This window comes from uncultured Enterovirga sp. (genome assembly GCF_964242715.1).
Lineage (GTDB): Bacteria > Pseudomonadota > Alphaproteobacteria > Rhizobiales > Beijerinckiaceae > Enterovirga.
Map to the genome: position 1 here is coordinate 1 of NZ_CAXTAZ010000044.1, position 43,175 is coordinate 43,175.

Genomic DNA, 43,175 nt, shown 5'->3' on the forward strand with positions numbered 1-43,175 from the left:
GCGGCGCCGAATACGTGGTCGACTTCCTGCCCAAGGTGAAGCTCGAGATCGTGCTCGCGGACGAACTCGTCGACCAGGCCGTGGACGCGATCCGCAAGGCGGCCCAGACGGGGCGGATCGGCGATGGCAAGATTTTTGTATCGAGCGTCGAGGAAGCCATCCGCATCCGCACCGGCGAAACCGGCTCCGACGCGATCTAGCCTCCAGCGCTTTCCCGACGACCGCCGCGCCAGGCTTTCTGCCGCGACACAAAGGACCCAGCCGACATGAAGACTGCCAAAGACGTCTTGAGCGCGATCAAGGACAACGACGTCAAATACGTCGATCTGCGCTTCACCGATCCGCGCGGAAAGTGGCAGCATGTGACGTTCGACGTGTCGATGATCGACGAGGAGATCTTCGCCGAGGGCACCATGTTCGACGGCTCGTCGATCTCCGGCTGGAAGGCCATCAACGAATCCGACATGATCCTGATGCCGGATCCGGCGACGGCCCAGATGGACCCGTTCTTCTCGGCCTCCACCATGTCGATCGTCTGCGACGTGCTCGAGCCCTCGACCGGCGAGCCCTATGACCGCGATCCGCGCGGCATCGCCAAGAAGGCCGAAGCCTTCATGAAGTCGCTCGGAATCGGCGACACCACCTATTTCGGCCCCGAGGCCGAGTTCTTCATCTTCGACGACGTGAAGTTCATGGCGGAGCCGTACAACACCGGCTTCAAGCTCGACAATGTCGAGCTGCCGACGAACGGCGACACGGATTACGAGGGTGGCAATATGGGCCACCGCATCCAGACCAAGGGCGGATATTTCCCCGTCCCGCCGCTCGATTCCGCCCAGGACATGCGCGGCGAGATGCTGGCCGCCATGCAGGCGATGGGCGTCAAGGTCGAGAAGCACCATCACGAGGTCGCGTCCGCCCAGCACGAGCTCGGCATGAAGTTCGACACGCTGGTGCTGATGGCCGACCAGATGCAGATCTACAAGTACTGCATCCACAACGTCGCGCAGAGCTACGGCAAGACGGCGACCTTCATGCCGAAGCCTGTCTTCGGCGACAACGGCTCGGGCATGCATGTGCACCAGTCGATCTGGAAGAACGGCAAGCCTGTCTTCGCCGGCGACAAATATGCGGATCTCAGCCAGGAATGCCTCTGGTATATCGGCGGCATCATCAAGCATGCGAAGGCGCTGAACGCCTTCACCAATCCGTCGACCAACTCCTACAAGCGTCTCGTGCCGGGCTACGAGGCCCCGGTGCTCCTCGCCTATTCGGCCCGCAACCGCTCGGCCTCCTGCCGCATCCCGTGGACGCAGAATCCGAAGGCGAAGCGCGTCGAGGTCCGCTTCCCCGATCCGACCGCCAACCCGTATCTCGCCTTCTCGGCGATGCTGATGGCCGGTCTCGACGGCATCCAGAACAAGATCGATCCCGGCCCGGCGATGGACAAGGATCTCTACGACCTGCCGCCGCGCGAGCTGAAGGAGATCCCGACCGTGTGCGGCTCGCTCCGCGAAGCGCTGGAGAGCCTCGACGCCGACCGGAGCTTCCTCAAGGCGGGCGACGTGTTCTCGGACGACTTCATCGACTCCTTCATCGAACTGAAGATGACAGAGGTCGCCCGGTTCGAGATGACCCCGCATCCCGTCGAATACGTGATGTACTATTCCTGCTGAGCAGGTCTCCTGAGCTGACAGGGCCGTAGCCGCGAGGCTGCGGCCCTTCGTTTTCGTGGTATCAGGACCTGTTCGGGGCGGGCGGGTGCCCTGGGCGACGGCTGTACGGTCCCGCCGGACCAATGAAAGGGAGGTCGGCGCGTGTCGCGTGCGGATCTCATGCGAACGTGCTGGAACTCGTCGTCGCCGTCGTGCTGATCTGCCTGAACGGCGTTTTTGCCCTGTCGGAACTGGCCGTCGTCTCGGCCCGGAAGAGCCGCCTGAAGGCGCTCGTCAAGACCGGGCGGGTCGGCGCGAGCGCGGCGCTCGACCTCGCCGAGGACCCCGGCCGCCTCCTTTCGACGACGCAGGTCGGAATCACCCTGATCGGCATTCTGGCCGGCGCCTTTTCGGGTGCGGCGCTGGGTCAGCGACTGGCCGGATTTCTCGAATACGAGGGGATGCCGAACCGGTTTGCCGAGCCGATCGGCTATACGGTGGTGATCGGGCTGATCACCTACCTGTCCGTGGTCGTGGGCGAACTCGTGCCGAAGCACCTCGCGCTTCGGAATGCAGAGGGCGTCGCCTGCATGGTGGCGCCACCGATGCGGCTCCTGTCCCGGATCGCGGCCCCCGTCGTCTGGATCCTGGACGTCTCGACCCGCCTCGTCTTCAGGCTCTTCGGCCAGAGCACGAGCTCCGACAGCGCCGTGACGGAAGAGGAGATCCGGACCCTGGTCGCGGAGGCGGAGAGCGCCGGCGTGATCGAAAGCGACGAGCGGCTGATGATCTCGGGCGTGCTGCGCCTCGGCGACCGGACCGTCCGGGGCCTCCTGACCCCACGGACGGAGGTGGACTGGCTCGATCTCGACGACGATGCCGAGACGATCAAGACCGCGCTGCTGGCGACCCAGCATTCCCGCCTCCCAGTGATGAAGGGCGATCCGGACGACATCCGGGGCGTCGTCCATGTCCGCGATCTTCTCGCCGCCTTCGTCGCCGGAGGGCCGCTCGACGTCGCCTCGAAGATCCGGAACGCGCCGATCGTGCCGGACACGCTGGACGCGCTCGACGTCCTCAAGGTGCTGCGCGACGCCGAGGTGCCGATGGCGATCGTCCACGACGAATACGGCCATTTCGAAGGGATCGTCACGCCGGCCGACGCGCTGGATGCGATCGTCGGCGCCTTCCGGTCCCATACGGAAGAGGCCGACCCGGACAGCGTGCACCGCGACGACGGGTCCTGGCTCCTCTCGGGATCGATGCCCTTCGACGAGATGGCCGACCTCATCGGCCTCCGCGCACCCGAGAACCGGGCCTACGAGACGGTGGCGGGCTTCGTCCTCGACCTGATGCAGCATCTGCCGGCGACCGGCGAACATGTCACGACGCAGGGCTGGCGTTTCGAGGTGGTCGATCTCGACGGACGGCGGGTCGACAAGATATTGGCGAGCCGGATCGAGCCGGTCCCGAGCTACCAGGCGAGCTGACCGAGAGACGGTTCGCCCGGGAGGTGGGAAGTCCCGCTCACCCCAGCGAAAGCCGGGGCCTAGGTGGTGGGCCTGGATCCCGGCTTGCGCCGGGATGAGCGGAGGCGGAACGCCCCGCGAGCCGAATGAAAAAAGGGCGGGCATCTCTGCCCGCCCGATCTCTCTTCGTGTCACCGCCGCCGCTCACCCCGGCGAGATCCGGGGCCCAGTGCGGAGGCTGGATCCCGGCTTTCGCCGGGATGAGCGGAAGGGTCAGCCCGCCTTCGGCAGGGCGACCGCGACGAAGCGCGTGCCCTCGCGGCTCTTCACCCGCATCAACACGGCCTTGCGGCCGTCGTCGCGCGCGGCCTTGATGCCGGTCGCGACGTCGCCGGGAGTCGAGACGGGCTTGCCGCCGATCTCCAGGATGATGTCGCCTTCCCGGATGCCCTTGCCGGCGGCCGGACCCTCGGGATCGACATTGACGACCGCGACACCCTCCTCGCCCGCACCGACGCGCGCCGCCGGTGCGAGTTGTAGGCCGAGTCGGATCGAGCCGCGCTCGGTCTCGCGGTCGCTGCCGCGCTCGTCGACGCTCGCCACGTCCTGGCCTGGCAGGAGGCCGAGCTCGACGGTCGCGTTCCGCTCGCGTCCCTCGCGCAGATAGGCGATCTCGACCTTGGTGCCGGGCCGGAGCCCGGCGATGCGCCGGGTCAGGTCGCGGGCATCCGGGATCGCCTCCCCGTTCACCGACACGAGCACGTCGCCGGCCCGCAGCCCGGCCTTGGCGGCCGGCGTGTCGGGCTGGGTCGAGTTCACGAGCGCGCCCTTGTCGCGCCCGATCCCGAGGCCCTCGGCCAGATCCTTGGGCAGCGGCTGGATCTGCACGCCGAGATAGCCGCGGCTGACCGAACCCGAATCCTTCAGCTGCGCCACGACCGACTGCACCGTGGACGCCGGGATGGCGAAGGCGAGACCCACGCTGCCCCCGGACGGCGAGGCGATCGCGGTATTCACGCCGACGACCTCGCCCTTGAGGTTGAAGGTCGGGCCGCCCGAATTGCCGCGGTTGATCGGGGCGTCGATCTGCAGGAAGTCGTCGTAGGGTCCCGCGCCGATGTCGCGACCGCGGGCCGAGACGATGCCGGACGTCACGGTGCCGCCGAGCCCGAACGGGTTGCCGATCGCGACGACCCAATCGCCGACGCGCGGCGCCGTGGGTGCGAGCTTCACGAAGGGATAGGTCCCGGCCTCCTCGACCTTGAGCAGAGCGAGGTCGCTCTTCGGGTCGCTGCCGATCACCTTGGCGTCGAGGGTGCGGCCGTCGTCGGTCGTGACCTGGACGATCTTGCCGCGCTCGACGACGTGGTTGTTCGTCACGACATAGCCGTCGGCCGAGACGAAGAAGCCCGAGCCCTGGGCCTGGCCGCGCTGACGCGGGCCCTGGCGGCCACGCTCTTCGCCGCCGCGCTCATCGCGGCCGCCGCGCTCGCCGAACAGCTCGCGCAGCTGCGGCGGGAGGCGCTCGGTGCGGGACGACGTCTGGCGATCCTCGGAGGCGGCGCTCTCGACCACGACCTTCACCGACACGACGGCCGGCTTCACGGTATCGACGACATCCGCGAAGGAAGCCGGCGCCTGCGCCTGGGGCGAGACGGTGATCGGAGCCTGCGCGAAGGCGCTACGCCCATCGAGCAGGGTCCCGCCGATCGCGCCCGATGCCACGAGGGCAACGGCGGCGACGGAGGCGAGGGCCTTCCGGCGGACGGGAGATGACGCGGGCAGGTCGTGTTGGGACATGGGGCAGGCTCCTGTCTGGGAGCCCTCCGCGACGCTGATCGTGTCGCTTCGGGCCGTATGCCCAATGTGCGGAGCGCGCGTGAAGGTGTCCTGGCCCCGGGATTAATGTTTGTTCAGGTGGGCCGAAACCCGGCATTCACGCCGTCCGGGCTAGCAAGGCGCATGTCCAGCATGGCCATGGAATCCGCGCCCACGCGCAGGCCGCCTCGCCCAGGCGTTGCCACGATAGCGCTCGGCGCCCTCCTGGTGCTGTCGCTCTGCCCGATCCTCTTCGTCGACATCCCGGCGATGGTCGACTACCCGAACCACCTCGCCCGGATGTCGGTCCTGACCCGGGCGGGTTCCTCCTCGCCCCACCCGTTCTACGAGGTGAGCTGGGCGCTCTACCCGAATTTGGCCATGGACCTGCTGGTCCCGCCGCTCGCCCGCCTGATCGGCGTCGAGACCGCGACACGGCTCCTCTATCTCGCCGGGCAGATCTTGATCCTGAGCGGAGCGATGGCGCTCGCGAGGGCGGCCCGGAGCTCTGTCGTCACGGCCGGGGTCGCGGCCTCGCTCCTCCTCTACAGCATCCCCTTCGCCTGGGCCTTCGTGAATTTCGAATTCGCCCTCGGCCTGGCTCTCTGGGGCATCGCGGCCTGGATCGGGCTCGCCGGGTCGCGTCCGGCGCTGCGGCTCGGTCTCCATGGCGTCCTCGTCGTACTCCTCTATGTGAGCCACCTCTTCGCGCTCGGCCTCTACGGCATCGCGATCGGCCTGTACGAACTCTGGCGCTCCCGGCAGGAGCGCTGGTCGCTTGCTCGGACGGCCGGCAGCCTCGCCCTGATGGCGATACCCGTCGTGGTCTGGGCGGCGCTCGCCGGCGCGCTCGGCAGCTCGGTCGGCGGAGCCCGCACGGAATGGGGCTTCCAGCACAAGCTCGGCTGGCTCTTCTTCCTGAACGGCTTCAGCCGGGAGGCCTCGATGGCCCTCACCGTCGTCCTGGCGGTCACGGCCTACGCCGCCGCACGGGCCGGACATCTCAAACTCGTCGGTGCCGGACCCTGGCTCGCAGCCGGGTTCGGCCTTCTGTACCTCGCGATGCCGTTCCGGCTCCGGGACACGGCCTTCGTCGACGTCCGCGTTCTCGTCGCCGCGGCCCTGATCCTGCCGGCCTTCCTGCGGCTCGAACTACCGGCCGGCCGCTGGCGCATGACCGTCGGGATCGTTCTCGCACTCGTGGCGCTCGCGAATCTCGCCGTCGTCGCCGCCACGCAGCTCAGCTACCGGCCGGATTACCGCGCTCTCGTTGCCTCGTTCCGGTTGCTGAACCCGGGCTCTCGGGTGCTGGTCGGCCATTCCGGCGACAGCCCCGACCCGCCGCCCAACTACCTGGACTACCCGATCTATCACGCGCCGACGCTGGCCGTGCATTACGCCGACGCGCTCGTGCCGACGCTCTTCACCTATGCGGGCAAGCAGCCGATCAGCATCCGCGAGACCTACCGCCACCTCGCTCCGCAGGAGGGCGGCCCGGTCCCGCTCGACTTGCTCCTGGCGGCGGCGGACGGAAGGCTCCGGGCCGAGACACCTCCCTATTTCGCGGGGTGGACCAGGGACTTCGACTATCTCTACCTTCTCGGCCCGAAGGTGCCGAACCCGCGTTCGGCTCTCCTCGTGCCGATGTCGGAGGGCGGCCGCTTCACCCTCTACCGAATCCGTCGCGGAATGCCCGCACCCGGCGCAACGCCGCCTTAACCTCGACCGGCCAGTCTGACGGGATATTTCGAATCGCCGCGGACACCGAGATGCCGAGTTCCAAGTCCGAACGGCCGCTCTACAGTCTCGTCATCCCGATCTTCAACGAAGAGGCGGTGCTGCCGGTCCTGCTGCGGCGGCTGGACGCCTTGCTGGCGAAGCTCGACGGTCCGGCCGAGGTCATCATCGTCGACGACGGCAGCCGGGATACCGGCTCGATCGTGGCGGCGGCCCGGGCGCGCGACGATTCCCGCTACCGCTACCTCGCCCTGTCGCGCAATTTCGGCCACCAGATCGCGATCACGGCCGGCATGGACGCGGCCCGCGGTCAGGCGGTCGTGATCATGGATGCCGACCTCCAGGACCCGCCCGAGGTGGTGCTCGACCTCGTCGCCAAATGGCGCGAAGGCTACGAGATCGTCTATGCGCGCCGGCTGAGCCGCGAGGGCGAGACCTGGTTCAAGCTCTGGACCGCGCGCCTGTTCTACCGCGCGCTCCGCTTCATGACCGCGGTCGACATCCCGGAGAATGTGGGCGACTTCCGCCTCGTCGACAGGAAGGCCGTCGACGCCTTCCGGGCTATGCCCGAGCGCGACCGCTTCGTGCGCGGCATGTTCGGCTGGATGGGGTTCCGGCAGACGGCCGTCACCTTCCATCGTGCGCCGCGCTTGGCGGGCCAGACCGCCTATGGCTGGTCGAAGATGGTCCGGCTCGCCTTCGACGGGATCGTCAGCTTCTCGGACGCGCCGCTTCGCCTGGCCCTCTGGCTCGGCAGCATCGTGTCGCTGGGCGCGCTTCTGTTCGGGGCCTGGGTGGTGTGGGAATCCCTTCACCAGGGGCAATTCGTGGCGGGCTGGGCCTCGACCGTGGTCCTCCTCTCCCTCCTGTCCGGCGTGAACCTGCTCATGACCGGGATCGTCGGGCTCTATGTCGGCCGCATCCATGCCGAGGTGAAGAACCGTCCGCTCTACGTGGTCGGCCGCTCCGTCGGCTTCGACGAGGATGTCGCCGCAGCGTCGGACCATGCCGCGGCGCCGTCGGGACCGAGGCGGGCGGTCCCGGCCCTGCGCCTCGCGCCGTGACCTCATCCTTCGACGCCTACGGATCCAGCTACGGCGACGTCGTCCAGCGATCGATCGCCTTTTCTGGCCTGAAACACGACGTATTCCTTCGCGCCAAGGTCCGCGTGCTGTCGGAGCTGTTCGGCCGCCATTTCCCGGCCCGGCGCCCTGCCCTTCTCGATGTCGGATGCGGCGTCGGCGCGATGCACGACCTCATCCGGCCGATCGCGGGACCTCTGGGTGGATGCGATCCGTCGGGCGAGTCGCTGGCAGCCGCCCGGCTTCGCCACCCGGACATCGACTACCGCCAGCAGACGGACGAGACGCTGCCCTGGCCAGACGCCGCCTTCGACACGTCGCTCGCCGTCTGCGTCTTCCATCACGTGGCGCCCGAGCGGCGCGAAGCGCTCCTCGCCGAGATGAGGCGGGTCACCCGGCCGGGCGGCCTCGTCGTCCTGATGGAGCACAATCCCTGGAATCCGCTGACGCGGCTCGCGGTCGCGCGCTGTCCTTTCGACGACGACGCCGTGCTGCTCGACGCGCGCGAAGCCCGCGGCCTTCTGCGAGGCGGAGGATTGCACGGCATCCGGAGCCGCCACTTCCTGGCGCTGCCGAGCGACGAGCGCTGGGCCGGTATTCTGGAGCGTCCCCTCGGGCAGCTTCCGCTCGGCGCCCAATACGTCGCCTACGGTCGCGTCTGAGAGCACGCGCCGGCCCGGCAGACTTCGGGCCGGACAGGCCTCCCATGCGGAGGATCGGGTTGCGCGGCCCGTCTCGCCGGTCCAGACCGCCCCATGCACGCCACCATCCCGCCGGGGATCGCTGCCGCACGTTTGCGACGGCCCGAGCCCGGATTCACCGAATTCGTCATCCTGGTCGCCCTGATGATGGGCGTGACCGCCTTCGCGGTCGACGCCGTGCTGCCTGCCTTCCCGGCCATCGGGTCGAGCTTCGGGGTCGCGGATCCGAACCGGCTCCAGCTCGTCGTCTACGTCTACATGCTGGGCTTCGGCGCCGCGCAGCTCGTCTTCGGGCCGGCCTCGGACGTGGTCGGGCGGAGGCCCGCCTATCTCGCGGGCGCCGTCATCTTCCTGATCGGGTCGGCGATGGCGATCTTCGCGCACGACCTCGCCTCGCTCCTCACCGCCCGCTTCGTGCAGGGCATCGGGGCCGCCTCCGGACGGGTGCTCGCGACCGCCATCGTTCGCGACCGCTTCTCGGGCCGGGACATGGCCCGGGTCATGTCGCTCAACATGACCGTCTTCATCATGGTCCCGATCTTCGCGCCCGCGATCGGCAGCCTGCTCCTCCTTCTCGGGGATTGGCACGTCATGTTCGTCGCCATGCTGGCGACCGGCCTCGCGCTCGGGATCTGGTTCTGGCTCCGGATGCCCGAGACCCTCGCGCCCGAGAACAAGATGCCCTTCTCCGCCTCCCGCATCGCGGGCGGTTTTGGGACGACGCTCAGCAGCAGGACCGCTATGGGCTACGCGACGGCGGTCGGGCTCATGTTCGGCTGCGTGATGACCATGGTCGGATCGGCGCAGCAGATCTTCACCGAGACCTACGGGCTCGGCAGCCTCTTCCCGGTCGCTTTCGGCCTCCTGGCCCTGTCGATGGGGTTGGCAGCCCTCGTGAATTCCAAGGCGGTGCGCCGCTTCGGCATGCGGCGGATCTCGCATGCCAGCATGCTGGGTCTGGTCGTCGTGGGCGTCGTGCTGCTCGGCACGGCGCTCCTCACCTCGGGGCGCCCGCCGCTCCTCCTCTTCGGGATCCTGCTCGCCTGCGCGCAATTCCTGCTCGGCCTCTCCTTCCCGAATTTCAACGCCCTCGCGATGGAGCCGCTCGGCCATGTCGCCGGCACGGCCTCGTCGCTGATCGGCGTCTACACGACGGTGGTCGGGGCGCTCTGCGGGCTGTTCATCGGGGGGTCCTTCGACGGGACCGTGATGCCGATCGCGGCCGGCTATTGCGGTCTCGCGATCCTGGCGGCCCTCGTCGTGACCTGGACGGAACGCGGTCGGCTCTTCGTCTCGCACCATTCCGAGCAGCAGGGCTGACGCCTCGCCGTCCGCCGGATTCTGCGATACAGCCCGGCTCCGGTTGACGGCCCGCGCGGTCGTCCGTTATTCCAGACAAACGTCTGTTATTCAGAACAGCGGGGGAACGAGATGGCTGACCAGGCACCCGGCTTCAACACGCTCGCGGTCCATGCGGGAGCGGCTCCGGACGCGGCGACCGGGGCCCGCGCCACGCCCATCTACCAGACGACCGCTTTCGTCTTCGACGATGTCGACCATGCTGCGTCGCTGTTCGGGCTGCAGGCCTTCGGCAACATCTACACCCGCATCGGCAACCCGACCTGCGCGGTGCTCGAGGAGCGCGTCGCCGCGCTCGAAGGCGGCACGGCCGCGCTCGCGGTCGCCTCGGGCCACGCGGCCGAGTTCCTCTGCATGCACGCGCTCATGCAGCCCGGCGACGAGTTCATCGCCGGCAACAAGCTCTATGGCGGCTCGATCAACCAGTTCAACCACTCCTACAAGAATTTCGACTGGCGGGTGGTCTGGGCCGATTCCGACGACCCGGCCTCGTTCGAAGCCGCGATCACCCCGAAGACCAAGGCCATCTTCGTGGAATCGATCGCCAATCCGGGCGGCGTCATCGTCGACATCGCGGCGCTCGGCGTCATCGCCAAGAAGCACCGCATCCCGCTCATCGTCGACAACACGATGGCCTCGCCTTACCTGATCCGCCCGTTCGAGCACGGCGCCGACATCGTCGTCCATTCCGCCACCAAGTTCCTGGGCGGACACGGCAATTCGATCGCCGGGATCATCGTCGACGGCGGCACCTTCAACTGGACCGGCGACGACCGCTACCCGATGCTGTCGAAGCCGCGCCCGGAATATAACGGCATGGTCTTGGGCGAGACCTTCGGCAACTTCGCTTTCGCGATCGCCTGCCGGGTCCTGGGCCTTCGCGACCTCGGCCCCGCCCTCTCGCCGTTCAACGCCTTCCTGATCCTGCAGGGCATCGAGACGCTGCCGCTCCGGATGCAGCGCCAATCCGACACCTCGCTCGTCGTGGCGAAGCACCTCGCCGGCCATGAGCGGGTGTCCTGGGTCAGCTATCCGGGACTGGAGAGCGACCGCTACCATGCGCTCGCGCAGCGCTATTGCCCGCAGGGCGCGGGCGCGGTCTTCACCTTCGGCGTGAAGGGCGGCTACGAGGCGGGGGTCGCGCTCGTCTCGAAGCTCAAGTTGTTCTCGCATCTCGCGAATATCGGGGACACGCGCTCGCTCGTGATCCATCCGGCCTCGACCACCCACCGGCAACTGACGGAGGCCCAGCAGATGACGGCAGGCGCCGGACCGGACGTCGTCCGTCTCTCGATCGGGCTCGAGGATGCGCCGGACCTGATCGCCGATCTCGACGCCGCTTTGGACGTCTGAGTCCCGCGCCGTCCCGGGATCTTCACGTTCCCGAGAGACGGTCCGGGGCCGGCCGGAACGAAGCCCGGCCCATCATCTTCTCGCTGCGCTGCCCCGATCGCAGGCCAGCGTAGGAATGACGATGGCCGAGTGTCGGATCGAGGATTTCGCGCTCATCGGCGATTGCGAGACCGCGGCGTTGGTCGGGCGGGACGGCTCGATCGACTGGCTCTGCTGGCCTCGTTTCGACTCTCCCGCATGTTTTTCCGCCCTGCTCGGGACCCCCGACCACGGTCGCTGGAAAATCGCGCCCGAGGACGTGAGCGCGCGCATGTCGCGGCGCTACAGGCCCCATACCCTGATCCTGGAAACCCGGTTCGAAACGGACGCCGGAGCGGTCACGCTCGTCGATTTCATGCCGCCGCGGGGCACAAATTCCGATGTGGTCCGCCTCGTCGTCGGCGAGCGGGGCTCGGTCGCGATGCGGATGGAACTCGTCCTCCGCTTCGGCTACGGCGCCGACATTCCCTGGGTCAGCCGGGCCGAAGACGGCGCCGTGCGGGCGATCGCGGGGCCGGACATGGTCGTCCTGCGCTCGCCCGTGGAGTTGCGCGGCGAGGACATGCGCACGGTCGCGGAATTCACGGTCGAGGCGGGCCAGACGATCCCCTTCGTTCTCACCCACGGGCTCTCGCATCTGCCGATCCCGACCGCGATCGACTTCGAGGTCGCGCTCACCGAGACCGAGTCCTTCTGGACGGAATGGGCCGGCCGCTACCGCCCCGCCGCCCTCGACGGCGACGTGCGCATGCCGAAGCCCTGGGCGGAGGCCGTCGAGCGCTCCCTCATCACGCTGAAGGCGCTGACCTATGCGCCGACGGGCGGGATCGTGGCCGCCGCGACCACCTCGCTTCCCGAATGGATCGGCGGGGGCCGCAACTGGGACTACCGCTATTGCTGGCTGCGCGACAGCGCGATGACGCTCTTCGCCCTGATGAATGCCGGCTACATGGACGAGGCCGAGGCCTGGCGCGACTGGCTCGTGCGCGCCGTCGCAGGCGGCTCGGACCGCATGCAGATCATGTATGGGCTCGCCGGCGAGCGGAGGCTCGAGGAATGGGAGATCGACTGGCTACCCGGATTCGCCGGCTCGAAGCCCGTCCGGATCGGCAACGGCGCGCATGGGCAGTTGCAGCTCGACGTCTATGGCGAGGTGATGAGCCTCCTCCACGAAGCACGCGTCGGCGGGCTGCCGGAAAGCTCGCAGGCCTGGTCGATGCAGAAGGGGATGCTGAAAGCGCTCGAGACCCTGTGGCGCGAGCCCGACGAAGGCATCTGGGAGGTGCGGGGCGCGTCGCGCCATTTCACCTTCTCCAAGATCATGGCCTGGACGGCGTTCGACCGTTGCATCCGGAGCGCGGAGGAGTTCGGTCTCGACGAATGCCCGATCGAGCATTGGAAAAGCATCCGCGACGAGATTCACCGCGATGTCTGCGCGCGCGGCTTCGACCTCGAGGTCGGGGCCTATGTGCAGGCCTATGGCGAGACGGCGCTCGATGCGAGCCTGCTTCTGCTGCCGAGAGTCGGCTTCCTGCCGCCGGACGACCCCCGGATCCGCAGCACCATCGAGGCGATCGAGCGCGACCTCGTCGTCGACGGCCTCGTGCGCCGGTATCACACGAGCGAAGGTGCGGACGGACTGCATGGCCCGGAGGGAGCGTTCCTGGCCTGCAGCTTCTGGCTCGCCGACGCGCTGATCAGCATCGGCCGCGTGTCCGACGCAGAGGCTCTGTTCGAGCGGCTGCTCGCGCTCCGCAGCGATGTCGGCCTCTTGGCTGAGGAGTATGACCCGAAGGCCGGTCGCCAGCTCGGCAACACGCCCCAGGCCTTCTCCCATGTTGCGCTCGTGAACACGGCCCACCGCTTGGCCGAGGCGAAAGCCGGCGCGGGCGTGGCCGCAATCCGACCTCTGCGCTGAAGCGCGACGAAGCCGCGTCTACGCGGCGGCGGTCCGGCTTCGCCGCAGATGGACCGTCGCCGCGACGAGGAGCGCCATGGCCAACAGCTGATGGGCGAGGCCGGCCCAGAGCGGCACGACGAGGACGAGGGTCGCGATCCCGAGCGCCATCTGGGCGAGCGTGAGGCCGGCCAATCCGGCCGCGCGGTGCGAAGCCGGCGACCCGGGCAGCCTCCGCCGCAGCGACCATGCCTGCCACAGGGCGAAGGCGACGAGGAGATAGGCCGTCAGTCGATGATTCAACTGCACCAGGGCCGGGTTGTCGACGAAGTTCTCGAACCAGGGCGTGACGCTCGTCAGAGCCTCCACCGGCGGGACGAGACGGCCGTCCATCAGCGGCCAAGTGTTGTAGGTCCAGCCCGCCCGCGACCCTGCGACGAGCCCGCCGAGCGCGATCTGGAGCAGGACGAGGCCGAGGAAGATGGCCGCGGCGAGATGCGTGCTTCGAGGCTCGCCTGCGGCTCGAAGAGCATCCACCCTGTCATTCCGGGGCTCGCGGAGCGAGAACCCGGGACCCACGGCTTGCACTGTTCGTGGAGCGCTCTCCTTCCGTGGCCCTTCCATGGGTTCCGGGTTCCGCTCCGCGGCCCCGGGATGACGGGGTGGCTTCGGCCCCGTTGCGACCCACACCAGCAGCGCCAGGATCGCGCTCGCCAGCACGAGATGCAGCATCAGCTTGAGCGGCGCGACCGCGATCATGCCGGGCTCGAGGCCCGAGGCGACCATGATCCAGCCGACCGTTGCCTGCAGCCCGCCCAGGGCGCCGATCCCGAGGAGCGCGAAGGCGAGCCGCGTCCGGATCGCGCCCGTCGCCCAGAATCCGATGAGCGGCACCGCGAAGACGAGTCCCAAAAGCCGGCCGAGCTGCCGATGGCTCCACTCCCACCAGTAGATCGTCTTGAACTCGGGCAGGTCCATGCCACGGTTCAGGTTCCGGTATTGCGAAGAGGCGCGGTATTTCTCGAATTCCGCGGTCCAGGCCCCGTCCGAAAGCGGCGGCACGGCGCCGGTCACCGGCTTCCATTCCGTGATGGAGAGACCGGATCCCGTAAGCCGCGTCGCGCCGCCGATCCCAACCATCACGACAACGAGGACGACGAGGCTCCAGAGCCAGACGGAGACGAGGCGCGACCGGGGCCGGACCCGGGCGGGGTCGCCGGTCACGTCATGCGGTTCGGCGGTGGCGGCGGAGACGGCCATGACGCTCTCGGAACTCGATGCACCCGGACGGGCGCGCGCCGCGGCCGGACGAAGCGCCGCGCTTGTCGGCCGGGTTCCGCCGACACATAAAACCCAGGACCCCCACCGGCAACGACCGCCGAAGCCGCACCCCGGGCGCGACCCGCGCTTCCCATGGACCTCGTCATGAACCGCCGGATCCGCACCCTCCTCGGCACCGTCGCGATCTTCGTCTTCGTCTGCTTCTACGCGCTGATGGCGATGGCGCTCGCGGAGAGCCGGATCGTCGACGCCCCGAAACTCGTCCAGACGGTCGTCTATGTCGTCCTCGGCATCGCCTGGGTCTTTCCCCTGATGCCGCTGATCAAGTGGATGGACGGGCCCGAGACCCGCTAGCCGACATCGAGGCGCCGGCCGCGGTTCCAGAGCAGGAACGGCACGCCCGACATCAGCGCCCGCACGGCCGCCTCGCTCTGGTAGAGGCCGTTCACGGACACGCGCGGCAGGGCGGCCAGGTGGTCGGCATGCGCGGGAAAGAGGTGGCCAGGTCGGGTCGTCACGGCAGTGCCGTAGCCGGCCTCCCGCGCGAGGCGGAATTCGCGGGGGCCGGCGGAACCCGGATTGCCGACCGGATAGGCGAGATGCCGGATCTCGCGGCCGAGCCGCTCGGCAATGATCCCCCGGCTCTCGACGATCTCGCGCCGCGCCGTGGCCTCGTCGTGCTTCGCCAGCATGGGATGCGTGAGCGTGTGGGCTCCGATCGTGAGCCCAGTCTCCTGGGATAGTGCCGCGATCTCGTCCCAGCCGAGGCAGAGCGAGCGGACGAGCGCGCGGCGGTCGATGCCGGCCTCGTCGCACCAGGCGCCGATGATCTCGCGGAGGCGCGGCTCGGGGCCGGCCCGGAGGTCGGCATAGGCGGCGGCGAAGGCCGCGTTCTTCTCGTCGAAGGTGCGGGAGGGAAGCGTGCGGCCGTCGAGGCCGATCTCGTCCGAGCGGCGGATCACCTCCTCGAGTTCGAGCCACCAGAGGCGGCCCTCGCCCGAGGCGTAGTCGGTGGTGACGAACATCGTCCAGGGCGCGTCGTGGCTTGTCAGGATCGGGAGCGCGTGGTCACGGTTGTCGCGGTAGCCGTCGTCGAAGGTGAGCGCGACGAAGCGCCCTCCCCCTCGCCTCAGCCGGTCCGGCACCTCGTCGAGGGGCACGATGGCGTAGCCGAGCCGGCGCACGAGCGTGAGCGTGCGATCGAGATGTTCGGGCGTGATCTCGAGGAGGCGGTTCGGCTGGAACGGATCGGGCCGGGCGGGCCGGACGTGGTGGAACATGAGGATGGCGCCCTCGCCTCTCGCGAGCGGCGCAAGCCAGCGATCCGCGCCCGTCGCGGCCACGGCCCGGAAACCGGCGCCGATCACCCGGTGCTTGAAGCTGGAAGACAGGAAGCGCGAAGACATGGAACCGGCTTAGCGCCGGTTTAACAAAGCTCCGTTACCGCTCGACGCTCCCGGCCTGCGCGCCGAGGCATCGGAGCCAGGATGACGACGATCGCGGCCGCGGCCTACTTCCCCGATCGGCTTTCGGTCCAGAGCGGAACCGGTGCCTTCACAATCGAGATCGCTGACGGACTGGCTGCAGCCGAATCCGCTTGGCGCGAACTCGAGCGGAATGCGGTCATGTCGCCCTACGGGCGATACGACTGGATCGCGCATCTCGCGCGGAATGTCCCGCCCTCGGGCGAGATCCGCGTTGCGGTGCTGCGCGATGCGGCCGGCCGCCTGGCGGTGACGATGCCGCTCCAGGTCGAGCGGGCTTTCGGGGCCCGTGTCGCGGCCGCGATCGGCGGCAAGCACGTCAATTACAATCTGCCGCTGATCCGGTCCGATCTCTTCCCCGCGCTCACGCCCGAGCGGACGCGCGCCCTCCTCCGTCAGATCGGGCAGGCCCTCGGCGTAGACGCCTTCGCCTGGCCGAACATGCCCACGATCTGGCACGGCCAGCCGAACCCCTTCGCCTCGGGCGGACGCCCGAGCCCGAGCGACGCCTGGTCGCTTCCGCTCGAAGCCGACGGCGACGCGACCCTCGCCCGCAGCATGAGCCCCGAGGCCCGCAAGAAGCTCCGCAACAAGGTGCGCGGGCTCGCGAAGCTCGGGCCCGTCTCCATCCTGGAGGGCCGCGACCCCGCGAGCGTGGACCGCATCCTCGACGCCTTCTTCCAGCAGAAGGAGACCCGCTTCGGCGAACTCGGCATCGCCGATCCCTTCGCCGAGCCCGGGATGCGGGCATTCATCCGGGCCGCCGCGATCCCGGAAGGCATCGAGGCCCCGGCGATCGAACTCTACGGTCTCGTCTGCGGGGAGCGGATCGTGGCGGTCCTCGGCGGCGCGGCCGACCCGCACCGGCTCAGCGGCATGTTCGTCTCCTTCGAACAGGGGGACGCCGCCAAATTCAGCCCGGGCGAGATCCTGGTGACGGACGTCATCCGCCTGCAATGCGCCCGCGGCCGGAGCGTCTTCGACCTCGGCGTCGGCGATGCGCGCTACAAGCGCAGCATCTGCGATACCGTCGAGGCGCTGGTCGACGTCGTCGTCCCGGTGACGGGCCGGGGCCGGATCTACGCGACGCTCCACGGCACAGCTGTCGACCTGAAGCGACGGGTCAAGGCGAGCCCTCGGGCCATGACGATGGTCGGCCGGGCGCGGCGGATCAAGGCGACGCTGCGGGGCTGACTCACCGTCATTCCGGGGCGGCGCGAAGCGCTGAACCCGGAACCCACGGCTCGCACGAGGTTGGATCGCGTTCCGCTACGACGCGCTTCCGCCGGTTCCGGGTTCGCCCGCGCCGAGCCCCGGAAGGACGGGGGGTGGACCCTCAGGCCGCCTCGTCGAGGACGGTCGCGTGTTCCCGGGCGACGATGACCTGGGCGGCCCCGGCCGCCTTCGCCGTCTCGTAGCTATGAACGAGATCCGGGTTGGCCGGCTCGAGATTGGACGCGAGCACCACCGTGTCGGCCCGGCTGGCGAAGAGGCGGAGCAGAGCTTCGTCGCTGTTGCCCAGCACCGCGCAGATCACCCAGTCATAGGTGCTCTCGAAAGCCTGCAAAGCCACGTCCAGACCCTCGGGCGAGGATGTCAGGGCCTCGTTCAGCAGGGTTCCGGTCGCGACCCGGTGGAGAGACGAGCCGGAATCGCGCTGGATGACCTCCGAGAACGAGGCCTCGCCCGCGACGAGGTCCGTGAGCCCGGGAACGGCGTCGACGGGCGTTTCCTCGTCGGTATCAATGTCGAGGAGAATGACCCGCTGGCCGCGCGAGAGCGTGATCGCCAGGCCGCGCGAGACGAGGAGTGCGTCCTCGCGGCCGCTGAGGCCGGCGACCAGCAGGCGGCGGCCACGCCCCTCGGGATCATGCCGCGACACCCGCTCGACCAGCTGGCCGAAATCGTAGCGCGGATCGGGCTCGGTCGGCTCGGCATGGGCGGCCCGGGCGCGCCCGTCGAGGATCGGTCCACGGCCGAGATGGCCGAGGTCGAAGTCGAACTCGCGCGAGCCTCTCGCCGGGAAGGGATAGACCGTCTGGGCCGGCTCGGATTCGTAGGGCAGGAGCGAGACGGCGCCGGCCGGTCGGGTCGCCAAAAGTTCGCGGGCCATGATCGAGCCGACCGTGAGCATCAGCATCGCGAAGGTGGCGAGGCCGACGATGGGCAGCTTCTTCGGGAAGGACGGGATTTGCGGGGTGACCGCGCGCGAGACGACGCGGGCATCCGGCGGCGCGCCGTAATCGGTGTCGCGGGCGGAGGCCTCTCGAAAGCGCCCGAGATAGCTTTCGAGCTGCTCGCGCTGGGCGCGGGCCTCGCGTTCGAGGGCCCGGAGCTTGACCTCGTTCTCGTTCGCCTCGGACACGATCTTCTTCTGCTGCTCGATCGCGGTCTCGATCGACTCGACCCGTGTCCCGGCGATGCGGGCATCGTTCTCGAGCGTGCGGACGGTCCGTTCCGCCGCGAGCCGGATCTGGGATTCGAGATCCTGCACCTGGGCGTTCAGCTCCTTGATCCTCGGATGCTGCGGCAGGAGCGTGCGCTGCTCGAGGGCAAGCTGGGTCCGCAGGTTGATGCGCTGTTCGAGCAGCCGCCTGATCAGCTCGTTATTGGCGACGTCCGGGATCTCGAAGGCGCGTCCCTCCCGGATCGCCTCGCGGATCAGCTTCGCCTTTGCCTGAGAATCGCTCCTCTGCGAACGCGCCTGGGCGAGCTGCGTCGAGAGTTCCGAGAGCTGCTGGGCCGAGATCGTGGTGGTGCCGGCGCCAACGAGGAGGCCGGTGTTCGACCGGAAGGCCTCGACCTTGGCCTCCGCCTCGGCCACGCGAGACCTCAAGGCGTCGACATTCGATCCGAGCCAGGTCGAGGCGGAGCGGGCCTGGTCCTTCTTGGCGTCGTCCTGACGGCCGAGATAGAGGTCGGCGATGGTGTTGGCGCCTCTCGCGGCAAGATCCGCGTCCTTGGACCGGAACTCGATCGCCACGATGCGCGATTTTCCGACGGGGTAGACGAGCAGGTTGTCGTAGAACTTGTCGAGCACCCGTTCCTCGGGCGCATGGGCGAGCGGGTCCTTGGCGACGCCGAGCATCACGGCGAGCCGCTGGAAGAGGTTCAGGCCGCTGACCTCGGGATCGAATTCGGCGTTGCCGACGAGGCCGAGCTGCCGAATCGCCTCCCGGGCGAGGTCGCGGGACATCACGACCTGAACCTGGCTCGCGACCGCCTGCTCGTCGATCAGCGGCTGCTGTTCCACGCGCTCGCTCCCGGCCGGCCGGGTAAAGTAGGTGTCGCTTGCCTGAAGAAGCAGCTTCGACTCGCCCGTGTAACGCGGGCTGACCAGCGTCACGAAGAGCAGCGCCAGCACGAAGGCCGCGAGGGTCGGGATCACGACCCAGCGCCAGTGGCGCAGAACGGCCCGGCCGACATCGGCCACGCTCGCCTCGGAAGGCTGCGCCTGATAGCTCGGGATGGTGGACGCGAAAGCTTGCGGCATGAGCGTGATCCGATAACGCGATACGGTGAATCAACGCTTGCAGAAGACCCGGTTAAGGTTGAAGGCACGTTAAGGGCCGCCATTCTCACGTTCCGCCTGGCGCGGACAAGCGTTTCTACTCGTCTGTCCTGGCTCGCCGAAAATCGAGCGTGCCGCACGACTTGTCTCTGCTCTCATCCGGCTATCGACGGTCCGGCACACCCTTCGTTAACCATGCTCCGGGTAGTCAGAGGTGTCTTTCGTCCTCCGGATTGCATGGTATGAACAGGCGACACGCCCTCGGCCTCCTCGCCGCCGCCGCCCTTCCGTTGGGCGGCTGCTTCCGCCAGCGTCCGGTCGTGATCGCGGCCGACTTGCGCGGCCAGGAGGCCTACAGTCTCGCGACGGGCGACAAGCTCCGCATCATCGTTTTCGGGCAGGATTCCCTCTCGAACATCTACCAGATCGACGCCTCCGGCCGGATCGCGATGCCCCTGATCGGACCCGTCCAGGTCGGCGGGCTCGGCACCGCCGGAGCCGCGGCCGCGATCGAGGCCAAGCTGAAGGGCGGCTTCATCCGGGAGCCGAAGGTGACCGTCGAGGTCGATGCCTACCGGCCCTTCTTCATCCTGGGAGAGGTCACGACCTCCGGCCAGTTCCCCTACGTGAACGGCATGACGGTCCAGACGGCGGTCGCGATTGCCGGCGGGTTCACGCCGCGGGCGGATCGGGATATCGCCGAACTCACCCGCCGGACGGTCCGGGGCGTCGTCATCGGCGAGGTGCCGATCACCTACCCGGTTCGTCCCGGCGACACGATCGTGATCAAGGAACGATGGTTCTGAGCGGGCCGATGAATGCAGACGAGGCCAAGGCCTCACCGGGCCGGGCCTTGCGGATCCTGCACGTCTTCCGGGCGCCGCTCGGAGGCCTGTTCCGCCACGTTCTCGACGTCGCGCGCGGCCAGGTCGCGCGCGGGCACGCCGTCGGCATCTTCTGCGATTCGAGCACCGGCGGCAGCCGGGCCGACGACGTGCTCGCCGCGATACGGCCGACGCTCGAACTCGGCATCCACCGGATCCCGATGCGGCGCCTGCCGCATCCCCGCGACCTCCTCGCCGTCACGTCGCTCGCCGGGCTATGCCGTCGCGTGAAGCCGGACGTGCTCCACGGCCACGGATCGAAGGGCGGAGCCTATGCGCGCCTCGTCGCGGTGCCGAGCCTCGATCGCCGGGTGATCCGCGCCTACACACCCCATGGCGGCAGCTTCAACTACAATCCGGGATCGCTGTCGCACCTCACCTACATGCGCGCGGAATCGATCTTCGGACGGAGGACGGACGTCTTCCTGTTCGAGAGCGAATACGTGAAGAAGCGCTTCGAATCCTTCGTCGGCACGACGACGAAGCTCGTTCGCGTCGTCCATAACGGCATTGCGGAGGCGGAATTCGAGCCGCTCGACCGCGTGCCCGACCCCTTTGACCTCCTCTATATCGGCGAACTCAGGGCCGCCAAAGGCGTCGAGACCCTGATCGATGCGGTCGCCCTGATCCGGCGTGAGCACCAGGTCCGGATGACCCTTCTCGTCGTCGGATCGGGCCCGAGCGAGGCGGAACTCCATCTTCGGGCGAAACACGCCGGGATCTGGGACTCGACGGCCTTCGTGCCGCCGCAGCCGATCCGGGCCGCGCTCTCCCGGGGCCGCATCATGGTCATTCCGTCAAAGGCGGAATCCCTGCCCTATGTCATCCTCGAGGCGGCGGCGGCCGCGCAGCCCCTCGTGTCCACCAATGTCGGCGGCATCGGCGAGATCTTCGGGCCGCATGCGGAGGAACTGATCCCGCCCGACGATCCGGTCGTTCTCGCCAGGGCGATCCTTGCGAAATATGTCGAGCCGGAAGCGGCGCGGCGCGCCAAGGCCGAAACCCTTTCGGGCTACGTCCATGCCGGCTTCTGCATCGACCGGATGGTGGAAGGCGGCCTCGATGGCTACCGGGACGCCCGCGCCGCGCGTGGGATCGTGCCCGCCTAGCCCCGACTTTCTCCGGTCCCGTTGAGCCTTCCGTAAGCCTCCCGGCCTAAGACTCGGGGTGGAGCCGGGCCTCGGCACGATGCCGGCCGCGGCTCCCGTTGCGTATGGACGGACCCATGAGCGGGATCGACTTTCGGCAGATGCTCGGCGCCGCAGCCAGCGCCGGGGAAGCGGGAGCACTCCGGCCGGGGCCCGCCCGCGGCGAGGTCCGGGAATCGCGGCTGTCGGCCGTGGTCGTCACGGGGGTCGTGCGCGTGGTCGAGGCCGCCGCGATCGCCGTCGTGGGGATCGGCGTCCAGCTCGCCTACGTGTCCAAGACGACGCCCTTCGACTGGACCTACCTGTCAGCGGTGCTCGCCGTCGCGGCGCTGTCGTCGCTCGCCTTCCAGGCCGTGGGCGCCTATTCGATCTCCGCGCTCCGCTCCTTCCTGGTCACCTGCCTCAAGCTGACCGCGGCCTGGACCTTCGTCTTCCTGGCCGCGATGGCCGCCGTGTTCTTCCTGAAGGCGGGCGAGCAATTCTCCCGCGTCTGGCTCGGCAGCTGGTTCGGCATCGGGCTCGTCGTGATCCTGGCCTTCCGCTTCGCGGCCTCGATGTGGGTCGCGACCATGACCCGGGCCGGCCGTTTCGACCGCCGGACCGCGATCGTCGGCGGCGGCGAGCCGGCGAACGAGATCATCCGCCTGCTCCAGGCGCAGCCGGACAGCGGCATCCGCATCGTCGGGGTCTATGACGATCGCGACGACGATCGCTCGCCCAAGGTGGTCGGGGGCTACGAGAAGCTCGGCCAGGTGTCGGACCTCGTCGAGCATGCCCGCCGCACGCCGCTCGACCTCGTCATCTTCACCCTGCCGATCTCGGCCGAGAACCGCCTGCTGCAGATGCTGGGCAAGCTCTGGGTCCTGCCGATCGACATCCGCCTCTCGGCCCACGCCTCGAAGCTGCGCCTCAGGCCGCGGAGCTATTCCTATGTCGGCTCCGTGCCGGTTCTCGACGTCTTCGACCGGCCGATCGCCGACTGGGACCACGTCGTGAAATGGCTGTTCGACAAGGTCGTCGGCGTCGCCGCCTTGATCCTGTGCGCGCCGATCCTCCTCGTCGCCGCCATCGCCGTGAAGCTCGACTCCAAGGGACCGATCCTGTTCCGGCAGAAGCGCTACGGGTTCAACAACGAGCTCGTCGAGGTCCTGAAATTCCGGTCGATGCGGACCGACGCCGCCGACGCCGCCGCCTCGAAGCTCGTCACCCGCGACGACCCCCGCGTCACGCGGGTGGGACGCTTCCTTCGCAAGACCTCGATCGACGAACTGCCCCAGCTCATCAACGTGGTCTTCAAGGGCGACCTCTCGCTGGTCGGCCCGCGGCCGCACGCGCTTCAGGCCAAGGCGGCCGACCGGCTCTACGACCAGGTGGTCGACAGCTATTTCGCCCGCCACCGCGTGAAGCCGGGCATCACCGGCTGGGCCCAGATCAACGGCTGGCGCGGCGAGACGGACACCCAGGAGAAGCTGCAGCGCCGCGTCGAGCACGACCTGCATTACATCGAGAACTGGTCGGTCTTCTTCGACCTCTACATCATGCTGGCGACGCCTTTCGCGCTCCTGAAGCACGACAGCGCCTATTAGGACGAGCGCGATGTCCGGTCGCCTCGTCACCGCAGGCCCGGGGCTTGCGCCGTCCCTCGACCCCGAGGCCGGGCGAAGCATCCCGTTCCGCCGCCTCGTCGAGGCCTGCGCCTATGGCCTCTTCGGGCTCTTCATCTTCTTCACCTGCTTCACCTTCCTTCGGCCCTCGCCCTACGATTTCGCCGCCATACCGGCGATGCTCGTATGGCTGGCCCTCGGGATCCGGCTGCACAAGGCGGCGATCGTCTTCCTGGCGCCGCTCATCCTGTACCATCTCGGGCTGATCAGCGGCCTGCTGCCCTATCTTGACGAGCCGGAGCCCACGCTCTGGACCTTCCAGTCCATCTACCTGATGGTCACCTGCATCTTCTTCGTCATGTTCTTCTCCGACGACGCGGAGCGGCGATTCGACTTCGGCGTGAAGGCCTATGTGGCGAGCTGCATCTTCGCCGCCGGCGCCGGCATCCTGTCCTATTTTCAGGCGACCGGGATCCTGTTCACCATGGATGGCCGCGCGGCAGGCGTGTTCGAGGACCCGAACGTGCTCGGCTCCTTCCTGGTCCTCGGCGTGCTGTTCCTGCTGCGGGGTCTCCTGACCGGCGAGTCCCGGCACCCGATCGTGTCCGGCGCGATGATCCTCTTCATCGCGACCGCGATCTTCCTGTCCTTCTCGCGGGGGTCGTGGGGCGCGCTCGCGGCCGGAACCCTGCTCACGGTCGCCTTCACGTTCCGGTCCAGCGTCGCCCGGATCCGGCGGCGCATCGCGATCCTGGCCGCCGTGGGATTGTTTTTCGGCGCGGGCGCGCTCGCGGGACTTCTCAGCGTCGGGACCGTGGCCGAGACCTTCGTCGACCGCTTCACGCTGACCAAGGATTACGACGAAGGCGTCACGGGCCGCTTCGGCAACCAGATGCGCTCGATCCCGCTCCTGGCGGAGCGGCCCCTGGGCTTCGGCCCGCTCCGGTTCCGGCTCCGCTTCGGGCTCGAGCCGCACAATTCCTATATCGGCGGCTTCGCCAATGGCGGCTGGCTCGGCGGCTTCGCCTTCATCGGGATGGTGCTGGTTACCGCCTTCGTCGGGCTGCGGCTCTGCCTCGTGCCCTCGCCCTATCGGGGACGGGCGCAGGTGGTCGTACCGGCGGTCCTGATGTTCTTCCTTCAGGCCCTCCAGATCGACATCGACCATTGGCGCCACGTCTACATCATGCTCGGCATGGTCTGGGGCCTCGAATGCGCGCGCGTCCGGTGGATGGCGCAACAGGCGCCGGCGGCTGCCGGACGGATGCGGGCTAGGCGGATGGTGCCGGCGCTCACGCCGGCCGCACGGGCGGTGCCGGCCTGAATTTTTGGCGAAGCCCCGGCCCGTCTTGGCAAAAAGACGTCTTGACCTCTTTTCGAGAGGCCGTAATGATGGTCTCGTCGCTCTCGATCCATGTCGTGTCTCGGCCCCATGTTGCTCTGCACCGAACAGATCAGGCGTTTTCCGACCCGGAGCCGCAAGTCATCAGTTCGACCCTAGGACCGCCGCATCCCGCGCGCGGGCACATCCGGTCAGCCTCAACCCTTCGTGCCGTGCAGGCCGATACACGAGTTATGAGATGAGCAGAGGACGAGATTTCCGTGGACCCAGCAAGCGCGGGTTCGGTGACGATTTCGGGATGGATCGGGGACCGAGCCCCTACGATTCGCCCCCGCCCCGCGCGCCGATGAGCCCGCGCCCCTCTCTCGGCCCGACCGGGCCCGAGCAGGAAGCCACGGTGAAGTGGTTCAACCCCGAAAAGGGTTTCGGCTTCGCCGAACTCAGCGACGGGTCCGGAGACGCCTTCCTCCATGTCCGCGCCGTGGAAGCGGCCGGGCACAGCGAACTCGAGCCGGGAACCAAGCTCCAGGTGCGGGTCGCGGCCGGACAGCGCGGTCCGCAGGTGACCGAAGTGCTGAGCGTCGATACCTCGACCGCCCAGCCCAAGGGCGCGCGGCCTCCCCGAGCGGGTGGCTTCGGCGGTGGTGGCGGCTACGGTGACCGCGCAGGCGGCGGCGGTGGTTACGCCGGCGGTGGCGGCGGTGGCGGCGGCTACGAGGGCGGTGGCGGCGGCGGCTACGGTGGGGACCGTGGCGGCGGAGGCGGCGGGTTCGGCGGCGGCGCGCCCCGGCGTTCGCCCTACCAGGCCGCGGCGGCTCCGACCGGACCGGTCGAGGATCTCACCGGCACCGTGAAATGGTACAACCCGGCCAAGGGTTTCGGCTTCATCGCCCCCGATGACGGCGGCCGCGACGTGTTCGTGCATCGTTCGGCGCTGGAACGCGCCCGTCTGCCCGACCTCCAGGAGGGACAGAAGGTCCAGATCGGCGTGACCCAGGGCATGAAGGGCCGCGAGGTCGCGACCATCGACGTGATGGATTGATCCGCGGCGCGCCAGTCCGGATCTGACTGCAGAGCCCGCTCGCGAGAGCGGGCTTTTTCTTGGGCCGAACGCCGAGAACCACCCGACCATGGCCGATGCTGACAGGCTGGATGCGGCGCGCGATCCCGAAAGCCGCGGCTACGAAGAGCGCGTCCGATCGAGCTTTGCCAAGCAGGGCCTGATGCGGACGCTCGGGGCCAGTCTCGGCCGGGTCTCGCCGGGCTTCGTCGAGGTCGCCCTCCGTCCGGATCCAGCGATCTCGCAACAGCACGGGTTCGTCCATGCCGGAGCGGTGAGCGCCATCGCCGACACCGCGGCGGGCTATGCCGCCCTCAGCCTCATGCCGGCCGACACGGGCGTCCTCACGACAGAATTCAAGATCAATCTTCTCTCTCCAGCCCGGGGCGAGCGCATCCTGGCCCGCGGTCGGGTGGTGAAGGCGGGGCGCACCCTGACGCTCGCGCAGGCGGAGGTCTTCGCCGAGAGCGGCGGGGAGGAGAAGCTGATCGCTCTCCTGACCGCGACGCTCATGGCCATCCAGGGACGGGATGGCATCGTGGACTAGATGACGGTCCGGAGAACCTATGCCGAAACGCAGCGCCGGCCTGCTGCTCTACCGGCAGCCCGTATCCGAGCCGCTCGAGCTGCTCCTGGTCCATCCCGGGGGGCCGTTCTGGGCGAAGCGCGACCTCGGCGCGTGGTCGATCCCGAAGGGCGAGTACCTTCCGCCGGAAGACCCGCTCGCGGCAGCCTGCCGCGAGTTCCAGGAGGAGACCGGCGCTCCGGCTCCGGAAGCCGCTCGGGCCGAGCCGCTCGGAGACGCCGTCCAGGCGGCCGGCAAGGTGGTGACCGCCTTCGCCGTCCCGGGCGATCTCGACGTCGCCGCGATCCGGAGCAACACCTTCCGGATGGAATGGCCACCGCGCTCGGGGCAGTGGCGCGATGTTCCCGAGATCGACCGCGGCGGCTGGTTTCAGCCCGACGAGGCTAGGCGACGCATCATCCCCGGCCAGGCAGTCTTCGTGGATCGGCTTCTCGACCTCGTCCGCGCAGCGGCGCTCAGCCCTTCGTCTGGATGACGACGCGACGATGGCCCGGCACGATCACCTGTCGGCAGGCCGTCGTGAAATTGTCGAAGAGCGGGTAGCCGAGATCGGGCACCGACGTGCATTCGACCCGGTATCCGTGCACGGGCGTCGGGTTCACGGGATTGCCGTAGACCGGATAATCCGAATCCGTGGTGAAGGGCGACACCGAGCAACCCGACATCGCGATCGCGACGCCGACGGCGGCCCCCCAACGAACAAGCGTCCCCATCACTCTGGCCTCGCGCCCCCCACGGGCTTTCCGGCACCCTGCCCCGGCGCCGGCGCGAGTTTCAAGCATGCCGAAGCCCTTGAGGCGCGACCGAGCCACGAACTTCCCGACCGTATCCTTTGCGACACCCTTTTTGGGGGAAAGCGCCCGTTCGGGCGCCGGTCCGGCCCAGGCTTGTGGCTCCGAATCCGATCTGTTAGAGCCACGGCCGTCCCGGGGCCGAGGCTCGGAACCGGATGCGGCCATGGCGGAACTGGTAGACGCGCTAGCTTGAGGTGCTAGTCCCGAGAGGGGTGGAGGTTCGAGTCCTCTTGGCCGCACCAACGACTTCGATCGTCTGAGAGACGGCGAGGATGCGCGCCGGTGGTCCGCGGACCGGCCCGCGCCTGCCGGACCCTGTTCGACGCCCTGATCGCCGAGGTCGAGCCATGCGCATCCTGACGATCCTCGTCGCTGCCGCGACCGCCCTCGGGACCTCTGCCCACGCCGCGCCGGCCGATACGCGGCCCCCGAACGCGCCGGATCAGCGCCCGGCCTTTCCGGGCCAGACCCGGGCACCGAAGCCGGATCGGGCGACCGCGGTCACGCTGACGCCCGTCGCCCAAGGGCTACAGAATAGCTGGGGCATGGCCTTCCTGCCGGACGGCCGCATCCTCGTCACGGAGAAGGCCGGCGCCCTCCGGATCGTGTCGACGGACGGGAAGCCGGGTCGACCGGTCGGCGGGGTACCGGAAGTTGCGTTCGGCGGCCAGGGTGGCCTCCTCGACGTGGCGCTTGGTCCGGAATTCGCGACCGACCGCATGATTTTTCTCAGCTTCAGCGAGAGGCGGGCGCGCGGCACCAACGGCACCTCGGTCGCGCGCGGACGGCTCGTCGAGACGGGCGACATGGCGCGGCTCGAGGCCGTCGAGGTGATCTTCCGCCAGGAGCCGGCCTGGACGAACCAGCTCCATTTCGGCTCCCGCCTCGTCTTCGCGCCCGACGGCAAGCTCTTCGTCACGGTCGGCGAGCGTTCCGATCGCGAGACGCGGGTCCAGGCGCAGGACCTGTCGAGCGGGCTCGGCAAGGTCTTCCGGATCAATCCGGACGGGACGATCCCCCCGGACAACCCCTTCGTCGCCCGGGCGGGCGCCCTTCCGTCGATCTGGTCATACGGCCACCGCAACATGCAATCGGCAGCCCTCGACCGGCAGGGCCGGCTCTGGACCGTCGAACACGGACCGCGGGGCGGGGACGAACTCAACCGCCCGCAGGCCGGACTGAATTACGGCTGGCCGGAGGTGACCTACGGGCTCGAATATAGCGGCGCCCGGATGGGACGCGGGCTGACCCAGCGGGAGGGGACCGAACAGCCGGCCTATTACTGGGATCCGGTCATCGCCCCGTCCGGCATGGCGCTCTATTCCGGAACCCTGTTCCCGGACTGGCGTGACGCCTTCCTGGTCGGAGGCCTCGCGACCCAGGATCTCGTGGTGCTCCGGATGAAGGACGACCGCGTCGTCGGCGAGGAGCGGATCCCGGTCGGCGCGAGAGTGCGGGACGTCCGGATGGGCCCGGACGGCGCCGTCTATCTCCTGACCGAGCAGGACCGCGGCGGCTCCCGCATCCTGCGGCTCACGCCCAACTAGCCGCTCGCCGTTACCGCTGCGGGTTAGGCAGCGTGTCAGCGCGAAGCTGTCGCTCGACCCGGCCGGGAACCATGCGAGCCGCATGGCGGTGCACCCAGTGACGGCAAGGTAGCGAGAAAACCGCGAACCCACGCGACCCAACCCTCTCAACCAATTTGGTCAAGGCCCGAACAGGTCAACGCCGAGCCCACAGGCTCCCCCCGAGTTCCTTCCGCTCACGATTGGTTTCGATTGGTTGGTCCCCACTGGTTGAGCCATGGCGGCGGATGACCCAGGATGACGCCGTGTCCGCGGAAGCGCTTCAGCGAGTCGAGCAATGGTTGGCCGCGCATCCGCTCGGGCCCGAGCGGCGGCTGCCGGCCGAGCGTAGCCTCGCGACCCTGCTGCAGCTCTCGCGCGCCGAGCTGCGGAAAGCCTTGGCCGCGATCGAGGAGCAGGGACGCCTGATTCGCCATGTCGGCCGCGGCACATTCCTGCGGACGAGCGATGCGGCGCCGGTGCGAGCCGCGGAGCCCGGCCCTCCCGCCTCAGGCGATCCCGGACTGGCGGAGCTGACCTCGCCGCGCGACCTTCTCCAGGCCCGTCTCGCGATCGAGCCGGAGCTCGCACGGCTCGCCGCCGTCCATGCGACCGGCATGGACATTCGTCTGTTGCGGGACCGCGACGCGCAGGTCCGATCCGCGCGCTCCTGGGAACTCTACGACCGGGCGGATGCCGGCTACCACCGGGCCGTCGCCGGGGCGTCGGGGAACTCGCTGCTTCGCGCCGTCTACGATGTCGTGGCGGGGGTACGGGCAACCCTCGATTGGGGCCGGCTCCGCGATCGTGGACCGCCCCCCTCGCCCGATCACCCGTCCTTCGCCGAACACGCGGCGATCACCGACGCCATCGCGGCGCGCGACCGTCACGCCGCGGCCGATGCCCTACGCCATCATCTGATGGTCGAAGCCGCCGCTGTCCTCGGGCAGATCGGCTGACGCGGAACGTCGCCGCTGAACACTCCAGAGGAGCAGGTGACACGGACCCCGGCCGCCGCACCGACGGCAGAGGCCTGACGCCAGGGTGCGCCTGTCAGGGGCGAGCGCCGTAGGGACCCGGATAGACGACGCGAACCGGACGCCGGGCTGGGCTGCCCGCCGGCTGCCCCGCCGCTGCAGGAGGAGCGGCCGGCGCGGCTTCCGTCACCGCGATCGACTGGAACAAGGGTGTCGGCTGAAACAGGGCCCGGCCCGCGGCGGCATCGAGATCCGCCCGGTCGAGCGACGTCTCCTGCGCGAGAGCGGGAGCGGCCAGGCCGACGAGGAGGGAGGTGATCAGGAGGGTGCGCACCGCGCCATCTGATCCGGCCCGCGGACAATGTCGAGGTCTCCGGTGCCGGGGTGGACGCGCCTCCAGTGGGACCGCCTTGCTGCCGGGTGCCCCTGGCGATCGGAACAGGTCGCCGTCCAGGCACCCGTGCCCTCTGCGGCCAGCGCTGGAGGCCGGACCGTAACCCATTCGTCTGAGCCCTCATCTGACCATCCACTCGCGTCACTGGGACATCAGGACGCGGGGGCCGGGATCGACGCTGCATCACCGAGCGGGACGGCGGACCGGACCGGTCAGCCCGTCGCTGCCGTCGACCTGATCGTGGCGGCCGCTGTCGCCGCGTCGAAATCTGCGGCGACGATCTGCGCGAGACCGAGCGGGCAATCGCTCGGCAGCGAGGTCGATACCCGCCGCTCCCGGTCCCGCGCGTCCGGCCCCTCGGCGTCGTGGACAGCTTGCCGCCACAGTCCGTCGAGCGCGACGCCCGCGAGCGAAGCCGGATCGGACGGCAGTCGCCGATGCAGCGACTTAGCCTCCTCGACCGAGGAACGGCCGTCCTCGTCCGACATCAGCGCTGCACGAACGAGGGCGGTGAGAAGCGTACGGAGCGTTGTTGCCGCCGGCTCGGAGGTGTCGTGCATGGTGGCTCCGTGCATGTTCCAGGCCCTGAAGCCTGAGCCGGGCCCATTGCAAGCCGCAGGCCCGGCGATTGGGGGCGCACACCGCACAGGGCAGACCTTGGCATTGCAGGCGGTCGAACGGCTGAAGGCCTGGGGCGTAACCTGGATCGACGGCTGTCACGGCGACGACCCGGCAAGCGCGAGGAGCCGAGCCCGTCCTCTCCGTCGGCGAAGATCACCCCTTGCCCTTGCTCGCCGAGGGTGCGGTCCGAGACGTTGGGTCGGACACGTGTCCGCCCGGGATCCTGCACAGCCCGTCGACGAAGACGTCGACGAGGCGAAGCACGCTCTGCTGCCAGCCGGGCTGGTCGTGCATGTAGCACATGCCGATGAGCGCCCGCAGGAGGTCCTCGGGACTGACATCGGCACGAACCTCGCCGGCCGCCACGGCGCGATCGAGCAGGTCTCCGACGGCCCGGGTCAGCCGGTCCAAGGTGTAGGCGGCGAGGTCCGACGAGCTGTGCGCGACGATCGCGAGCGCCGCTGACATGCCCTTCTTGGTCGCAACGAACTCGACATTGGAATGCATCCAGCGGCGGAGCGCGTCGGCCGGCGCCGCCTCGGTCTTCAGCTGCTCGGCAAGCCTTGCGAGCTGTTCCACCTCGCGCCGGTAGACGGCCTCGAACAGCGCCTCGCGGGTCGGGAAGTGGCGGTAGAGCGTGCCGATCCCGACGCCGGCATGCCGGGCCACGGCCTCGAGGCTCGCCTCCGACCCGCCGGCGCTGAACACCAGCTTCGCGGATTCCAGCACGCGCTCGCGGTTGCGGACCGCGTCGGCCCGCGGCTTCCGCACGACCTGGCCTGCCTGATCTTTCATCTCCGACGCGCCTTCCCGGCCGCTTGCAAAGCGGAGGCATCCTCCGTATAATAGTCGAATAGTACCAAAGCAGGGCAGCCCCTCCCGTCAACCCCCGTCAGGCGAACCGGGGAGCAGGAGGCCAAGGACAGGCGCCATGGCGGCGCGCTTTCACCTGCGCGTCGCGTTTGGACCCCACCATAGCACTCATCGGAGCACCGCATGAGCTTATCGGTCACTCTAACGATCAACGGAGCGGTGCAGACCGTCGTTCTCGAGGATCCACGCGTCACGCTGCTCGACCTCCTTCGCGAGCGGCTCGACCTCACCGGCACCAAGAAGGGCTGCGACCGCGGCCAGTGCGGCGCCTGCACGATCCTGGTGGACGGCCGCCGCATCAACTCCTGCCTCGCGCTCGCGATCAGCCATTCGGGCGCGGCGATCACGACGATCGAGGGGCTGGCGCAGGGCGACGCGCTCCACCCCGTCCAGGCCGCCTTCATCGCGCATGACGGCTTCCAATGCGGATTCTGCACACCGGGCCAGATCATGAGCGCGGTCGGCCTGATCCAGGAAGCGCAGGCCGGCGACGATCCGGAGCGCGTGCGCGAAGGCCTGAGCGGCAATCTCTGCCGCTGCGGCGCCTATGCCGGCATCACCGAGGCGGTGCTCGACGCCCAGAAGACGATGGCGACGGCGGCCCGGAGGGAAGCGGCATGAACAGCTTCGATTATGTGAGGCCCGCCACCATTTCGGATGCGGTCGCCGCCGCGTCCGAGCCCGGATCCGCCTATCTGGCCGCCGGCACGAACCTCCTCGACCTGATGAAGGGCGGCATCACGCGCCCGAGCCGTCTCGTCGACGTCACCCACCTGCCCGGACTGGACGGGATCGAAACCCTGCCGGATGGCGGGCTGCGCATCGGAGCGCTGGTCCGTAATGCCGACCTGGCGCACGATCCGGATTTCGCCAGACGCTTTCCCGCGATCGCGGAAGCGCTCCTCTCCGGGGCCTCGGCGCAACTGCGGAACGCGGCGACCGTCGGCGGCAACCTCCTGCAGCGGACGCGCTGCGAGTATTTCTACGACGTCGCGAGCGCCTGCAACAAGCGCGATCCCGGCACCGGTTGCGACGCGCTCGGCGGCGAAAACCGGCTTCACGCGGTGCTCGGCTGGAGCGAGAGCTGTATCGCGACGCATCCGTCCGATTTCAGCGTGCCGCTCGTCGCGCTCGACGCGGTGGTCGAGATCGAGGGCCGCACCGGGCGGCGGGAGGTCTCCCTGGAGAGCTTCCACTTGCTGCCGGGCGACGCGCCGGACCAGGAGAGCGTGCTGGCGCCGGGCGAGCTGATCGTCGCCGTGCGGCTGCCGGGCGAGGCGGCCCGGTTCGCCGCTCATGCCCGCTACCTCAAGGTTCGCGAGCGCACCTCCTACGCCTTCGCGGTGGTCTCGGCGGCGGCGGCCCTGCGGATCGAGGACGGCACGATCATGGAGGCGCGGCTCGCGCTGGGTGGCGTCGCCCTGAAACCCTGGCGAGCCCGGGAAGCGGAGGCCGTGTTGGCGGGCGCGCGTCCCGAGGACGCCAGCTTCCGCCGCGCCGCGGAAGCCGCGCTCGCGGGTGCGGAACCGTCCGGCGACAATGCCTTCAAGATCGAGCTCGCACGCCGGATCGTGACACGGGCTCTCACGCTGGCAGCCGCCGGCACGCCTGAGCGCGTCCCGGCCCTGCCGGCCTCCCCTTTCGCATCCCTGAAGGGAGCTCTCCTCCATGCCTGAGATCGCTCTGACGCAGTCGCCGGCCCATCTTCGGCACGGCTCCAATATCGGCCAGCCGCAGACGCGCCGCGAGGGGGTGCTAAAGGTCACCGGCGCTGCCCGCTACGCGGCCGACAACCATCCGCCCGGCATGCTCTACGCCGTGCTGGCCGTGAGCAGCATCGCCCGGGGACGCGTCGTCTCCCTCAACATCGCGGATGCAAAGGCGCATCCGGGCGTGGTCGAGGTGATGACGAGTGCCAACCGGCCCCCGCTGGCGCAGGATCCGGACGCGAAGACGAACCCCTTCATGTTCCGGCTCGAGCTCCTGCAGAACGACCGAATCCGCTACGCGAACCAGTCGATCGCCGTCGTGATCGCCGAGACGCTCGAGGCCGCGACGGAGGGCGCCGCCCTCCTCTCGCCCCGTTACGAGATCGAGCCGGCCCGCGCCGGCCTCGACGGCAACGAGAGCTTCACGCCCCAGACCGTCGGCGTCGGCAATCCCGCGGCGGCCCATCGCGGCGGCGACGTCGAGGCCGGTCTCGCGGCCGCCACGAAGCGCATCGAGGCGACCTACGAGACGCCGGCCCAGTATCACAACGCGATGGAGCCGCACGCGATGGTCGCGGCCTTCGATGGCGACACGCTCACGCTCGACACGCCGACCCAGGCGCTCGCCATGGCCGTGACCCGCGTCGCGGAGCTGTTCGGCATCGCGCCGGAGAAGATCCACGTCCGCAGCCCCTTCCTGGGCGGCGGATTCGGCTCGAAGGGTTTCCTGTCCGGACCGCAGCTCCTCGGAATCCTGGCGGCCCGTATGGTCGGCCGGCCGGTGAAGCTCGTGCTCCGCCGCGAGCAGATGTACGGCCCCGTCGGGCATCGCGCGGAGACGCGGCAGACACTGCGGATGGGCACGGACGCGGAGGGCGCACTCACGGCCCTCGACCATCATACGAAGACGGCGTCCAGCACCTTCGACGATTTCTTCGAGCCGGCCTCGGCCGTCTCGCACACGCTCTACGCCACCCCTGCCCTCGCCACCTCGCACGAGGCGGTCCGGCTCGATACCGGGACGCCGCTCTTCATGCGGGCGCCCGGAGAGGCGACGGGATCGATCGCGCTCGAAAGCGCCATCGACGAGATGGCGGAAGCCTGCGGCATGGATCCGCTCGCCTTCCGGCTGAAGAACTATGCCGAGGTCGAGCCGATCTCCGGCAAGCCCTTCTCCTCCAAGGCCTTGCGGGAATGCTATGCGCAGGGCGCGGAGCGGTTCGGCTGGGCGAAGCGCGCGCTGGCGCCGCGGCAGATGCGCGACGAGGGCGGCATGCTGCGCGGCTGGGGCGTCGGGACGGCGACCTTCCCGGCCCTGATGTTCGCGGCCGAGGCCCGGGCCATCATCCGGCAGGACGGGGCCGGCATCGTCGAGATCGGCGCGCACGAGATGGGCCAGGGCACGATTACCGCCCTCGCCCAGATCGCGGCCGACGGGCTCGGCCTCGCCGAGGTCGAGTTCAGGTCGGGGACGTCCGATCTGCCCGATGCCGGGATCGCGGGCGGCTCCGCACATACGGCGACGGCCGGGATGGCGATCCACAATGCCGGCGCTGACGTCATCGCCAAACTCGCCGACCTCGCCACCGGCGACGAGCGCTCGCCGCTCTACGGCGCCGGCAATACGGGCGTGATCGCCCGGGACGGCCGCCTCTTTCGGCGCGACGACGAGAGCCGGAGCGAGCGCTACGCCGACATCCTCGGGCGGGCCGGCCTCGCCCAGATCGAGGGAAGCGGCAAGGGCGCGCCGGACCAGGCCGCACAGGAGGCCTATGCCATGCACGCGCATGGCGCGGTCTTCGCCGAGGTCCAGGTCGACCCGGATTTCGGGCAGATCCGCGTCACCCGCCTCGTCGGCGCCTTCGCGGCCGGCCGCATCATCAACCCCCGGATGGTCAGGAGCCAGTATTACGGCGGCATGATCTGGGGCCTGTCCTTCGCGCTCCACGAACACGCCGTGATGGACCTGCGCTCGGGCCGGGTGATGAACCCGAATCTCGGCGAGTATCTGATTCCGGTGAATGCCGACGTGCCGTCGCTCGAGGCTATCCTGGTCGAGGAGCAGGATGCCTACGTGAACGCGCTCGGCATCAAGGGCGTCGGCGAGATGGCCGTGACCGGGACGGCGGGCGCGGTCGCGAATGCCGTCTGGCACGCGACCGGGACCCGGGTGCGGACCTTCCCGATCACGCTCGACCGGCTGATCGACACCGGCCCCTGACCGGGGCCGACGATACGCCGGCCGCTCAGCTTGCGGCGTCGATCTTGTCCTGCGTCTTCGTCTCGAAGTCGTCGGCAGCGTGCCGCTCGCGCAGCTGGCTCGAGGGTTCGCCGTTGACGCGGTTGACCATGCGGCCGCGCTGCACGGCCGGCCGGGCCCAGATGGCGTCGGCCCAGCGCTGGACGTTCTTGTAATCCTGCACGGCCAGGAACTCGGCCGCCTCGTAGAGCCAGCCCTTCGCGAGCCCGCCATACCAGGGCCAGATCGCCATGTCGGCGACCGTGTAATCCGGGCCTGCGACATATTCCGACTCGGCGAGACGCCGGTCGAGCACGTCGAGCTGGCGCTTCGTCTCCATCGCGAACCGGTCGATCGCATATTGGATCTTCACCGGCGCGTAGGCGTAGAAATGGCCGAAGCCGCCGCCGAGATAGGGTGCCGAGCCCATCTGCCAGAAGAGCCAGGACAGGCATTCTGCCCGGGCCGCCGGCTCGGTCGGCAGGAAGGCCCCGAATTTTTCGGCCAAATGCATCAGGATCGCGCCGGATTCGAACACCCGGACCGGGGTCGGTCCGCTCCGATCCAGCAGGGCCGGGATCTTGGAATTCGGGTTCACGCCGACGAAGCCCGAGCCGAACTGGTCGCCGTCCCCGATCCGGATCAGCCAGGCGTCGTATTCGGCGCCGGAATGGCCGGCCGCCAGCAGCTCTTCCAGCATGATCGTGACCTTCTGGCCGTTCGGCGTCGCGAGCGAATAGAGCTGCAGCGGGTGCTTGCCGACCGGAAGCTCCTTCTCCTGCGTCGGGCCGGCGATCGGCCGGTTGATATTCGCGAACCTGCCGCCATTCCCCTTCTCCCAGGTCCAGACCTTCGGAGGGGTGTAATCGGGCGTGTCGGTCATGGCTGGCTCCAGGTGCTGGCGGCCATGTCTACGGGCCGCAATGACGCGAGCCTATCCGATGAGGCCGGGCCGTGCGCGCCGTCCTGGCGGCAGCCCAGTCATGCAGCGCCGGGAACCCAACCGGCCCGCGTCCGTCAGCTCCGCAGGCCGGGCGCCTCCTGGCCCGTCCTGGCCACGTATTCGGTATAGCCGCCGCCATATTGGTGGATGCCGTCCGGCGTCAGCTCGAGCACGCGGTTGGAGAGGGCCGCCAGGAAATGCCGGTCGTGCGAGACGAACAGCATGGTGCCCTCATAGGCCTCCAGCGCCGTGATCAGCATCTCCTTCGTGCCGATGTCGAGATGGTTCGTGGGCTCGTCGAGGACGAGGAAATTTGGCGGATCATAGAGCATCTTGGCCATGACGAGCCGGGCCTTCTCGCCGCCCGACAGCACCCGGCAGCGCTTCTCGACATCGTCGCCCGAGAAGCCGAAACAGCCGGAGAGCGCCCGCAGCGAGCCTTGCCCGGCCTGGGGGAAAGCATCCTCCAGCGTCTCGAAGACGGTACGCTCGCCGTCGAGCAGGTCCATCGCATGCTGGGCGAAATAGCCGAGCTTGACGCTGCCCCCGACCGACACGGTGCCCGTATCGGGCTTGGCAAAGCCCGTGACCAGCTTCAGCAGCGTGGACTTGCCGGCGCCGTTGACGCCCATCACGCACCAGCGTTCCCTGCGGCGCACCTTGAAATCGAGCCCCGCATAGATGCTGCGGCCGCCATAGCCCTTGTGCACGCCCGCGAAGCTCGCGACGTCGTCGCCCGAGCGCGGCGCCGGCGGGAAGTCGAAGCGCACGCTCTGGCGGCGCTTCGGCGGTTCCACCCGCTCGATCTTGTCGAGCTTCTTCACGCGGCTTTGCACCTGCGCGGCATGGGAGGCGCGCGCCTTGAACCGCTCGATGAACTTGATCTCCTTCGCCAGCATCGCCTGCTGGCGCTCGAACTGCGCCTGCTGCTGCGTCTCGTTCAGCGCGCGCTGGCCCTGGTAGAATTCGTAATCGCCGGAATAGGTGGTGAGCGAGCCGCCGTCGATCTCGACGATCTTCGTCACGATGCGGTTCATGAACTCGCGATCATGCGAGGTCATCAGGAGCGCGCCGTCATAGCCCTGCAGGAAGGATTCGAGCCAGATCAGGCTCTCGATGTCGAGATGGTTCGAGGGCTCGTCGAGCAGCATCACGTCCGGCCGCATGAGAAGGATGCGGGCGAGCGCGACCCGCATCTTCCAGCCGCCCGAGAGGGCGCCGACGTCGCCGTCCATCATCCCTTGGGTGAAGCTGAGCCCGGCCAGGACCTCCTGCGCCCTCCCCTGGAGCGCGTAGCCGTCGAGCTCCTCGAAACGAGCCTGCACGTGGCCGTAGCCCTCGACCAAAACCTCCATCTCGTCGGCGCGGTCGGGATCGGCGAGCGCCGTCTCGAGAGCCAGGAGTTCGGCCGCGACCGCGCTGACCGGCCCGGCCCCGTCCATGACCTCGGCCACGACGCTGCGGCCGGACATCTCGCCGACGTCCTGGCTAAAATAACCGATCGTGATGCCGCGCTCGGCCGCGACTTGGCCCTCGTCGGGCTGGTCCTCGCCCGTGATCATCCGGAAGAGCGTCGTCTTGCCTGCGCCGTTGGGCCCGACCAGGCCGACCTTCTCCCCCTTCTGGAGGGAGGCCGAGGCCTCGATGAAGATGATCTGGCGACCGTTCTGCTTACCGATCTTCTCGAGGCGTATCATGCGTGATCAGCGATGCCGGAATGAGGACGCAAGGGCCGGAGACCCTTACGTCGGGGATGAGAGGCGATAGGATTCGGGAGCGACAAAGCCGTGAAGGGATTGGCGGAACTCTGGTCGGAGCGAGAGGATTCGAACCTCCGACCCCTAGTCCCCCAGACTAGTGCGCTAACCGGGCTGCGCTACGCTCCGATGCCCCGAGGGCCCGCTGCACTTAGCTTTCGGAGCCGGACGGCGCAAGGGCTCCGGCCGCGCGGGCGAGGAGGGAAGCCTTTCGGACGAGCCTTCGTCCGCCGGCCCGACCGGCATCGGCGCGCCGCGCGCCGGCGCTGGACCGGCCCGGCGGGCCGGGATAGGGCCTGCCGCAACCCCGCCCGAGATTGCCGTGACCCGCCCCGCCAACGAACACGCCTCCACGCCCTCGATCGAGGTCGATCGTGCCGAGATCCCGGGCGGCCAGGACGTTCTTCGCCTGATGCGCCGAGGCGAGGACTTCTCGATGGTCGTCGGGCGGGCGGAGCTGATGACCAACCAGGGTCGCGGTTCGGAACAGGCGCTCGCGACGTTGACCTGCGCCCGCCTCCGCGACCGGCCCCGGGCCCGGATCCTGATCGGCGGCCTGGGCATGGGTTTCACGCTCCGGGCTGCCCTCGATGCTCTCGGCCCGAACGCCGAAATCGTCGTCGCGGAACTCATCCCGGGCGTCGTGGACTGGGCGCGGGGCCCGCTCTCGCATCTCTTCGGGGATGCCTTGGACGATCCCCGGGTCGAGATCCGGCTCGACGATGTCGGCCGGGTCATTCAGTCCGGTCGTGCCCATTACGACGCCATCCTGCTCGACGTCGACAACGGGCCGCAGCCGCTGACGCGAGGGCGGAATGGTCGCCTCTACGACGTCTGGGGCGTCCGGCGCGCCCGCTTCGCGCTCAGGCCGCAGGGCATCCTGGCCGTGTGGTCGGGATCGCCCCATCGCAAGTTCAAGGCGCGCCTGCGCCTCTGCGGCTTCGCGGTCGACGAGGAGCGGATGCGGTCTCCTGGCCAGAAAGGCCACGTCATCTGGCTCGCCACCCGCCCCGACAACGCGGCCTGGTGAGACGGAGGCCGGCTGCAACACGCGCCGGAGAACACAGACGGCCATGACCGGGCAGACACGAAAACGCCCGCTCAGCATCACAGCCGGCGGGCGCATCTGCGTCCCTCACAGCGCCGGACTATCTGCCGGAACGGGCGGGGAACTGCCGCCGGGTCTCGAGCCCTCGGGCGAGACCGGCAGTGAATGAGAGATGGGCCCATTCGCTCGAGAATGCAAGATGCCCGAACAGCAAAACGTGAATGGTCGTTGGCGCACGCGGCGCCCCGCCTCCTGAACATTGCGCCGCATCGCCCGTTCTGCTGATCACGTGCCCCTATCGGGCGCAGGCAGGGAGGTTCTCATGGATCGACGTCTCATTCTCATCGGGCTCGCGTCGGGCATCGCCGGACCGGCGCTCGCACAGGGCACCCGCTCGGCAGTGCCGACGGGTAGCGGCACGACCCCGGCGGCCGGTGCACCGCTCGGCACGGCCGAGGTGGAGCATGGCCAGAAGACGGCCATCGCCGGAGCCGCATCGCTCGAAACCAGCAACATGGCCCTGAAGAAGGCCAGCAATGCGCGGGTGAAGCAATTCGCGCAGTTCGAACACGATGAGCAGACCACGATCGCGGAGGTCCTGAAGATGGTGGACCCGAGCCTCGGGTCATCGAAGCCGGACGCCAAGATGGCCGACGTGGCCCAGAAGTTGAACGCGATGTCCGGCGCGGAGTTCGACAAGGCTTATGTCGCGGCTCAGATCGAAGGTCACCAGATCCTGCTCGCGATCCAGGAGGATTACATGAAGTCCGGCCGCAACCGCGAGCATCTCGGGGTCGCGAAACTCGCCCGCGGCCAGATCAAGGAACACCTTGTGATGCTCGGTGAACTCCAGAAGATGAGCTGAGCCTCATCGCGCGGGACGGGGCGACCTTACGTCGCCCCGTCACCTGGCCGGTGAGCCTCGACAAGGCCACGTCATTCGCGGCCGTGGTACTGTCGCACCGCTTTTCTGTCGCTTGAACCGGGTGGCTGTGACGACCGTGGATGTGCTGCTAGGCTGGCGGGGCCGGGACAACCGCTGGATCCTGCGAAAGCGCAGTCAGCCAGCGTCGGTGACTATTGCGCGCGGCGGGACCGGGAGATGGCGTAAGCCGGCGAGCGGATCGCGAACATTGGATCGTTGGCCGGCCCGGCAACGCCTTCCGGCAGGTTGAGAACGGGATCCGTGTTCTTCTCGTCGCAAACGGCGTTAGCCTCGAACGGAGTAATCGCGATGCTGCCGAGCTTCACCGTCTTGCGGTTCTCCTCTGGCCACAACGCCGTCGAGTCGCCTGTCGCATCGCTCGGTTCGCCCAGAACTGCGATGAAGTCGAACGTGACGGGTCCTTTCCCGAGACGCTCCTTCAGCTCCTCGGAGTAGAAGCTGTCGGGCTTCGTCTTGAGATCGTCGTCGTTGAGGCCGAGCTGGCCCGCGCCAGCGACCGCCTTGAGCTTCACGATCGTCGCCTGACCTGTCCCGTTGGTCAGCGTGTAGGCATGTACGCCCCAGTAATCCACCCCGGCGAAGCTCGCCGGGACCGGACGCGCGTTGAGCCAGGCCGCCTGCCTGGTCGTCTCCGGGTTAGCGGTTGCGAACGCCCTGACCTTCTCGGGATCGGTCTTCCCATCCGGGCCGGGCAGCTGAACCGTGACGAAGTCGAGTAGCTGGCGCGGGGTCTTGGTGGAGAAGACAGGGGCCGAGACAAAGTATAAGACCATGGGGCCCGTCGGGTCCTCGAACTCGAGCGCAAATCCGCGCGTCGTCGGCTTGGTCTTATCCGAGATGTTTGGGTTGCCGCCCCCCATTGAGAACCGCATCGTCATGGGGACGGTTCTGGTAAAATGGGGCGCCCTAGAAAGGCTGGCACCCTGCGGCGACGGAGTGAACGCGCCCTTGACGCAGACCCCCTTCGCCCCGCTCGCGCGCATGCCCTTGTGGTTCCCGCTCACCTTCAACAGAGCTTCCACGATCTCAAGAACGTCGGCGTCTCCGGAGGAGCCCGGCTGCGCCTGAGCTCCCTGCCCGGGTGCGTCGACCGTCGGTGTCGTCTGGGCAAGCGCCGTCCCTGCGAGCAGGAACGCGGCAATCATGGTTCCAATGCGGATGAAGCGCTTCGACATCATGAAATTCATCCCGGATCGGCTTGGTCAGGCAGCGACGGAGCCGACGCTACGGGCACGCCCTCGCAACAATCAAGACGCTCATGGATCAGCAAGCCGAGGTCGCGAGCCTGGTCACTGGCGATCGCCATCATGTTAGGGGTAAGCCGCGCTCGTGGGTAACGTTGGGGCGCCACCCGACACCGAGTCGGCACTTCAACGATCACAATCACTTGCTGTGAACAGATGGCGGAGACGAGGGGATTCGAACCCCTGATACGCCTTTTGGGCGTATAACGGTTTAGCAAACCGCCGCCTTCAGCCTCTCGGCCACGTCTCCGGAGGCTTCGGATTAGGGATTCGGAACCCGGGGGTCAACAGAGAGTGGCCGGTTCAGGACGGCTTCTGGCCCTGGCGCCGGCGGCGCTGCTCGTAATGTTTCGCCATCCGCATGTGGCGCGAGATCGCGTAATTCATGGCGGTGAGGAACCCATAGACCCCGCGCAGCGCGTGTCGCCGGCCGATATAGGCCTTCCAGAACCCCGCCTGGAACTCGACGAAGACGCGCCAGGTCGGGATCGTGACGCCGCGTTCCTCGAGGTCGTCGACCTGCTGGTCGGAATAGCGGCCGAGCTTCGCGAGCTGGTCGCCGAGCGAGCGGACCGAGAAATGATGGAGAAGGCCGCCGAGCGTCCCGGTTCTCGCATCCGGGGCCATGTCGACCCTGTCATGGACCGGCGATGGCGAGTAGCGGCCGCGGCTGCGCCGGTAGAGGCGGACCGGATAGAGGGTGTAGGCGAAGCGGTGCGGCACGGCCTCGCCGGGAAAGGTCTCGGCGATCCCGATCCGGTAGCCGTCGAGCGGCGGCCCCGACGGGCCGGACAACAGCGCCCGGACCTCTGCTGCGAGTTCGGGCGAGACGACCTCGTCCGCGTCGATATTCAGGAGCCAGTCGTGGCGGCATTGCTCCTCGGCGAAGCGCTTCTGCGGGCCATAGCCGTCCCAGTCGCGGTGGAGAATGCGGGCGCCGAGCGCGCGGGCGAGGTCGACCGTACCGTCGCCGGACCCGGAATCGACGACCACAAGGTCGTCGGTCAGCGCGCGAGCCGCCCGGATCGTCGTACCGATCCGGTCGGCCTCGTCGCGGGCGATGATGAAGACGGAGAGGGGGCAGCCCGGTCCCGGACCCGGCGGCGATCCGGATGACGTCTCGGGCGGAAGCCTGTCGTTCAAGGATCGAGCCCGAGCGCCGCCCTCGCCTCGGCCGGGTTGGCGACCCGGCGGCCATGCCGGCGCACCGCGTCGGCGGCCATCGCGACGAGCTCGGCGTTGCTGGCCGCGAGTCGATCCTTCGAGGCCCGGACATTGTCCTCGAGCCCAGTCCGGACCGCGTCGGCGCCGCGGGCCAGCGCCCAATCCATGACGGCTGCCTGGTTGCGGCCGATCCCGGCTGCGGTCCAGGTCGCGTTGGGCAGGAGGCGGCGCATCTCGTCCAACTGGATGTCGAGAAGCCGCTCTTCGGCTGGCATCGCGTTCTTCACGCCCATCACGAATTGCACATGCGGGCGCTCGTCCATAAGGCCCTCGTCGACGAGACGGAGGGCGCCGTGCAGATGGGACAGGTCGAAGATCTCGATCTCAGGCCGGACGCGGAATTCCCGCATCTTCGAGGCGAGGTCGGTCACGAGCGTGGTCGCGTTCTCGTAGACGATGGTCGGGAAGTTGACCGAGCCGGTCGAGAGCGAGGCCATGTCCGGCTTGAGATACAGCGAGGAGCCGCGCGCCGCCTGGTCGCGGCCGCGGCCGCCGGTCGAGAACTGGATGATGATGCCGGGGCAGAGGCGGCGCACGCCCTCCTGGACGGCCGCGAACCGGGCAGGGTCCGAGGAGGGGCTCTCGTCGTCGTTCCGCACATGGATGTGGACGAGGGTCGCGCCGGCCTCGAAAGCCGCATGGGTCGATTCGATCTGCTCGGCCGGGCTCGTCGGGACGGCGGGATTGTCCTTCTTGCGCGGCACGGAGCCCGTGATGGCGACGGCGATGACGACGGGGTTCATGACCTGTCCCTTGTTGTCCGGTGTTCAGCCCTCGAAGAACACGGTCCGCCTTCCCCCCGAACGCGCGCGGTCGAGGTTGAAGCTGATG

The 43,175-nt window shown here is 68.7% G+C and carries 38 protein-coding genes and 3 tRNA genes; 26 read left to right on the forward strand and 15 right to left on the reverse strand.

What is annotated here, in order from left to right; genetic code table 11:
* The 3 genes from ACFE87_RS18725 to ACFE87_RS18735 all read left to right on the forward strand — a co-directional run.
* Nucleotides 1-200: P-II family nitrogen regulator (locus tag ACFE87_RS18725; RefSeq protein ID WP_375461171.1), on the forward strand; the 200-nt coding region annotated here is incomplete at its 5' end.
* A gap of 66 nt (nucleotides 201-266) precedes the next feature.
* A complete protein-coding gene (gene glnA / locus ACFE87_RS18730; protein ID WP_375461172.1) occupies nucleotides 267-1,676 on the forward strand; it encodes a type I glutamate--ammonia ligase in 1,410 nt (469 codons plus the stop codon).
* A gap of 167 nt (nucleotides 1,677-1,843) precedes the next feature.
* The gene (locus ACFE87_RS18735; protein WP_375461173.1) at nucleotides 1,844-3,145 is read left to right on the forward strand and encodes a hemolysin family protein; all 1,302 of its coding nucleotides are present in this window, start codon (nucleotides 1,844-1,846) and stop codon (nucleotides 3,143-3,145) included.
* 252 nt (nucleotides 3,146-3,397) lie between these two features.
* On the opposite strand, the gene ACFE87_RS18740 is transcribed toward ACFE87_RS18735, so the two are convergent.
* Nucleotides 3,398-4,924 carry a Do family serine endopeptidase gene (locus tag ACFE87_RS18740; RefSeq protein ID WP_375461174.1) on the reverse strand — a complete coding sequence of 509 codons (1,527 nt, stop codon included), beginning with the start codon at nucleotides 4,922-4,924 and terminating at the stop codon, nucleotides 3,398-3,400.
* Between the two features lie 162 nt (nucleotides 4,925-5,086).
* Between ACFE87_RS18740 and ACFE87_RS18745 the strand changes: the two genes are divergently transcribed.
* From ACFE87_RS18745 to ACFE87_RS18770, 6 genes are all read left to right on the forward strand, one after another.
* A complete protein-coding gene (locus ACFE87_RS18745) occupies nucleotides 5,087-6,661 on the forward strand; it encodes a hypothetical protein (RefSeq protein WP_375461175.1) in 1,575 nt (524 codons plus the stop codon).
* 50 nt (nucleotides 6,662-6,711) lie between these two features.
* Nucleotides 6,712-7,743, forward strand: coding sequence for a glycosyltransferase family 2 protein (locus ACFE87_RS18750; protein WP_375461176.1), 1,032 nt, complete (start codon nucleotides 6,712-6,714; stop codon nucleotides 7,741-7,743).
* The gene (locus ACFE87_RS18755) at nucleotides 7,740-8,423 is read left to right on the forward strand and encodes a class I SAM-dependent methyltransferase (protein ID WP_375461177.1); all 684 of its coding nucleotides are present in this window, start codon (nucleotides 7,740-7,742) and stop codon (nucleotides 8,421-8,423) included. The genes ACFE87_RS18750 and ACFE87_RS18755 overlap by 4 nt, the downstream gene beginning before the upstream one ends.
* 93 nt (nucleotides 8,424-8,516) lie before the next feature.
* Nucleotides 8,517-9,782 carry a multidrug effflux MFS transporter gene (locus ACFE87_RS18760; RefSeq protein ID WP_375461178.1) on the forward strand — a complete coding sequence of 422 codons (1,266 nt, stop codon included), beginning with the start codon at nucleotides 8,517-8,519 and terminating at the stop codon, nucleotides 9,780-9,782.
* Between the two features lie 111 nt (nucleotides 9,783-9,893).
* Nucleotides 9,894-11,174, forward strand: coding sequence for an O-acetylhomoserine aminocarboxypropyltransferase (locus ACFE87_RS18765; RefSeq protein ID WP_375461179.1), 1,281 nt, complete (start codon nucleotides 9,894-9,896; stop codon nucleotides 11,172-11,174).
* Between the two features lie 121 nt (nucleotides 11,175-11,295).
* The gene (locus tag ACFE87_RS18770; RefSeq protein ID WP_375461180.1) at nucleotides 11,296-13,131 is read left to right on the forward strand and encodes a glycoside hydrolase family 15 protein; all 1,836 of its coding nucleotides are present in this window, start codon (nucleotides 11,296-11,298) and stop codon (nucleotides 13,129-13,131) included.
* 18 nt (nucleotides 13,132-13,149) lie between these two features.
* Here ACFE87_RS18770 and ACFE87_RS18775 read toward each other — a convergent pair whose 3' ends face one another.
* Complete coding sequence (locus tag ACFE87_RS18775) at nucleotides 13,150-14,370, reverse strand: COX15/CtaA family protein (protein WP_375461181.1); 1,221 nt, start codon at nucleotides 14,368-14,370, stop codon at nucleotides 13,150-13,152.
* Nucleotides 14,371-14,535: 165 nt separating this feature from the next.
* Here ACFE87_RS18775 and ACFE87_RS18780 point away from each other — a divergent pair, with 165 nt between their 5' ends.
* Nucleotides 14,536-14,745 (forward strand): DUF2842 domain-containing protein, encoded by a 210-nt coding sequence (locus tag ACFE87_RS18780; protein WP_375461182.1) that lies wholly within the window; start codon nucleotides 14,536-14,538, stop codon nucleotides 14,743-14,745.
* On the opposite strand, the gene ACFE87_RS18785 is transcribed toward ACFE87_RS18780, so the two are convergent.
* Nucleotides 14,742-15,797 carry a polysaccharide deacetylase family protein gene (locus tag ACFE87_RS18785; RefSeq protein WP_375461183.1) on the reverse strand — a complete coding sequence of 352 codons (1,056 nt, stop codon included), beginning with the start codon at nucleotides 15,795-15,797 and terminating at the stop codon, nucleotides 14,742-14,744. The genes ACFE87_RS18780 and ACFE87_RS18785 overlap by 4 nt on opposite strands.
* Before the next feature lie 81 nt (nucleotides 15,798-15,878).
* On the opposite strand from ACFE87_RS18785, the gene ACFE87_RS18790 reads away from it, so the two are divergent.
* The gene (locus ACFE87_RS18790) at nucleotides 15,879-17,069 is read left to right on the forward strand and encodes a GNAT family N-acetyltransferase (protein WP_375461184.1); all 1,191 of its coding nucleotides are present in this window, start codon (nucleotides 15,879-15,881) and stop codon (nucleotides 17,067-17,069) included.
* A gap of 142 nt (nucleotides 17,070-17,211) precedes the next feature.
* On the opposite strand, the gene ACFE87_RS18795 is transcribed toward ACFE87_RS18790, so the two are convergent.
* Complete coding sequence (locus tag ACFE87_RS18795; RefSeq protein WP_375461185.1) at nucleotides 17,212-19,368, reverse strand: GumC family protein; 2,157 nt, start codon at nucleotides 19,366-19,368, stop codon at nucleotides 17,212-17,214.
* 260 nt (nucleotides 19,369-19,628) lie between these two features.
* Between ACFE87_RS18795 and ACFE87_RS18800 the strand changes: the two genes are divergently transcribed.
* From ACFE87_RS18800 to ACFE87_RS18830, 7 genes are all read left to right on the forward strand, one after another.
* Nucleotides 19,629-20,192 carry a polysaccharide biosynthesis/export family protein gene (locus ACFE87_RS18800; RefSeq protein WP_375461186.1) on the forward strand — a complete coding sequence of 188 codons (564 nt, stop codon included), beginning with the start codon at nucleotides 19,629-19,631 and terminating at the stop codon, nucleotides 20,190-20,192.
* 8 nt (nucleotides 20,193-20,200) lie between these two features.
* Complete coding sequence (locus tag ACFE87_RS18805; protein ID WP_375461187.1) at nucleotides 20,201-21,379, forward strand: glycosyltransferase family 4 protein; 1,179 nt, start codon at nucleotides 20,201-20,203, stop codon at nucleotides 21,377-21,379.
* Between the two features lie 116 nt (nucleotides 21,380-21,495).
* Nucleotides 21,496-23,004, forward strand: a complete 1,509-nt coding sequence (locus ACFE87_RS18810; protein WP_375461188.1) for an undecaprenyl-phosphate glucose phosphotransferase — start codon at nucleotides 21,496-21,498, stop codon at nucleotides 23,002-23,004.
* Nucleotides 23,005-23,014: 10 nt separating this feature from the next.
* Nucleotides 23,015-24,346 carry an O-antigen ligase family protein gene (locus ACFE87_RS18815; RefSeq protein WP_375461189.1) on the forward strand — a complete coding sequence of 444 codons (1,332 nt, stop codon included), beginning with the start codon at nucleotides 23,015-23,017 and terminating at the stop codon, nucleotides 24,344-24,346.
* A gap of 256 nt (nucleotides 24,347-24,602) precedes the next feature.
* Nucleotides 24,603-25,406: a cold-shock protein gene (locus tag ACFE87_RS18820; RefSeq protein ID WP_375461190.1), complete on the forward strand. Its 804-nt coding sequence runs from the start codon at nucleotides 24,603-24,605 to the stop codon at nucleotides 25,404-25,406.
* A gap of 88 nt (nucleotides 25,407-25,494) precedes the next feature.
* Nucleotides 25,495-25,971, forward strand: a complete 477-nt coding sequence (locus ACFE87_RS18825; RefSeq protein WP_375461191.1) for a PaaI family thioesterase — start codon at nucleotides 25,495-25,497, stop codon at nucleotides 25,969-25,971.
* Between the two features lie 19 nt (nucleotides 25,972-25,990).
* Entirely contained in the window at nucleotides 25,991-26,485 is a 495-nt protein-coding gene (locus ACFE87_RS18830; protein WP_375461192.1) for an NUDIX domain-containing protein, read from the forward strand.
* On the opposite strand, the gene ACFE87_RS18835 is transcribed toward ACFE87_RS18830, so the two are convergent.
* Entirely contained in the window at nucleotides 26,466-26,723 is a 258-nt protein-coding gene (locus tag ACFE87_RS18835) for a hypothetical protein (RefSeq protein WP_375461193.1), read from the reverse strand. The genes ACFE87_RS18830 and ACFE87_RS18835 overlap by 20 nt on opposite strands.
* Before the next feature lie 238 nt (nucleotides 26,724-26,961).
* Between ACFE87_RS18835 and ACFE87_RS18840 the strand changes: the two genes are divergently transcribed.
* The 3 genes from ACFE87_RS18840 to ACFE87_RS18850 all read left to right on the forward strand — a co-directional run bounded on the left by ACFE87_RS18840 (nucleotide 26,962) and on the right by ACFE87_RS18850 (nucleotide 29,328).
* Nucleotides 26,962-27,046 (forward strand) — tRNA-Leu (locus ACFE87_RS18840).
* 105 nt (nucleotides 27,047-27,151) lie between these two features.
* Complete coding sequence (locus ACFE87_RS18845; protein WP_375461194.1) at nucleotides 27,152-28,351, forward strand: PQQ-dependent sugar dehydrogenase; 1,200 nt, start codon at nucleotides 27,152-27,154, stop codon at nucleotides 28,349-28,351.
* A 284-nt stretch (nucleotides 28,352-28,635) separates the two neighbouring features.
* Nucleotides 28,636-29,328: a FadR/GntR family transcriptional regulator gene (locus ACFE87_RS18850; RefSeq protein WP_375461195.1), complete on the forward strand. Its 693-nt coding sequence runs from the start codon at nucleotides 28,636-28,638 to the stop codon at nucleotides 29,326-29,328.
* A 94-nt stretch (nucleotides 29,329-29,422) separates the two neighbouring features.
* On the opposite strand, the gene ACFE87_RS18855 is transcribed toward ACFE87_RS18850, so the two are convergent.
* The 3 genes from ACFE87_RS18855 to ACFE87_RS18865 all read right to left on the reverse strand — a co-directional run bounded on the left by ACFE87_RS18855 (nucleotide 29,423) and on the right by ACFE87_RS18865 (nucleotide 31,156).
* On the reverse strand, nucleotides 29,423-29,680 hold the full coding sequence (locus ACFE87_RS18855; RefSeq protein ID WP_375461196.1) for a hypothetical protein: 258 nt from the start codon (nucleotides 29,678-29,680) through the stop codon (nucleotides 29,423-29,425).
* Between the two features lie 272 nt (nucleotides 29,681-29,952).
* Nucleotides 29,953-30,300, reverse strand: coding sequence for a hypothetical protein (locus ACFE87_RS18860; RefSeq protein ID WP_375461197.1), 348 nt, complete (start codon nucleotides 30,298-30,300; stop codon nucleotides 29,953-29,955).
* A 214-nt stretch (nucleotides 30,301-30,514) separates the two neighbouring features.
* Nucleotides 30,515-31,156 carry a TetR/AcrR family transcriptional regulator gene (locus tag ACFE87_RS18865; protein ID WP_375461198.1) on the reverse strand — a complete coding sequence of 214 codons (642 nt, stop codon included), beginning with the start codon at nucleotides 31,154-31,156 and terminating at the stop codon, nucleotides 30,515-30,517.
* 201 nt (nucleotides 31,157-31,357) lie between these two features.
* Here ACFE87_RS18865 and ACFE87_RS18870 point away from each other — a divergent pair, with 201 nt between their 5' ends.
* Genes ACFE87_RS18870 through ACFE87_RS18880 form a run of 3 tightly spaced genes read left to right on the forward strand, consistent with a single transcriptional unit; the run spans nucleotide 31,358 to nucleotide 35,164 of the window.
* Entirely contained in the window at nucleotides 31,358-31,855 is a 498-nt protein-coding gene (locus tag ACFE87_RS18870) for a (2Fe-2S)-binding protein (protein WP_375461199.1), read from the forward strand.
* Complete coding sequence (locus ACFE87_RS18875) at nucleotides 31,852-32,910, forward strand: FAD binding domain-containing protein (RefSeq protein WP_375461200.1); 1,059 nt, start codon at nucleotides 31,852-31,854, stop codon at nucleotides 32,908-32,910. The genes ACFE87_RS18870 and ACFE87_RS18875 overlap by 4 nt, the downstream gene beginning before the upstream one ends.
* Entirely contained in the window at nucleotides 32,903-35,164 is a 2,262-nt protein-coding gene (locus tag ACFE87_RS18880; protein WP_375461201.1) for a xanthine dehydrogenase family protein molybdopterin-binding subunit, read from the forward strand. Before ACFE87_RS18875 ends, ACFE87_RS18880 begins: the two co-directional genes overlap by 8 nt.
* Before the next feature lie 25 nt (nucleotides 35,165-35,189).
* Here the strand turns inward: ACFE87_RS18880 and yghU are convergent, their stop codons facing one another.
* From yghU to ACFE87_RS18895, 3 genes are all read right to left on the reverse strand, one after another.
* Nucleotides 35,190-36,065, reverse strand: a complete 876-nt coding sequence (yghU, locus tag ACFE87_RS18885) for a glutathione-dependent disulfide-bond oxidoreductase (RefSeq protein WP_375461202.1) — start codon at nucleotides 36,063-36,065, stop codon at nucleotides 35,190-35,192.
* Nucleotides 36,066-36,199: 134 nt separating this feature from the next.
* Entirely contained in the window at nucleotides 36,200-37,822 is a 1,623-nt protein-coding gene (locus ACFE87_RS18890; RefSeq protein WP_375461203.1) for an ABC-F family ATP-binding cassette domain-containing protein, read from the reverse strand.
* Between the two features lie 111 nt (nucleotides 37,823-37,933).
* A tRNA-Pro gene (locus ACFE87_RS18895) sits at nucleotides 37,934-38,011 on the reverse strand.
* A 283-nt stretch (nucleotides 38,012-38,294) separates the two neighbouring features.
* Here ACFE87_RS18895 and ACFE87_RS18900 point away from each other — a divergent pair.
* The gene (locus ACFE87_RS18900; protein ID WP_375461207.1) at nucleotides 38,295-38,912 is read left to right on the forward strand and encodes a spermidine synthase; all 618 of its coding nucleotides are present in this window, start codon (nucleotides 38,295-38,297) and stop codon (nucleotides 38,910-38,912) included.
* Nucleotides 38,913-39,252: 340 nt separating this feature from the next.
* Nucleotides 39,253-39,795 carry a DUF4142 domain-containing protein gene (locus tag ACFE87_RS18905; protein WP_375461204.1) on the forward strand — a complete coding sequence of 181 codons (543 nt, stop codon included), beginning with the start codon at nucleotides 39,253-39,255 and terminating at the stop codon, nucleotides 39,793-39,795.
* Between the two features lie 212 nt (nucleotides 39,796-40,007).
* Here the strand turns inward: ACFE87_RS18905 and ACFE87_RS18910 are convergent, their stop codons facing one another.
* From ACFE87_RS18910 to ACFE87_RS18925, 4 genes are all read right to left on the reverse strand, one after another.
* Complete coding sequence (locus ACFE87_RS18910) at nucleotides 40,008-41,063, reverse strand: catalase family peroxidase (protein WP_375461205.1); 1,056 nt, start codon at nucleotides 41,061-41,063, stop codon at nucleotides 40,008-40,010.
* 214 nt (nucleotides 41,064-41,277) lie between these two features.
* Nucleotides 41,278-41,370: transfer RNA gene (locus tag ACFE87_RS18915), tRNA-Ser, on the reverse strand.
* 53 nt (nucleotides 41,371-41,423) lie between these two features.
* Entirely contained in the window at nucleotides 41,424-42,185 is a 762-nt protein-coding gene (locus ACFE87_RS18920) for a glycosyltransferase family 2 protein (RefSeq protein ID WP_375461208.1), read from the reverse strand.
* A 74-nt stretch (nucleotides 42,186-42,259) separates the two neighbouring features.
* Complete coding sequence (locus ACFE87_RS18925; protein ID WP_375461206.1) at nucleotides 42,260-43,087, reverse strand: 3-keto-5-aminohexanoate cleavage protein; 828 nt, start codon at nucleotides 43,085-43,087, stop codon at nucleotides 42,260-42,262.
* Nucleotides 43,088-43,175: the final 88 nt, after the last annotated feature.

Excerpts from the sequence above, each read along its gene's own strand:
- glnA (WP_375461172.1), top strand. The coding sequence starts at position 267 with ATGAAGACTGCCAAAGACGTCTTGAGCGCGATCAAGGACAACGACGTC.
- ACFE87_RS18740 (WP_375461174.1), bottom strand. The coding sequence starts at position 4,924 with ATGTCCCAACACGACCTGCCCGCGTCATCTCCCGTCCGCCGGAAGGCC.
- ACFE87_RS18745 (WP_375461175.1), top strand. The coding sequence starts at position 5,087 with ATGTCCAGCATGGCCATGGAATCCGCGCCCACGCGCAGGCCGCCTCGC.
- ACFE87_RS18750 (WP_375461176.1), top strand. The coding sequence starts at position 6,712 with ATGCCGAGTTCCAAGTCCGAACGGCCGCTCTACAGTCTCGTCATCCCG.
- ACFE87_RS18760 (WP_375461178.1), top strand. The coding sequence starts at position 8,517 with ATGCACGCCACCATCCCGCCGGGGATCGCTGCCGCACGTTTGCGACGG.
- ACFE87_RS18765 (WP_375461179.1), top strand. The coding sequence starts at position 9,894 with ATGGCTGACCAGGCACCCGGCTTCAACACGCTCGCGGTCCATGCGGGA.
- ACFE87_RS18770 (WP_375461180.1), top strand. The coding sequence starts at position 11,296 with ATGGCCGAGTGTCGGATCGAGGATTTCGCGCTCATCGGCGATTGCGAG.
- ACFE87_RS18775 (WP_375461181.1), bottom strand. The coding sequence starts at position 14,370 with ATGGCCGTCTCCGCCGCCACCGCCGAACCGCATGACGTGACCGGCGAC.
- ACFE87_RS18780 (WP_375461182.1), top strand. The coding sequence starts at position 14,536 with ATGAACCGCCGGATCCGCACCCTCCTCGGCACCGTCGCGATCTTCGTC.
- ACFE87_RS18785 (WP_375461183.1), bottom strand. The coding sequence starts at position 15,797 with ATGTCTTCGCGCTTCCTGTCTTCCAGCTTCAAGCACCGGGTGATCGGC.
- ACFE87_RS18790 (WP_375461184.1), top strand. The coding sequence starts at position 15,879 with ATGACGACGATCGCGGCCGCGGCCTACTTCCCCGATCGGCTTTCGGTC.
- ACFE87_RS18795 (WP_375461185.1), bottom strand. The coding sequence starts at position 19,368 with ATGCCGCAAGCTTTCGCGTCCACCATCCCGAGCTATCAGGCGCAGCCT.
- ACFE87_RS18800 (WP_375461186.1), top strand. The coding sequence starts at position 19,629 with ATGAACAGGCGACACGCCCTCGGCCTCCTCGCCGCCGCCGCCCTTCCG.
- ACFE87_RS18805 (WP_375461187.1), top strand. The coding sequence starts at position 20,201 with ATGAATGCAGACGAGGCCAAGGCCTCACCGGGCCGGGCCTTGCGGATC.
- ACFE87_RS18810 (WP_375461188.1), top strand. The coding sequence starts at position 21,496 with ATGAGCGGGATCGACTTTCGGCAGATGCTCGGCGCCGCAGCCAGCGCC.
- ACFE87_RS18815 (WP_375461189.1), top strand. The coding sequence starts at position 23,015 with ATGTCCGGTCGCCTCGTCACCGCAGGCCCGGGGCTTGCGCCGTCCCTC.
- ACFE87_RS18820 (WP_375461190.1), top strand. The coding sequence starts at position 24,603 with ATGAGCAGAGGACGAGATTTCCGTGGACCCAGCAAGCGCGGGTTCGGT.
- ACFE87_RS18825 (WP_375461191.1), top strand. The coding sequence starts at position 25,495 with ATGGCCGATGCTGACAGGCTGGATGCGGCGCGCGATCCCGAAAGCCGC.
- ACFE87_RS18830 (WP_375461192.1), top strand. The coding sequence starts at position 25,991 with ATGCCGAAACGCAGCGCCGGCCTGCTGCTCTACCGGCAGCCCGTATCC.
- ACFE87_RS18835 (WP_375461193.1), bottom strand. The coding sequence starts at position 26,723 with ATGGGGACGCTTGTTCGTTGGGGGGCCGCCGTCGGCGTCGCGATCGCG.
- ACFE87_RS18845 (WP_375461194.1), top strand. The coding sequence starts at position 27,152 with ATGCGCATCCTGACGATCCTCGTCGCTGCCGCGACCGCCCTCGGGACC.
- ACFE87_RS18860 (WP_375461197.1), bottom strand. The coding sequence starts at position 30,300 with ATGCACGACACCTCCGAGCCGGCGGCAACAACGCTCCGTACGCTTCTC.
- ACFE87_RS18865 (WP_375461198.1), bottom strand. The coding sequence starts at position 31,156 with ATGAAAGATCAGGCAGGCCAGGTCGTGCGGAAGCCGCGGGCCGACGCG.
- ACFE87_RS18870 (WP_375461199.1), top strand. The coding sequence starts at position 31,358 with ATGAGCTTATCGGTCACTCTAACGATCAACGGAGCGGTGCAGACCGTC.
- ACFE87_RS18875 (WP_375461200.1), top strand. The coding sequence starts at position 31,852 with ATGAACAGCTTCGATTATGTGAGGCCCGCCACCATTTCGGATGCGGTC.
- ACFE87_RS18880 (WP_375461201.1), top strand. The coding sequence starts at position 32,903 with ATGCCTGAGATCGCTCTGACGCAGTCGCCGGCCCATCTTCGGCACGGC.
- yghU (WP_375461202.1), bottom strand. The coding sequence starts at position 36,065 with ATGACCGACACGCCCGATTACACCCCTCCGAAGGTCTGGACCTGGGAG.
- ACFE87_RS18890 (WP_375461203.1), bottom strand. The coding sequence starts at position 37,822 with ATGATACGCCTCGAGAAGATCGGTAAGCAGAACGGTCGCCAGATCATC.
- ACFE87_RS18900 (WP_375461207.1), top strand. The coding sequence starts at position 38,295 with ATGCGCCGAGGCGAGGACTTCTCGATGGTCGTCGGGCGGGCGGAGCTG.
- ACFE87_RS18905 (WP_375461204.1), top strand. The coding sequence starts at position 39,253 with ATGGATCGACGTCTCATTCTCATCGGGCTCGCGTCGGGCATCGCCGGA.
- ACFE87_RS18910 (WP_375461205.1), bottom strand. The coding sequence starts at position 41,063 with ATGAATTTCATGATGTCGAAGCGCTTCATCCGCATTGGAACCATGATT.
- ACFE87_RS18925 (WP_375461206.1), bottom strand. The coding sequence starts at position 43,087 with ATGAACCCCGTCGTCATCGCCGTCGCCATCACGGGCTCCGTGCCGCGC.